This window comes from Chryseobacterium sp. G0201 (assembly GCF_003815655.1).
Taxonomy (GTDB): domain Bacteria; phylum Bacteroidota; class Bacteroidia; order Flavobacteriales; family Weeksellaceae; genus Chryseobacterium.
On record NZ_CP033917.1, the window covers coordinates 4,556,043 to 4,613,713 of the forward strand.

Annotated in this window: 59 protein-coding genes, 1 tRNA gene and 1 pseudogene (2 of these 61 cut by a window edge); 23 read left to right on the top strand and 38 right to left on the bottom strand. The window is 35.1% G+C overall.

Annotation, left to right across the window (positions count from 1 at the left end; genetic code table 11):
* From EG348_RS20395 to panB, 9 genes are all read right to left on the bottom strand, one after another.
* Nucleotides 1-616, bottom strand: the 5' portion of a protein-coding gene (locus tag EG348_RS20395) for a hypothetical protein (RefSeq protein WP_123984770.1). 8 nt of this gene lie to the left of the window's left edge; the window shows 616 of its 624 coding nt (coding positions 1-616); the start codon lies at nt 614-616; its stop codon lies off the left edge, out of view.
* A 132-nt stretch (nt 617-748) separates the two neighbouring features.
* Complete coding sequence (locus tag EG348_RS20400; protein WP_123984771.1) at nt 749-1,237, bottom strand: YybH family protein; 489 nt, start codon at nt 1,235-1,237, stop codon at nt 749-751.
* A gap of 133 nt (nt 1,238-1,370) precedes the next feature.
* A complete protein-coding gene (locus tag EG348_RS20405) occupies nt 1,371-2,546 on the bottom strand; it encodes an iron-containing alcohol dehydrogenase (protein WP_123984772.1) in 1,176 nt (391 codons plus the stop codon).
* A gap of 75 nt (nt 2,547-2,621) precedes the next feature.
* Nucleotides 2,622-3,212 carry a helix-turn-helix domain-containing protein gene (locus EG348_RS20410; protein WP_228414800.1) on the bottom strand — a complete coding sequence of 197 codons (591 nt, stop codon included), beginning with the start codon at nt 3,210-3,212 and terminating at the stop codon, nt 2,622-2,624.
* Nucleotides 3,193-3,489, bottom strand: a complete 297-nt coding sequence (locus EG348_RS21970) for an AraC family ligand binding domain-containing protein (protein WP_228414801.1) — start codon at nt 3,487-3,489, stop codon at nt 3,193-3,195. Before EG348_RS21970 ends, EG348_RS20410 begins: the two co-directional genes overlap by 20 nt.
* Nucleotides 3,490-3,522: 33 nt before the next feature.
* The gene (locus EG348_RS20415; protein ID WP_228414802.1) at nt 3,523-4,131 is read right to left on the bottom strand and encodes a Crp/Fnr family transcriptional regulator; all 609 of its coding nucleotides are present in this window, start codon (nt 4,129-4,131) and stop codon (nt 3,523-3,525) included.
* A 134-nt stretch (nt 4,132-4,265) separates the two neighbouring features.
* Entirely contained in the window at nt 4,266-5,141 is an 876-nt protein-coding gene (locus EG348_RS20420; RefSeq protein WP_228414803.1) for an SDR family NAD(P)-dependent oxidoreductase, read from the bottom strand.
* A gap of 51 nt (nt 5,142-5,192) precedes the next feature.
* Nucleotides 5,193-5,864 (bottom strand): YceI family protein, encoded by a 672-nt coding sequence (locus EG348_RS20425; RefSeq protein ID WP_123984773.1) that lies wholly within the window; start codon nt 5,862-5,864, stop codon nt 5,193-5,195.
* Nucleotides 5,865-5,974: 110 nt separating this feature from the next.
* Nucleotides 5,975-6,820, bottom strand: coding sequence for a 3-methyl-2-oxobutanoate hydroxymethyltransferase (panB, locus tag EG348_RS20430; RefSeq protein WP_123984774.1), 846 nt, complete (start codon nt 6,818-6,820; stop codon nt 5,975-5,977).
* A 159-nt stretch (nt 6,821-6,979) separates the two neighbouring features.
* Between panB and EG348_RS20435 the strand changes: the two genes are divergently transcribed.
* Nucleotides 6,980-7,894 (top strand): helix-turn-helix domain-containing protein, encoded by a 915-nt coding sequence (locus tag EG348_RS20435; protein ID WP_164463328.1) that lies wholly within the window; start codon nt 6,980-6,982, stop codon nt 7,892-7,894.
* 5 nt (nt 7,895-7,899) lie between these two features.
* On the opposite strand, the gene EG348_RS20440 is transcribed toward EG348_RS20435, so the two are convergent.
* The 17 genes from EG348_RS20440 to EG348_RS20520 form a co-directional block, all read right to left on the bottom strand.
* Nucleotides 7,900-8,922, bottom strand: coding sequence for a Gfo/Idh/MocA family oxidoreductase (locus EG348_RS20440; protein ID WP_123984776.1), 1,023 nt, complete (start codon nt 8,920-8,922; stop codon nt 7,900-7,902).
* A gap of 25 nt (nt 8,923-8,947) precedes the next feature.
* Nucleotides 8,948-9,619, bottom strand: a complete 672-nt coding sequence (locus EG348_RS20445) for a YoaK family protein (RefSeq protein ID WP_123984777.1) — start codon at nt 9,617-9,619, stop codon at nt 8,948-8,950.
* A complete protein-coding gene (locus tag EG348_RS20450) occupies nt 9,619-10,482 on the bottom strand; it encodes an alpha/beta hydrolase (RefSeq protein WP_164463329.1) in 864 nt (287 codons plus the stop codon). The genes EG348_RS20445 and EG348_RS20450 overlap by 1 nt, the downstream gene beginning before the upstream one ends.
* A gap of 69 nt (nt 10,483-10,551) precedes the next feature.
* Nucleotides 10,552-11,664, bottom strand: a complete 1,113-nt coding sequence (locus EG348_RS20455; RefSeq protein ID WP_123984779.1) for an NAD(P)-dependent alcohol dehydrogenase — start codon at nt 11,662-11,664, stop codon at nt 10,552-10,554.
* A gap of 32 nt (nt 11,665-11,696) precedes the next feature.
* A complete protein-coding gene (locus EG348_RS20460) occupies nt 11,697-12,191 on the bottom strand; it encodes a PPC domain-containing DNA-binding protein (protein WP_123984780.1) in 495 nt (164 codons plus the stop codon).
* Between the two features lie 5 nt (nt 12,192-12,196).
* Nucleotides 12,197-12,760 (bottom strand): PPC domain-containing DNA-binding protein, encoded by a 564-nt coding sequence (locus EG348_RS20465; protein WP_123984781.1) that lies wholly within the window; start codon nt 12,758-12,760, stop codon nt 12,197-12,199.
* Nucleotides 12,761-12,808: 48 nt separating this feature from the next.
* Entirely contained in the window at nt 12,809-13,156 is a 348-nt protein-coding gene (locus EG348_RS20470; RefSeq protein ID WP_123984782.1) for a nuclear transport factor 2 family protein, read from the bottom strand.
* Nucleotides 13,157-13,177: 21 nt separating this feature from the next.
* Entirely contained in the window at nt 13,178-14,053 is an 876-nt protein-coding gene (locus EG348_RS20475) for an alpha/beta fold hydrolase (RefSeq protein WP_123984783.1), read from the bottom strand.
* Nucleotides 14,054-14,166: 113 nt separating this feature from the next.
* Nucleotides 14,167-14,625, bottom strand: a complete 459-nt coding sequence (locus EG348_RS20480) for a nuclear transport factor 2 family protein (protein WP_123984784.1) — start codon at nt 14,623-14,625, stop codon at nt 14,167-14,169.
* Nucleotides 14,626-14,834: 209 nt separating this feature from the next.
* The gene (locus tag EG348_RS20485) at nt 14,835-15,392 is read right to left on the bottom strand and encodes an NADPH-dependent FMN reductase (RefSeq protein WP_123984785.1); all 558 of its coding nucleotides are present in this window, start codon (nt 15,390-15,392) and stop codon (nt 14,835-14,837) included.
* A 64-nt stretch (nt 15,393-15,456) separates the two neighbouring features.
* Entirely contained in the window at nt 15,457-16,236 is a 780-nt protein-coding gene (locus EG348_RS20490; protein WP_123984786.1) for an SDR family NAD(P)-dependent oxidoreductase, read from the bottom strand.
* A 28-nt stretch (nt 16,237-16,264) separates the two neighbouring features.
* Entirely contained in the window at nt 16,265-17,554 is a 1,290-nt protein-coding gene (locus EG348_RS20495) for an NAD(P)/FAD-dependent oxidoreductase (RefSeq protein WP_123984787.1), read from the bottom strand.
* A 172-nt stretch (nt 17,555-17,726) separates the two neighbouring features.
* Entirely contained in the window at nt 17,727-18,734 is a 1,008-nt protein-coding gene (locus EG348_RS20500) for an aminotransferase class I/II-fold pyridoxal phosphate-dependent enzyme (RefSeq protein ID WP_123984788.1), read from the bottom strand.
* A gap of 6 nt (nt 18,735-18,740) precedes the next feature.
* Nucleotides 18,741-19,931 carry an ergothioneine biosynthesis protein EgtB gene (egtB, locus tag EG348_RS20505; RefSeq protein ID WP_123984789.1) on the bottom strand — a complete coding sequence of 397 codons (1,191 nt, stop codon included), beginning with the start codon at nt 19,929-19,931 and terminating at the stop codon, nt 18,741-18,743.
* 18 nt (nt 19,932-19,949) lie between these two features.
* The gene (locus EG348_RS20510) at nt 19,950-20,933 is read right to left on the bottom strand and encodes an L-histidine N(alpha)-methyltransferase (protein WP_123984790.1); all 984 of its coding nucleotides are present in this window, start codon (nt 20,931-20,933) and stop codon (nt 19,950-19,952) included.
* 18 nt (nt 20,934-20,951) lie between these two features.
* The gene (locus EG348_RS20515; RefSeq protein WP_123984791.1) at nt 20,952-21,917 is read right to left on the bottom strand and encodes a zinc-binding alcohol dehydrogenase family protein; all 966 of its coding nucleotides are present in this window, start codon (nt 21,915-21,917) and stop codon (nt 20,952-20,954) included.
* Nucleotides 21,918-21,931: 14 nt separating this feature from the next.
* Complete coding sequence (locus tag EG348_RS20520; protein ID WP_123984792.1) at nt 21,932-22,363, bottom strand: YybH family protein; 432 nt, start codon at nt 22,361-22,363, stop codon at nt 21,932-21,934.
* A gap of 479 nt (nt 22,364-22,842) precedes the next feature.
* Here EG348_RS20520 and EG348_RS20525 point away from each other — a divergent pair, with 479 nt between their 5' ends.
* The 3 genes and pseudogenes from EG348_RS20525 to EG348_RS21975 all read left to right on the top strand — a co-directional run.
* Nucleotides 22,843-23,052: a hypothetical protein gene (locus EG348_RS20525; RefSeq protein ID WP_123984793.1), complete on the top strand. Its 210-nt coding sequence runs from the start codon at nt 22,843-22,845 to the stop codon at nt 23,050-23,052.
* Between the two features lie 51 nt (nt 23,053-23,103).
* Nucleotides 23,104-23,286, top strand: a complete 183-nt coding sequence (locus EG348_RS22015) for a recombinase family protein (RefSeq protein WP_123984794.1) — start codon at nt 23,104-23,106, stop codon at nt 23,284-23,286.
* A pseudogene (locus EG348_RS21975) lies at nt 23,283-24,014 on the top strand (recombinase family protein); the annotation flags it as partial. The gene EG348_RS22015 and the pseudogene EG348_RS21975, both read left to right, overlap by 4 nt.
* Nucleotides 24,015-24,639: 625 nt before the next feature.
* On the opposite strand, the gene EG348_RS20540 reads toward EG348_RS21975, so the two are convergent.
* The 3 genes from EG348_RS20540 to EG348_RS20550 all read right to left on the bottom strand — a co-directional run bounded on the left by EG348_RS20540 (nt 24,640) and on the right by EG348_RS20550 (nt 29,576).
* Nucleotides 24,640-24,713 (bottom strand) — tRNA-Arg (locus tag EG348_RS20540).
* 72 nt (nt 24,714-24,785) lie between these two features.
* Nucleotides 24,786-26,543, bottom strand: coding sequence for a TonB-dependent receptor (locus tag EG348_RS20545; protein ID WP_123984795.1), 1,758 nt, complete (start codon nt 26,541-26,543; stop codon nt 24,786-24,788).
* 69 nt (nt 26,544-26,612) lie between these two features.
* Complete coding sequence (locus EG348_RS20550; RefSeq protein WP_123984796.1) at nt 26,613-29,576, bottom strand: tetratricopeptide repeat protein; 2,964 nt, start codon at nt 29,574-29,576, stop codon at nt 26,613-26,615.
* Between the two features lie 251 nt (nt 29,577-29,827).
* On the opposite strand from EG348_RS20550, the gene EG348_RS20555 reads away from it, so the two are divergent.
* Nucleotides 29,828-31,498: an APC family permease gene (locus EG348_RS20555; RefSeq protein ID WP_123984797.1), complete on the top strand. Its 1,671-nt coding sequence runs from the start codon at nt 29,828-29,830 to the stop codon at nt 31,496-31,498.
* Between the two features lie 138 nt (nt 31,499-31,636).
* A complete protein-coding gene (locus EG348_RS20560; RefSeq protein ID WP_123984798.1) occupies nt 31,637-31,975 on the top strand; it encodes a DUF962 domain-containing protein in 339 nt (112 codons plus the stop codon).
* Between the two features lie 240 nt (nt 31,976-32,215).
* On the opposite strand, the gene EG348_RS20565 is transcribed toward EG348_RS20560, so the two are convergent.
* Entirely contained in the window at nt 32,216-34,237 is a 2,022-nt protein-coding gene (locus EG348_RS20565) for a hypothetical protein (protein WP_123984799.1), read from the bottom strand.
* Between the two features lie 160 nt (nt 34,238-34,397).
* On the opposite strand from EG348_RS20565, the gene EG348_RS20570 reads away from it, so the two are divergent.
* Complete coding sequence (locus tag EG348_RS20570; protein WP_123984800.1) at nt 34,398-34,745, top strand: DUF4377 domain-containing protein; 348 nt, start codon at nt 34,398-34,400, stop codon at nt 34,743-34,745.
* A gap of 52 nt (nt 34,746-34,797) precedes the next feature.
* Here the strand turns inward: EG348_RS20570 and EG348_RS20575 are convergent, their stop codons facing one another.
* Nucleotides 34,798-35,730 carry an SPFH domain-containing protein gene (locus EG348_RS20575; RefSeq protein ID WP_066757502.1) on the bottom strand — a complete coding sequence of 311 codons (933 nt, stop codon included), beginning with the start codon at nt 35,728-35,730 and terminating at the stop codon, nt 34,798-34,800.
* 306 nt (nt 35,731-36,036) lie between these two features.
* Here EG348_RS20575 and EG348_RS20580 point away from each other — a divergent pair, with 306 nt between their 5' ends.
* The 6 genes from EG348_RS20580 to EG348_RS20605 all read left to right on the top strand — a co-directional run bounded on the left by EG348_RS20580 (nt 36,037) and on the right by EG348_RS20605 (nt 39,942).
* Entirely contained in the window at nt 36,037-36,516 is a 480-nt protein-coding gene (locus EG348_RS20580) for a Crp/Fnr family transcriptional regulator (protein ID WP_228414804.1), read from the top strand.
* A 109-nt stretch (nt 36,517-36,625) separates the two neighbouring features.
* Nucleotides 36,626-37,159: a YceI family protein gene (locus EG348_RS20585; protein ID WP_123984802.1), complete on the top strand. Its 534-nt coding sequence runs from the start codon at nt 36,626-36,628 to the stop codon at nt 37,157-37,159.
* 272 nt (nt 37,160-37,431) lie between these two features.
* A complete protein-coding gene (locus EG348_RS20590; RefSeq protein ID WP_072410790.1) occupies nt 37,432-37,650 on the top strand; it encodes a tautomerase family protein in 219 nt (72 codons plus the stop codon).
* 7 nt (nt 37,651-37,657) lie between these two features.
* Entirely contained in the window at nt 37,658-38,389 is a 732-nt protein-coding gene (locus EG348_RS20595; protein WP_123984803.1) for an SDR family NAD(P)-dependent oxidoreductase, read from the top strand.
* Between the two features lie 73 nt (nt 38,390-38,462).
* Nucleotides 38,463-38,843, top strand: coding sequence for a nuclear transport factor 2 family protein (locus EG348_RS20600; RefSeq protein ID WP_228414805.1), 381 nt, complete (start codon nt 38,463-38,465; stop codon nt 38,841-38,843).
* 25 nt (nt 38,844-38,868) lie between these two features.
* Nucleotides 38,869-39,942, top strand: coding sequence for an NAD(P)H-dependent flavin oxidoreductase (locus EG348_RS20605; protein ID WP_123984804.1), 1,074 nt, complete (start codon nt 38,869-38,871; stop codon nt 39,940-39,942).
* 91 nt (nt 39,943-40,033) lie between these two features.
* Here EG348_RS20605 and EG348_RS20610 read toward each other — a convergent pair whose 3' ends face one another.
* Entirely contained in the window at nt 40,034-41,389 is a 1,356-nt protein-coding gene (locus EG348_RS20610) for a deoxyguanosinetriphosphate triphosphohydrolase (protein ID WP_066757480.1), read from the bottom strand.
* A gap of 167 nt (nt 41,390-41,556) precedes the next feature.
* Between EG348_RS20610 and EG348_RS20615 the strand changes: the two genes are divergently transcribed.
* From EG348_RS20615 to EG348_RS20625, 3 genes are all read left to right on the top strand, one after another.
* The gene (locus tag EG348_RS20615; RefSeq protein ID WP_123984805.1) at nt 41,557-42,099 is read left to right on the top strand and encodes a hypothetical protein; all 543 of its coding nucleotides are present in this window, start codon (nt 41,557-41,559) and stop codon (nt 42,097-42,099) included.
* Nucleotides 42,100-42,174: 75 nt separating this feature from the next.
* Nucleotides 42,175-42,909 (top strand): DNA-formamidopyrimidine glycosylase family protein, encoded by a 735-nt coding sequence (locus tag EG348_RS20620; protein WP_123984806.1) that lies wholly within the window; start codon nt 42,175-42,177, stop codon nt 42,907-42,909.
* Nucleotides 42,910-42,916: 7 nt separating this feature from the next.
* Entirely contained in the window at nt 42,917-44,005 is a 1,089-nt protein-coding gene (locus tag EG348_RS20625) for a hypothetical protein (protein WP_123984807.1), read from the top strand.
* Here the strand turns inward: EG348_RS20625 and EG348_RS20630 are convergent, their stop codons facing one another.
* The gene (locus EG348_RS20630) at nt 44,006-44,731 is read right to left on the bottom strand and encodes a LytR/AlgR family response regulator transcription factor (RefSeq protein ID WP_123984808.1); all 726 of its coding nucleotides are present in this window, start codon (nt 44,729-44,731) and stop codon (nt 44,006-44,008) included.
* On the bottom strand, nt 44,728-45,795 hold the full coding sequence (locus tag EG348_RS20635) for a sensor histidine kinase (RefSeq protein ID WP_123984809.1): 1,068 nt from the start codon (nt 45,793-45,795) through the stop codon (nt 44,728-44,730). Before EG348_RS20635 ends, EG348_RS20630 begins: the two co-directional genes overlap by 4 nt.
* Before the next feature lie 196 nt (nt 45,796-45,991).
* Here EG348_RS20635 and EG348_RS20640 point away from each other — a divergent pair, with 196 nt between their 5' ends.
* The 3 genes from EG348_RS20640 to EG348_RS20650 all read left to right on the top strand — a co-directional run bounded on the left by EG348_RS20640 (nt 45,992) and on the right by EG348_RS20650 (nt 48,141).
* Nucleotides 45,992-46,420, top strand: coding sequence for a hypothetical protein (locus tag EG348_RS20640; protein WP_123984810.1), 429 nt, complete (start codon nt 45,992-45,994; stop codon nt 46,418-46,420).
* A 2-nt stretch (nt 46,421-46,422) separates the two neighbouring features.
* Nucleotides 46,423-47,409 carry a DUF6268 family outer membrane beta-barrel protein gene (locus EG348_RS20645; protein ID WP_123984811.1) on the top strand — a complete coding sequence of 329 codons (987 nt, stop codon included), beginning with the start codon at nt 46,423-46,425 and terminating at the stop codon, nt 47,407-47,409.
* Between the two features lie 120 nt (nt 47,410-47,529).
* On the top strand, nt 47,530-48,141 hold the full coding sequence (locus tag EG348_RS20650; RefSeq protein ID WP_123984812.1) for a DapH/DapD/GlmU-related protein: 612 nt from the start codon (nt 47,530-47,532) through the stop codon (nt 48,139-48,141).
* 171 nt (nt 48,142-48,312) lie between these two features.
* On the opposite strand, the gene EG348_RS20655 is transcribed toward EG348_RS20650, so the two are convergent.
* A complete protein-coding gene (locus EG348_RS20655) occupies nt 48,313-48,648 on the bottom strand; it encodes a DMT family transporter (RefSeq protein WP_123984813.1) in 336 nt (111 codons plus the stop codon).
* An 840-nt stretch (nt 48,649-49,488) separates the two neighbouring features.
* On the opposite strand from EG348_RS20655, the gene EG348_RS20660 reads away from it, so the two are divergent.
* The 3 genes from EG348_RS20660 (at nt 49,489) to EG348_RS20670 (ending at nt 50,853) form a co-directional block, all read left to right on the top strand.
* Nucleotides 49,489-50,211: an AAA family ATPase gene (locus EG348_RS20660; protein ID WP_123984814.1), complete on the top strand. Its 723-nt coding sequence runs from the start codon at nt 49,489-49,491 to the stop codon at nt 50,209-50,211.
* 4 nt (nt 50,212-50,215) lie between these two features.
* Nucleotides 50,216-50,470, top strand: a complete 255-nt coding sequence (locus EG348_RS20665) for a hypothetical protein (RefSeq protein ID WP_123984815.1) — start codon at nt 50,216-50,218, stop codon at nt 50,468-50,470.
* 161 nt (nt 50,471-50,631) lie between these two features.
* Entirely contained in the window at nt 50,632-50,853 is a 222-nt protein-coding gene (locus tag EG348_RS20670) for a hypothetical protein (protein ID WP_123984816.1), read from the top strand.
* 631 nt (nt 50,854-51,484) lie between these two features.
* Here EG348_RS20670 and gcvP read toward each other — a convergent pair.
* Nucleotides 51,485-54,343 carry an aminomethyl-transferring glycine dehydrogenase gene (gene gcvP / locus EG348_RS20675; protein WP_123984817.1) on the bottom strand — a complete coding sequence of 953 codons (2,859 nt, stop codon included), beginning with the start codon at nt 54,341-54,343 and terminating at the stop codon, nt 51,485-51,487.
* A gap of 492 nt (nt 54,344-54,835) precedes the next feature.
* Here gcvP and EG348_RS20680 point away from each other — a divergent pair, with 492 nt between their 5' ends.
* Nucleotides 54,836-56,017, top strand: a complete 1,182-nt coding sequence (locus EG348_RS20680) for a DcaP family trimeric outer membrane transporter (protein WP_123984818.1) — start codon at nt 54,836-54,838, stop codon at nt 56,015-56,017.
* A gap of 257 nt (nt 56,018-56,274) precedes the next feature.
* On the opposite strand, the gene EG348_RS20685 is transcribed toward EG348_RS20680, so the two are convergent.
* Nucleotides 56,275-56,925, bottom strand: a complete 651-nt coding sequence (locus EG348_RS20685; RefSeq protein ID WP_123984819.1) for a DnaJ domain-containing protein — start codon at nt 56,923-56,925, stop codon at nt 56,275-56,277.
* Between the two features lie 647 nt (nt 56,926-57,572).
* Nucleotides 57,573-57,671, bottom strand: the final stretch of a protein-coding gene (locus EG348_RS20690) for a hypothetical protein (protein ID WP_123984820.1). Its footprint extends 174 nt past the window's final position; only the last 99 of its 273 coding nucleotides appear in the window; its start codon lies off the right edge, out of view — the gene reads right to left on this strand; the stop codon is at nt 57,573-57,575.

Here is a 57,671-nt window from a genome sequence, read left to right on the forward strand (position 1 = left end):
CCGGATAAATTTTTAAATTTCTAAAAAAACCTTCCGTTCCTATATCCACAAAAAGCCCTACAAAACCGGATTGGTCTGCACCCATTTTCAGGTCGTTTACAATCAAATTCGGTTGTTTCGCATTGTCTATAAATAATTTCGCTTGCTTACCTTTTACTTCAATTTTAAGTTTTATCCAGCGATTCAAGGCCATATCGGCATACGTTTCGTAAACGCCAGGTGCTGATTTTCTTGAATCGGTAAATTTAAAATCAGGATAAGAAAAATACTGGATGCTTCTGTTTCTTCTCAGCTGGTCATCGGTCATTCCATTGGTAGGTCTGATGTAGATACTTTCAAATTTCGAATTGTCTTCGTTAATTCTAAAAGCCAGACCGATAAATCCTCTGGCGTGCTCCGGCGCATCCGGAAGCAATCTTGAAAGGACTTCCACCTCGATCACTCCATCTTTGAATTGCAAATCGTTGATTCTGGCGTAAGTTGCCTCATCATCTTTCACAACCGATTTAGACTTAATAACTTTCACTGCTTTCTTCCCGTCAATTTTTTCTATTGAAACTGAAGTCTGAACAGCTGTCAGATTATTTTCTTCAAGGTTAATCTTCTGTGCAGACATGTTTGAGGTTAAAATTATGGTTATTAATAGGCTTAAGAATGTCCATCGGATATTCCGCTGATGACTAATTAAATTAATTTTTGTCATAATTTTAGTTTTAAAAAAGCCGGAAAATATTCCCAGCTCATTTGTTTATTTTGATTTATTGTACATATATCTTGCGATTTTCCATTGTCCGCTCACTTTTTTCAGGACAAAAGTTTCCCTGAAATCATCCTCAACCGTTTGGTTGCTTGATTTGACAACAAAAGAACCTTTGGAAGTAGAAGCTACAAATGCGTAATCTTTATCAACAACAACCTCGCCAATCGTAACGTTCAAGCTGTATTTAAAATTATCAAACACATATTGGAACGTTCCTTTTACCTGCTCAGAACCCGTTGCTGTTGGCGCACCAGGAGCCAAGAGAACACCATCTGCTGTGAATAGGGACACAACTTTGGAAGCGTCTGAACTGTTTAAAGCTGCAAAGTAATCTTTCACAAGCTTTTCAACATCTGCTTTCTCTGAAGTTGATTTTACAGAAACTGCTTTAGTATTTTGTTTTTGTGCATTCGTTGTGGATGAGAATCCCATTGAAAGTGCGAACACTGCAAGTGCAGTAATTGCTGTTTTTTTCATAATTTTTATAATTAAATATTGAAACAAAACTAGTATTAATGATTCACAGAACTCCATAAACAAGCTTAAGAAAAACCCTTAAACTAGTTTAAGGGTTCCCAACAAATCGACAATATTTTTGTCTTAAATCAAATTACAAAGCTACATTCAAAACTTTTTCTTCAGAATAAACAAGACCTTCATAACAAGCATTATAAATATCTTTCAATTCCTCAACTGTTGGTTTTCTTGGATTGAAACCTGTACAAGGGTCTAAAAATGCATTGTTTGCCATAAAGTCAAGATTTTTATCCCAGTCTTCACGAGAGATCCCGAATTCTTTGATCGCAGACTGATTGTTAACTTCAGATCGCAAAGTTTCAATCGCCTGTGCTAACTCTTCAGTGGTTTCTTTACCGATCACTTTAGCCAAATCTGGAAAACGATTGCTTTCTTTCTCATTAAAACGAATGACATTCGGTAAGAAGATCGCGTTACAAGCACCGTGAGGAACGCCAAACAAAGCTCCCACCTGGTGAGATAATGAATGTACAATTCCTAACCAAGCGTTGTTGAAAGCTAAACCTCCCATAAAAGATGCATCGTGCATATTCTGACGGGCCGCGATATTAGTTGGATTTTGTACCGCTTCTTTCAGATTGTCAAAAACGATTTTTAAACCACCTTTGGACAATGCATCTGCAAAATTATTGTCGATGTTTGAAACATAAGCTTCCACACAATGCGTCAAGGCATCCAATCCTGTGTTCGAGGTAACGTTAGCCGGCATAGATGCGCAGATCTCGCCGTCGATAATTGCAACATCTGGTGTCAATTCGTAAGAAACGATTGGATATTTCACGCCTTTTTCACGGTCTGTGATCACGGCAAGACCTGTAGTTTCAGTTCCTGTTCCGCTTGTAGAAGGAATTGCGATAAATTTTGCTTTCTGGCGCAGTGTCGGAACACTGAAAGGTTTGATCATCGCTTCAAAATCTGCGTCCGGATATTCATAGAAAACCCACATCATTTTTGCTGCATCGATTGCTGAGCAACCACCAATACCAACGATCCAATCAGGCTGAAATTCTTTCATCATTTCCGCACCTTTGAAACAGGTTTCTGATGACGGATCTTCTTCTACTCCTTCATAGATCTTGGTTTCTATTCCCGCTTCATTCAGATAAGCTACTGCTTTATCTAAAGTCCCGCTTTTTTTCATCGAGCTTCCTCCAGTCACCAAGACTGCTTTTTCACCTTTGATATTTTTTAATTCTTCGAGACTTCCCGCACCGTGGAATACTTCTCCTGCAATAAATAACTTGCTCATTCTGTATTATATTTTACTTTAAAATTATAGTACAAAGGTAGATCAGGCAGAAAGCGAGGTGTTATACAATTGGGTCTATCTGTTATAAATTTGAGCCAGTTCTTCCTGAAGCTCGGTCGGTGTTTCCTTTAATTTGGTCTTTACGAATTTATTCAATGCAGAAGGCGAACTGAATCCCAATTCCAATGAAATCTGCTTGTGGGAAAGGTCAGAAAACAATAATAATCTTTTGATTTCCTGAAGAATACGGTTATGAATTGCATTGATCGCTGTTTCATCACAATGCTTCTTCGTAATATTGTTCAGTTTCTTGGTAGTGATTGCCAATTTTGAAGCGTAATACTGCACAGTTCGTTCAGTTTTATAGCGTTCATTAAGCATTTTTTTAAATCGAATATATAAATTTTTATCTGTTTCGTGCTGTAAAACAGGATGCTGACCGTGAACCAACTCAATTAATCCAAGAAGGAAAATTTTGATATAAAAACGAGCCTGCTCTTTTCGGACAAGACTTGGGTCAAGATAAACGTTCTCAATATCAACGGCGAGCTTCTTTGACTTTTCAAATTCTAACGGTGATAGAAAGACACAATTGAGATGAGTCGCCAGATCAACATTATAAGAAAGCAATTCATTTTTAAGAATATCAGAAAAGAATTTCCTCAAACAAAATAATTTTACCGGAGATATCTGAGGAAACTGAAGTGATAAAAGAAATCTGTTCGGGAAATATGATCGAGATTTTACCTGAATTGAGTTTGAAGGTCTGATCTTCGATTTGAAGCCCAAGCCCTCCTGATTCTACCATCAGAATACAAAAGTGATCTTTTTTATGAGGTTCAAGATAATCTTTAAGATTCGATTGATTCAGATCAAAAACCCTGAAAGATAAATTCTGATCTTCTGGTTTTTGTATATTTTTTTTTATTTCTAAACGTTCCAAATTCTAAATTTTAATCATTAATCGTTAGCAAGGTCATTTCTTTTTGACGATATTTTTCCTCACTTTACTTAAAAATTCTGAGGTGATTCCCAGATAGGAAGCAATCTGTGTGTTTGGTAATCTTTTGATCAATTCAGGGAAATCTCGTTGAAAATTAAGATATCTTTCCTCAGCCGTAAAACTGATACTTTGTAATATCCTGTCCTGAAAATTGATAAATTTTCTTTCGTTGATGATCCTGAAATTTCTGTCAAACTTATGATAATTGATATATAAATAAAGCAGGTCTTCGTGAGTGATCTGAAGAACGACCGACGGTTCCAAAGCCTCAATGCTCAGTCTGCTCGGTTCCTCATCATAAAAACTTTGGATATCTGCGATCCATTCATTTTCAATCGCGAACTGCAGATTATGTTCTTTGAAATTGGTATCCACGGCATACATTTTGAAACACCCGGAAACCACAAAAGAAATATGTTTGCAGACATCGCCTTCCTGCAGCAGAGCACCTTTTCTTTTTAGTACTTTCTTTTTAAAAAGCCTTCTAACCTCTTCCTCCTCTTTTTCGTTCAAAGGGAAAGAATTGTTAAAACTGCTGATCAATACATCCAATGGGCTTTCTAAATTTTGATCTTTTTTCAATCTGTCTTTTTTATTAATGTAAAGATATTATTTTATAGACTAGCTATATCTGAAAGTTTCAAAAATCGAAAGGCATCTGAGCCCAGATACCTTTCGAAACACTATGTAATAATAATCAATAAAATGATCCAAATTTAAAAAGCACTGTCTACAACTCCACCATCCACACGCAATGCTGCACCGGAGGTAGCCGACGATAGCGGGCTTGCTACATAAACGACAAGATTTGCAACCTCTTCCGCTGTAGCCCAACGCTCAATGACAGACGAAGGTCTTTTTTCTTTGATAAAATCGATCTGAGCCTGCTCCACAGAAATTCCTTTTTCTGCAGCAATTTTATCAAACATTTTTTCTGTTCCTTCGGCTAAAGTTGGTCCGGGAAGAACAGCATTCATTGTAACATTTGTTCCTTTCATCAATTTTGCAAGACCTCTGCTTAAAGCTAAGTAAGCCGTCTTCGTCACTCCGTAAAGAATCATATCTTCAGGAATGTTGATGGCAGATTCACTGGAAATAAAAATAATTCTACCCCAATTTTTGGACTTCATTATAGGTGCATAATGACGTGATAATCTTACGCCGCTAAGAACATTGACCTCAAAATCATTGAGCCATTCTGAGTCACCTGTTGTTTCAAAAGGCTGATCGCCGTAAACGCCAACATTATTGACCAAAATATCGATTTCGGGCAACGCTTTGATCAAATCATTAACTTCAGAAACCTTTGAGAAATCTGCAGCGATTCCTTCCACAACAGCATCGGGAACTTCAGTTTTCAGCCTGGTAATCGCCTCATTGATTTTCTCATCTGTTCTTCCATTGATATAAACGGTGGCACCTTCACGAAGAAGTCCCAGTGCGATCCCGAAACCAATTCCGCCTGTTGAACCTGTGACCAGAGCTTTCTTTCCTTTTAACTGTAAATCCATTTTAATTTTATTATTAAAGCGTACATCTTCTGTATGAAGTGTACTTTCCAAAGTTCCACTAAAAACAGAAGATATACCCATAACATAGTTGAAGAATTTATCTTAAACTAGTATAAGATTGGTAATTTTCTCTTAAGGTTTTGTTGCTTTTACGTCGACCCCTATTTCAATATCTTTGCTGATCATCCATTCTGCAGGATCTGCTTCAGTTGTCCCAAATTTAATTCCCCAATCAGTACGGTTCACTGTTAATTTAGCTTTCACAGAAACTGTTTTGTCAGCAACCTGTACATTAGCAGGAAAAGACACATTTAAGGTCTTACCTTGTAAAGTAAGGTTACCACTGATGGTTTTGTTGGCACCTTCCACAGCATCGGTTGTAGCCGCAGCCAAGTCTTCAACTTTGGTCACTTTAAATTCCGCAGTCGGATTTTTTTCTACATCAAAGAAGTCTGCACTTTTCAAATGCCCTTCCAATTCTGCATAGTTTTTATCTTTTTCGGTAACAGAAGCAGGGTCAACTTTCAATGATTTCATATCGATTACAAATTCTCCAGCATTCAGCTGTCCGTCAGCTAAAGACAATTCTCCTGATGATACCGAAAGTGTTCCCCATCTTGGTGCAAATCCACCTTTGTGAAATGCTTTCCAATTCACGACTGAAGATGTAGTATCAACAGCAAAAACATCTCCTTGCTTTTCAGCAACCTGCTGCTCCTGAGAAGGCGTTTGGGTAGAATTTTTGTTACAAGAAGCAAGAAGTAAACCTACTCCTGCCAATGCGATAATGCTTAATTTTTTCATTTTGAAATTATTTTTAATTAATTATACTGCAAATTTCCAAAAAAACGGCGTCCGAAAAATTACACTTATCGGAAGAATGATTGTGATTTTGAGTAATTGCCTGCTTAAAATCAGACAACTTCTTTGGTCGGATTTTCGTACGACTCGCTGGCAGATGGAAAATCGCTGTTTTTAACATCAAGAATATAATCATTTATAGCTTTCTTAACGGTATCTCCCAATTCTGCATATTTGCGTACGAACTTTGGCAAGAATTCCTGATTCAATCCGAGCATATCGTGAACGACCAAAACCTGACCGTCAACCTGCGAACCTGCACCGATCCCGATAACCGGAATCCTCAACGACAGAGCGATTTCTTCTGCCAAAGCTGCAGGAACTTTTTCCAATGTAACGGCAAAACATCCTGCTTCCTCTAAAAGTGCAGCATCATTTTTAAGTTTTTGCGCTTCCATTTCAGATTTTGCACGCAACCCGAATCCGCCATATTGATGTACCGACTGAGGCATCAGACCGAGATGTCCCATCACAGGAATTCCAGCGGCAATTATTTTTTTGATGTCGGGCAACAGCTCCTCTCCGCCTTCTATTTTCAAAGCTTCAGCTCCGGTCTCTCTCATAATTCTGATGGCGTTGTGCAAGGAATCTATCGGGTCCCCGGAACACGTTCCGAAAGGCATATCGACAACAATAAGCGCATTCTTCACCGCTCTTTTTACAGACTTGGCGTGATAAATAATTTCGTCGAGCGTTACGCTCAAAGTAGTTTCATAACCAGCCATCACATTACCGGCAGAATCTCCAACAAGGATGGCATCAATACCTGCCTGGTCGACCAATTTTGCAATAGTATAATCGTAAGCGGTCAACATACTTATTTTCAGTCCTTTTTCCTTCATTTTTCTGAAAACCTGGACGGTAACCTTACCTTTGGCTGTTGCTTTATTTATTGACATTTCTTTTGTATATGAATAGATATTAGCTGGTTGATGATCTTTGGTAACAAAGTGAATTCACAAAGGTCGCATTGCTTATTAGTCTATCACATAGAAAAAAGAAAGCAACATATATCTAAAAGTAAGATAAAGATTTTTATATTTGTTAAAAGCTGCATAGTGACCACGGTAAAATCAAATCAAGAGCTTGAAATCAAAGAACTTGAACTTTCTGAGATCAGCAAAAATATTGGATTGGAAATAAATGATTCCGATCTGATCATTTATTACTCTTTGAAGTACGATTCGGAAATTTTTGAGAACAAGCCTTTTCGCTCAGGACATTTCTCCATCATCTTTATCATCAAAGGCCTCTTAACTTTGAAAGTCAACCTTCTGGAATATCAGTTGAAAGAGAATGGTGTTATTATTATTCCGCCTTCTGCGATCAGACAGTTCAAATGGGAAAATAATGAGACCCATTTCATTTCTCTCCTCTTCACGCCTGATTTTTTGAAGACCTCTGGGATTTTAGGAAAATATTTTAATGTTGCCAATTTTATAAGAGAAGGCCTACCATCCTACAGAACTATCCACGGAAATGATAAGAAGCTACTCATTGATCTGATCAAAATTATGGCAGAACTTCAGGAGCGGAAAGATGACCAGGAACTTCATTCTGAAATGGTCAAAAATGTCTTCAAGTCGATCCTACTCAAAGTAAAAACTTATTATGATGAGATGGAGACTGACCAGGATTACTCGAACACGCTCATTTACAAATTCATTAAACTACTATCAGAATTTTATCTCACCAGCAGAGAAGTTACGTTCTATTCTGAGAAATTGTCCATTAATGAAAAGTATCTCTCGCAGCTTCTCAAGAAGAAAACTGGAAAGACAGCGCGGCAGTTTATCACAGAAATGGTGGTTTTGGAAGCCAAAGTTTTGTTAGATAACAAAGCGCTGCCCGTAAAACAGATCGCAGATCATCTGAACTTTGAAAACCAGTTTCACTTCAGTAAGTTTTTCAAGCAATATTCCGGGATTTCTCCAAACAATTACCGCAAGCAGCTTTATGAGGTCACCACTTGATCTTTCTAAAAATCATTTTCCCTTTCTAAAAGTTCGATTTGAAAAATGACCTCTTCATTTTTTACTGGATACTCCTTTGAATAAACAATTTGATCATAGACATCATCGAAGAGTTTCATATAGGTACTTTTTGAAGTGTTGATGAATTCTTCAATCTTATTTCCTTCAGTGTCTAGCGTTGTCAACAATCCATCATTTTGATTTTCTAATGCATAAAATTCATCCTTTGGACTTGTTCCTTTCAGCAGTTGATCTTCCTGAATATCGCTTCTGTTTTTGATGAAGCTTCCTTTGGTTCCTCTCAGCTTAAACGCAGGTTCGCTATCTGCCGTTGAAAGATTTGAACTTGCAAAGACAGTCAGGTCTTCGGGAAATTTAAAAACGTAACTGAAAAAATCGATGATATGTGGATTGACGGTTTTTGATGTTGTTTTAACCACATTCAGAGGTATTCCAAATAAACTGATGATCTGGTCCAAAATATGAGGTCCCAAGCCATAAACGATATCACCTCCTTTATGCTGAGACGTCGGCATCTGTGCTATCTGATCTTTGTGCAAATTAAAATCATATCTGAAATGCACTTCCTTCAGTTTTCCCAAACGTCCACTTTCTACCACTCTCTTAACAGTCAAAAAATCCGTATCGTATCTTCTGTTTTGATAAAGAAGCAAATGTCTTTGTTCCGCTTCAGCAAGATAGAACAATTTCTTGATCTCCGAGCTTATGATGGTAGCCGGTTTTTCAAGCAGAACGTGTTTACCAGCCAACAAAGCTGCTTTGGCGTGTTCAAAATGAAGATGATCCGGAGAATTGACAACTACAAGATCGATCGATCCGTCATTCAAAATCTCCTCCACAGAATCATAGCTTATGATGTCGGGATATATCGTTTGTGCTTTTTTATGATTGCGTTCAACAATCGCTTTTAGTTCAAAACCCTGATGGGCGTTAAGAAATGGTGTATGAAAAGCACTTCCCGATTTTCCGAAAGTTAAAACTCCTGCTTTGATAATTTGATGCGTCATATTTAATTAATCATAAAAAACCAATCTAAACCTTTTGTGTATTTTTAAAAAACACAGTGTAGTAGATCACAATGATTATTCCCGGAATGAGCATTGACACCAATCCATATCGGGATGAAATCAATGCACCCAAAATACATCCAACCAAAAAACCTGTCAGAAGAACCAACGAACGTCTGATCAGTAATAATTTTTCAGCCGTGTGCTCTCCTGAAAAATAATTGAAAAGGTCTAAAGTTGCCTTCGTCACATTTCCCGTCATCACCGTCGTAGGTCCGAAAGCAGAACTCCCGTACAATCTGTTCACCGTATTCTGAATTCCCATTGAAAAGACAATGAGCATCAGCATCGTATGATACAAAAATCCTGATTGGATGCCTTGCTGCGTTAGAAAATATGCAATAATGCCCGCTACAAGCAGAAATATCCCGATGAAAACAGATAATCCCTTTTCATTCTTATAAAAGCTGTTTATCTTGCCTGTCAACAAAACCGCCAGAATAAAAACAGGAAAACTCAGCAGATTGATAAAATCGCTGAGTGTGGGATGATTTGCCAGTTTGTAGGCAAACACGACAAAATTTCCCGTAACGTGGGCGGAAAAGAGACCGTCGGCAGTCGTAAACGTACTTGCGTCCACAAATCCTGCACTGAATGCCATCAGAATGGATGTGTAAAAAATGAAATCTCTTTTCATTAAAATTTCATTGCGGTCAGCCACTCCATTAATCTCTCTTCCCAATGATCGACAGGAAGTCCCTGCGTTTTGCTTGCAAATCCGTGGCGTCCTTTGGTGTAAATATGAAGTTCCGCAAGACCTTTTCCAGCCTTCCAGTTCTCATAGAATTTGGCAGAATTGACATCAAATCCGAAATCATCATCCTGCGTAACTGCAATGAATATTGGCGAAGGATCTGCAGGGATCAGAGTTTTCATCACAGGTCCCAAATAAGGATAGATCGGTGCACTGAACAATGGGCGAACCTCACTATCCAAAGCAATTGCTGCTGCAATAGTTCCTCCTGCCGAAAAACCGACGACCCCAATTCTATCTTTGTTAAAACCTAAAGCTGTCGCATTTGATTTAAGATATTTCATTGCTTCTTTTCCGTCTTCAATTGCCAATGGTACAACGGGAGCCATTATAGATTCCAGAACATCGAAGTTCTTGGCGTTTTCCATCAGTTTCCCGAACGGGTCTTTCCCTTCCAATTTCACCAATCTGTACTTCAACACCGCTGCTGTATAGCCCTTTGCTGCTAGTGATCTTGCAATTTTCACGCCTTCATCGTCATAAGCCAGAATATGAAACGCACCGCCGGGAACCACAAGAACCGCAGTCCCGTTGGATGCCACACCTTCCGGTTTGTAAATGGCTAGACTTGGAACTGTTACATTGTAGAGCGTGCGACTATCCGACTTTGGATCCATTGTCAAAGTTTTTTCTTCCTTTCCGGTATCTTTGTTTACTATACCATTGATTGGTAAAATAACATTCTGCTGAGCTGACAATCCGGAATACATTGCAATCAGCATTAAAATAAATTTTAATTTTCTCATAATATTTAGATTTAAAATTAAAGCCATACAATCTGTCGCTTAAACAGGTGTAAGGCTTTTCTAATTTTTTTATTTATTGTACTCTCCAATTTTCAGAACTGCTTTGATGGTTCTTCCTTTTTCAGAATCTTCAACTGCCTGATTGATATCTCCGAAAGCATAAGTTTTAATTAATTTATCAAAAGGAAACTGTCCGTGAAGATACATTTTGATCAATTTCGGAATGAACTCCTCAGATACGCTATCGCCTTGGTTTACAAATTTTATTTTATACCCTTTGGTCAAGAAGATATTCGTTTCCAATTCCAATGGTTTGGTCGCAACGCCGATGATCGCCATTTCTCCAACAGGAGCCAAACTGTTCAATGAATTGTTGATCACTTCACTTCTACCCGTTGTATCTACGGCAAACTGAACACCATTTGGAAGGATCTCACGGATCTTTTCTCTTACATTTTCATTCAGTGAATTGATAGTATGAGTCGCACCTAATTCCTTAGCAAAAGCCAATCTATCATCATTGATGTCTACAGCAATAATAACCGTTGCAGATGAAGCTTTCGCTGCCATAACAGCAGAAAGACCTACAGCACCAGTTCCGGAGATCACGATAGAACTTCCCACTTTGATCTTTAGTGTATTGATTACAGCACCTGCACCAGTTTGGATTCCGCAACCTAGTGGCCCTAAAATTTCCAATGGCGCATCCTTAGGAACGGGGATCACATTGTTTTTGTGAGCGATAGAATATGTTGCAAAGGAAGACTGAGAAAAGAAATTATCATTGATATCTTTCCCTTCGTGATCGTGGTGGTGGTGATGCCCTTCGATATTAGCTCCTGAGAAGTTACGGTCAAAAAACTCGTAGCAGTAAGCCGGATTTCCTGTTCGGCAGATCTCACATTCGCCACAGAATCCGTAAGTTAATACCACGTGATCACCTACTTTCAAATGATGAACATCTCTTCCTACTTTTTCAATAACACCTGCTCCCTCGTGACCCAAGATCACAGGAAAATCAGGTGAACCCATAATAAAGTCGCGCGCAACCATATCGGTATGACAGATCCCTGTTGCAACAATCTTTACAAGCACTTCTTCAGCACCCGGCTCGTCCAACGTTACTTTTTCCAATTCGAATTCGCTACCTTGTGATTTTACGATAGCTGCTGTAATTTCCATAATGTTAATTTTTAATTTGTTTGTTTTATTATTTATAATTCCGGATCGATGGCTGCAGCATTGAACTCCGGATTTAATTTTTTATAGAGATAAGTAGGTTCTGCAGTCAGAACAATCTCTATGGTTGGCCCGACAATCATTTTGAGTAAATGTCCACCTTTAACGCTTCCATCTTTTAAAGAAACAGTCGTGTGAGTATGTGCTACCGGTTTTCCTTCGTACCAGGTGATATTTCCAATGATCGAGGTTACCTCTGCAACACCGACAGTGTTCACCAGATATTCCTGACGGTCAAAATCAAACCAACCTAATTCTGTTTCGAATGAACTTCCTATACCTTGGTAATGGGCACTTTTGATGTCGTATTCCTTAGCAAAATCTGTAAATCCGGAAACGACTTCATCGCCTTTCGCAAAAACAAGCATATAGGTTTTCACACCGCCAATTTCACTTAGAAGTTTTACTTTCAATCCAGGTGCTTTTCCTGATTCTATTACCGTTTCAATAGATTTGTATTGTGATTCCATATTGTTTATTTTAAATCCGGGTCGATCAATGCAGCATTAAATTCCGGGTCTAATTTTTTGTAAAGCGACACGGGCTCTTCAACCAAAATAATTTCCATTGTCGGTCCGCAGAATAATTCCAAAAGATGTCCGCCTTTCACCGAGCCATCTTCAATTGCAGCACTAAAATGTGTATGAGCAATTGGTTTTCCTTTGAACCAGGCAATATCTCCCGTAAAAGAAGAAACCTCCGAAACGCCAATTGGGATGACCTTAAATTTCTTTTTATCGTAATCAAACCAGCCTGCTTTTGCAGATAATGCATCCCCCAAACCTGTATAGTGACCACTTTTGATATTGTTTTTCTTGACAAACTCCGTCAGTCCGGCTACAATCTCGTCACCCTTTGTAAAGATGAGGAGATAGGTTTTTGTCTGACCTACGGTGCTTAATAATTTCACCTTTAAGCCTGGTGCTTTACCATCTTCCAGTGTTTTGGTGGTGTCGGCATATTCTTGCGCATACGTTTTGGTATTGAACAAAACCATTGTTGTCAAAATACACAGAGCAATCTTTATTAAGTTTTTCATAATGTACTATTTATAACCAAAAAAGACCCGAATCATCAGGTCTTAAATTTATTTTGCAATCCTGTAATCTGCTACAGTGTGATATTTAATTTTATCACCTTCAAACACGAAAGTGTCTGTTCCTACAGGAATCTGAGCTAGGTCTGAATCACTGTTCCAAAGGATGTACGCTACATTTCCATCAATTAGTTTCTGATCCATCCCGAAAGCTGAACCTGTCGGGATCACAGCAAAGAATTCCACAAAAAACTGACGGATATTATCCAAACCTGTTACAATTCCTTTGGGTGTAAAAAGCACAGAAGTTTCTGTGTAATCTTCTACGATCGCATCCAGGTCATTGTTTCCGAAAGCTGTTAAATGATGTACCAGGATCTGTTCTACGTTGTTTTCCATTTTGATTTTATATATTTTAAATTAATTGTTCTGATCTAAAAAAGGTTTCATACTCGTCCAAACGGCATCAAAATTTACCAAAAATGCAGGATGAGGCGCATTTGGAATAATGGATAATTGAGCATTTGGAATCATTTTGTACGCTGTGATCACAGTGTCGAAAGGTGCATTCTGATCTTTTTCACCAGCCATCACCAAGACCGGACATTTGATTTGTCCTAAAATGGTTTTATCGATATTAAGATCGTTGTAGTAGCTGCTTAAAGTGCTGAACCATTCGTCTATTCTTTTCGGTTCCGGTCGTAAGGCCATTTGTTGTTTCCAAAACAGCTCGTCCATTGCGGAAAAGGTTTTATAATCCATCTTAAACTCACGGAAACCTTTCTTCCACTCTCCTGCTCCGATGGCAACAAGCTTTTCAATTCTGTCTGGATATTGCTCAGCGAAAAAATAACCTGTATAAGCGCCATCACTAAAGCCTACAATCGTCACTTTTTCTTTGGTCACTTTTTCAAGAACTGCATTCACATCTTTGGCCTTCTGCTCATAGCTCGGAATTTTGTTACCCATTTCCGATCTTCCGTGTCCGCGTGTAGAGATGGAGATGACCTGATGTTTCTGAGAAAGACTGTCGATCAGCTGACCCATTTCCAAAGGTGAACCGACGATCCCGCCGTGCAGTACAACAATCGGACTTCCTTTTCCATAAACTTCATAATAAATCTTGGCGTCATCAGACTTCACATAATGTCCAGCAGATTGATTATTTCCGTAAGGGACAGAACTTGCAGTGGCGTTGCCCTGCATAAAATAACGTAATGGAGATAATTCAGATTTCTGCGCAAAACCAAAAATATTAATGGCTATGAGAAGCAAGATCAAAAGTGATTTTTTCATTTTTTCAGATATAGTTGATAACATCTTTTCAAATACTTTTATAAATTGAAAGTTCAACACCTACAAAATGGTCATTTTTTTCAATTGTTGTTTTGAAAAAGATCTTATTATTTTTAAAGTTCGAATTCCCCTGCTTTGGGATCACTATTAAAAGTTCCTGCCGGCGTTACACGGAAACTACCTGCTGTGGCAAACGTATCTTCCATAAACATAAAGTGATAAATTTTTTCGTCTTTAACTTTCGCTAAAATTGAAAATGGCGAAGTCACTTTTTTATCCAATGTTCTGGATGTGTAGGTAAAAGTTCCGAATACTGCTACTTTCTCACCTTCTGAAAAAATATCCTGAACTCCGAAATCCTGAATTGTCCAGAACTCATTGACCCCAGCGAATGTATCAATGAATGCCTGAGAGCCTTCGTGTGTTCCCGTCCAAGGTAAGATCCTCTGTAACTCAGGATTGTTAAAATTCAGAGAAATGTAAGTTGCATCTGGTGTGATTAGCGGTCTCATTACATCTGGATTTGTAGTATTGGCCAAAAATTCTTCAATGACCTCAATTGGTGTTTTCATATTTATTTTTTTTAATTATTTAATTATATTTATTTACGGTAGTACCGCTTAGTTATTAATTATACTTAATCTATCAGCTTGATATCAAATAATCTGTAGTAACCTTGCTGATTTTATACAACAAATTTCTTACAAATCCATTTCCCGTACCCATAATCTAGTTTAAGAAATCGCGTTGATCTATGTTAATGCGCTTGCGAAATCCAATGCTACTCAGCGTTTTTATTAAACCACACAATATATGATTCCACGGCTTTTTTGGTAAAATCCTTGGTGCCGCCTTCTTTCATATTTCCTTCCTCATCAAAGAGGTCATTGACGTGCGCAATATAAACTTCAGGTTGTTGCATTGTCGGCATATTGAGAAAGACAAGACTTTGTCTCAAATGGTGATTCGCCCCAAAAGCTGAAAGATTCCCAGGTGAATTGCTGAAGATCGCAGCCGGTTTTTTATCCCAAACACTTTTTCCATAAGGTCTGGAACCTACATCGATCGCATTTTTCAAAACTGCGGGAACCGACCTGTTGTATTCCGGAGTAACGAAGATCACGCCGTCAACATTTGCCATTTCTGTTCTGAACTTTGTGATGACTTCAGGAACTTCGTTGTGGTCATCAAAATCCTGATTGTACAGTGGAATATCACTTAGATTAATTAATTTAAACTCAAATCCGTCCGGTGCAAGATCTAAAAGTGTCTTGCCAACTTTCTTTGAAAATGATTCTTTTCGCAGGCTTCCTGCAATAATTCCGATTACTTTGCTCATAGCTTTATTTTTTTTAGAAATTTTGCAGCCAATTGACTGCAAAATTTAAATTAGAATACAATAATTACATCGTCATACCACCATCGATCGCAACGGCCTGACCTGTCATATGTTTTGCCTGAGAAATAAATATCACAGCGTCCGCAATATCTTGAGGTGTTTGGTCGATGCCTTGAGGAATCAACGACGTTTTGTTTCTTTCCCAGGATTGCTCTTCGGTCTCACCTTCGAGTTTCCATCGGTCTGCTACACCGCCTTCTCCTCGCCACATTCCTGTTCCTACGATTCCCGGACAGATGGCATTGACCGTGATTCCTGTTGTCGCTACCTCTTTTGCAATACTGTTCGTAAAACCGATCACTGCAAATTTAGAAGCAACATAATGAGACAGATGTGCCATTCCCATTTTCCCTGCAATAGAAGCACTGTTGATGATTGCACCCGAACCTTGCGGTTTCATAATTTCAAGCTCAGCTTTTGTACTTACGAATACACCTTTGCTGTTTACCGACATTATTTTATCCCAGTCAGCAGGTTCTATTTCTTCGATGCTACCGATTCCTACAACGCCTGCATTGTTCACAGCTACATCCAATCTACCAAAGGTAGAAACCACTTTTTTGAGTGCTTCTCTCATAGATTCCAGATCGGTCACATTGGCAACTAACCCTAAAGCTTTTCCACCATATCCTTCTATATCTTTCACTGCAGTTTTCAAAAGTTCTTCATTGAGATCGGCAATGGCCACAGACGCACCTAACTTAGCAAATTCGATTGCAATAATTTTTCCTATTCCTCCACCGGCACCAGTTACAAATACCACTTGATCTTTTAAATTTGACATAATTTCTATTTTTTGAATTGATTTATAATTAATTTTCGTTTTTATTATTTTTAAAGTTGACGATCATTCTCAAAGGCTGATCCTTGGTCGTGTAAGCATTCAGCCAATTGAAAAAAGTAGTGACTTTATTTCTTAGATTGATCAAAGAAAACAAGTGCACAAACACCCAGATCAACCACGCAAAAAATCCGTTGAAATGTTTGAACGGACCAGCCGTAAGATCCGCCACTGCCCTGTTTCTGCTAATGATCGCCATTGATCCTTTGTCATTGTAGACAAAAGCTTTTTGCGAACTGCCTTTTGACATTGCATTCAGGTTTTTTGAAAGTAAAGTTGCCTGCTGAATCGCAACCTGAGCCAATTGCGGATGACCATTTGGAAACGCAGGATCTGTTGTCATTAAACTTGTATCTCCCAAGGCATAAATATTCTCGGTTCCAGCAACTTTATTGTAATCGTCTACAATCAATCTTTTTCCTCTTCCATAACTCGCCGCCGGAATGCCCTTGAAAACAAGAGCTGTAACGCCAGCTGTCCAGAGTAGGTTTTTGGTTTCAATCTCCGTTCCATCCGCTATATAGACGATATCATCTACATAATCTTTTACCAACTGTCCTAATTTTATATTGATGCCCATTTTCTGTAAAGACTGGGTAGCATATTCTTGTGAAGCCTTGCTCATAGGAGCGAGAACTGTTGGCAAACCATCGATCAAGTGAATATCAAATGGGACATTATTCAGTTCCGGATAATCTTTGAGAAGGATATTCTGCTTAAGCTCGCTTAGCATTCCGGCAATTTCTACGCCTGTTGGTCCGCCGCCTGCCACTACGAAAGTGGTCAGTTTTTTTCTTTCCTGAGTATCAACTGTTCTGGATGCTTTTTCGAGTCTATCCAAAACGGTGTTTTTAAGATTGATCGCATCATCGATGGTCTTCATCGGCAAAGCATTTTTCTTGATGTTCTCGTTCCCGAAATAGTTACTTACCGTTCCTGTGGCTATAATTAGTTTTGAATAAGTAAGTTCGCCATTATTCAAAATCACCTTATTTTCTTCCGGTTTGATCTCCAGAAGTTCTCCCATTCTGAATAGAAAATTAGGATGGTTTCTGAAAAATTTTCTGAAAGGATAACTGATGTTGGATACATCCAAAAATCCCGTTGCTACCTGATAAAGCAATGGTGGAAAGAAGTTGTAGTTGTTCTTATCCACTAAAATGATATTGGATTGATAACCTGATTTGAGAAGTTTTTCAGCTATTTCGATTCCAGCGAAACCACCGCCTATGATGATGGTATTTTCTTGGTACGTTTTCATATAAAAATGATTAAGGTGTGACTACAAATTTGCTTTTCATATACAAAAATGTAACCGTTAACCTTAACAAATTTACTATGATCGTAAGTCCATTGCAATGTGCAAATGGAAGTAGTATATATCTAAAAGATTGATTCTCTCAGGTAGTAATAATGGGAGACCTTAAAATATTTCAATATCCGAAGTTCAAATAAAACCTTTGCAATCGGTTCAAACCATCAACTAAATATTCTTTGGGACAGCCAATATTAATTCTCAAAAATCCTTCGCCAGCTGCTCCATACATCGTTCCTGGATTGACCCAGAGTTTTTCTTCTTCTAGCAAAATTTTGGATAATTCTTCGGAAGTTTCATTTAATGAACGACAATCCAGCCAGACCAAATATGTTGCTTCTAATGGAAGAACCTTGATTTGAGGTAAGTTTTCAGCGATGAATTCTACAAAATACTGATAGTTTTCATAAAGATAAATTTTCAATTCCTCCATCCATTGCTTTCCAATTTGATAGGCAGCAATCAATGCTTTGGCAGCGATGGGATTCGGATAACTGGTTTCCTGAACTTCAAAGGTTTTATGGATTTTATTTAAAATTTCTTTGTTTTTAGAAATGATGTAAGAGATCGGCAAACCCGCAAGATTAAATGTTTTACAGGGCGAACCGCAAGTCACCGATTGTAGATTGTAATTTTCAGCAATTGCTATGAAAGGAATATGCTGATGCCCTTCAAAGACCAGATCAGCATGGATTTCGTCTGAAACAACTATCAATTGATGTTTCGAGCAGATATCCGCAATTTTTTCAAGTTCACTTCTTTTCCAGACCCTGCCAACCGGATTATGAGGATTGCAAAGTAACAGCAATTTTGTATCAGGATTTGAAGCTTTAAACTCCAAATCATCGAAATCGATTTGATAATTCCCACCTTCGTAGATCAGATCATTCTCAACCAAACCAAATCTTAGGTTTTCCACTTTCTGGTCATGGATATTTTTTCCATTAATTAAAATATTTCCCGAATCAGCCTCTATTAATCGGTTAATCATTTTCAGGGTTGTTGTTTTTCCACAACCGCTGGTTCCCAAAAGCACCAAAATTTCCTTATCATTGGCCTGAAAAGAAATAGTGTCTACTGCTGATTTTCCGTTGAAATTTTTTGAAACCGATTCTACTGTAATCATAGGCAGTTATTGAGCAAGTCTGATTCCGGTGAACTGCCATTTCAAGCTGGTTTGGAAGAAATTACGGTACGTATTTCTGCTGTGTCCGATTGGCGTAGCAACAGATGCGCCCCGCAGAACCATTTGATTGACCATAAATTTTCCGTTGTACTCGCCTACTGCGCCGGCTTCTTTTTTAAATGCGGGATAAGGCAAATAGGCAGAATTCGTCCATTCCCAGCGGCTTCCCCATTCGAAATGATTGGAAGCAACTTCCCATTCCGCTTCGGTTGGCAAACGCATTCCTTTCCACGAAGCGAACGCTGAAGCTTCGTAAAAATTGATATGACAAACTGAATCATTCAAATCTAATTCTTGTAATCCATTCAAAGTATAATTCATCCATTTCCCGTCAATCAAATGCCAATATAAAGGAGATTTTGCTTCATTCTGTTTCACCCAATCCCAACCTTCGGCGTGCCAATGTCTGAAATCTGCATAACCTCCAGCTTCCATAAATTCTAGATATTCCGAATTGGAAACTAAACGATCAGCAATTTGAAAATCATTCAAATAAACTTTGTGCCTTCCCAATTCATTATCAAAACAAAAACTTTCACCTTCAAAACCGATTTCGTAAACACCTTCAGAAAATTGAATCATTTCAATATTTTCAGAATGTTCTTTTTTAGAAATATCTTCATTTTTGTAAACTGGGAAAAGCGGATTGTGACCTAAAATATATTTGATATCCGTCAGTAATAATTCCTGATGTTGCTGCTCGTGATTGAGTCCGAGTTCTAATAAAGGTTTGATTTCTTCCGTTAAAAATTCACTTTGAAGAAAATCCTGCATTTCTTCGTCCACATATTTTCGGTATTTATAAATATCAGAGACAGACGGTCGGCTCAAATTCCCCCTATGAGTACGGATTACCCTCGCTCCTACTGTTTCGTAGTAACTGTTGAACACAAAGTTATACTGTGTATCAAAAACTTGATAATCCGGAACATTCGGAATCAGAATAAAAGTTTCGAAAAACCAGGTCGTGTGTCCTAAATGCCATTTCGGTGGACTCACATCAACGATCGGTTGAACCACGTAATCCTCGATTTCCAGAGGTCTGCAAATCTCGACAGAATGATTTCTAATTTCTGAATATTTCTCGGCCCAATTGGTTATGGAATTTGATATGGTTAAAACGGAATTTGTTTTCATTGGAATTTAATTTTAAAATTACAGAACCTGCCAAATAGAATCTACAAACCAATTTTTGGAATCGTGTATTTCATCAATGATATGAAATTTGGCATCCCTTGCAAGTTTGCTGATATCTTCTTGCGCAAATTTTTGTGAGATTTCCATATCGATCAGCTCATTTTCTCCAAAGTGAAAAACCTGGTTTCCGATGTGTACATTTTGCTCCGTAAGACTCACGAGATAACTTTTGCAAGTGCCTGATATGGGGTCGTAGGTTTGGTAATGCTGGAAATTCAAAACATCGAAGTCAGCTTCCAATTCGCGGTTCATTCTGATGAGAAGATTCAGGTTGAAGGATGATGTGATTCCTGCAGGATCATTGTATGCATTTAAGATAGTGTGTGGATTTTTCTTCAAATCGAAACCAATCAGAAGAATGTCGCCACGATTCAGTTTTCTCCTCAATTCCCTGCAGAAATGGTAGGATTCTTCCAAATCCATATTGCCGATATTGCCGCCCAAAAACAAAACTACTTTCCTTCTTTGCGAGATTGCCATTGCCTTGTCGAGCATATCAAAATAATCGCCTTCCAAAGTTTTGACCTCTAAATCTGGCAAATCTCTGCTGAACTTTTCACTTAATTCATCCAAAATATGTCCGGAAATATCAATTGGCATATACGTAAAATCGATATTTTCTTTAGTTAGGTATTCAAGCAGATAACTGGATTTCATTGCATCGCCGGCTCCCAATTCTATCAGATCGAAAGGCTCATTATCTATCAGAATGCTTTTTGCCAATATCTCAGTTTTATTTTTGAAGATATCTAGTTCACAATTGGTGAGATAATACTCGGGCATATCCATGATCTGTTGGAAAAGTCTGTCACCTGCCTCATCGTAAAAATATTTTGAATATAATTTTTTTGGAGTGCTGTTCAAGCCTTCCAGAACGTCCGCCAGAAAAGTTTCCTTGGATTTGTTTTTCGTTTGAAACTCTGTTTCCACCTGTGAATTCATAAATATTGTTTTTTGGTTTTAGAGAACTACAACTATCTTGCCGCCACCGGAATTGGATTCCATAAAAATGTGGGCTTCTACAATTTCATCCAGTTTGAAGACCTTCTTGATTTTCGGATGAATGTTTCCATTTTCGATTTCATTAATAAAATCCTGAAAATATTTTCCCTCAACCCTCATATGCCCGCTGTCGTAAACCGTGAGAAAAGTTGCAGCCGGAATATGATCCATCGGTGCAAAATCTTTGATAGACCACTGCTCAGAAAGCATTCCGGTCATACAAACGATTCCACCTCGTACTACCGATATTAATGAATCTTTTAAAGTGGATGTTCCCACCAACTCTAGAATCTTATCGATTTTTAGGTTTTGATTCGAAATTTGTTGTGAAAGATCTCCATCGTCGATCAACACTTCATCGGCTCCGTTTTCAATCAATAAATTTGTTTTGTTGATATCTCTGGTTGTACTAATGACTTTCAGGCCTTTTGATTTTGCAAATTCAGCTGCTAAAAGGCCAATCGAAGAAGTTCCCCCTCGGATGAGAATTGTTTCTCCTTTTTTAATTTTCAACGCAGAATGCAGCGAGCCGTAAACCGTCTGGAACATTTCCGGTAGAGCACCAAGTGTCTCCCAGGGAAGGTCACTTTCAAAAGAACTGATAATTGATTTAGGTAAAACTGCAAATTCAGCATAACTTCCATCAAAATCACGCCCCATTCCGCCCATAAATGCGGCAATCTTTTGACCTTTTTGAAATTCATCTGAAGGATCTTCAACAATCTCGCCCACGCATTCAATTCCCAATATTCTGGGGAAATGGATACTTTCGGAGTAGCCTTTTCTAGTCATTATCTCCGAACGGTTCAGTCCGAAAGCTTTTATCTTAACCAAAACCTGATCTTGTTTCGGTAACGGAATTTCTCTTTTTTCCAAACGCAAATTCTCGGGTCCGCCTGCACGGTATAAAACAGCAGCTTTCATAATCTTATGTTATGTTATGAAGTTTGTGAAACTGTTACATTATTGAAAATGTAACTGAATATTTTCCATTGGTTTTCTTCCTGTCGAAGCACAAAAAAATCTCTGCTTGTCTTTTGTACTCTTGATGTATCTTTTAAATCGATTGAAGATGTATTTGCAACTGCTTCAACAAATCCATAATTATCGTTGACATCAATTTTCAAATTATCAAACTTAATTTTAAAGTCTTTTTCTGTAAGAAAATTCGAATTTGATCTTCCAATTTCCCCTCTCTTCAATGAGCGGAAACCATCAGGCATAAAGATGGCATCCTCTGAATAAAAGGATAGCACACTGTCGATATTTCCTGAATTAAGAGCTGATTCAAAATTTTGAATGCTCTCCTTAATTACGTTTTCGTGATGACTCATCATTTCTAAATTAAATATTATTTCGTTTACGTCCATTTGTTTCTTAAGAATCTAATGACAAAATTGACTATTTAAAATAAAGGTTGCCAATAAACAAATGCAAGAAATACTATTGAACTAGTTTAAGTTTTTGAAAAGCTCAAATTATATTCTTAATGAAAAAAAGTAAGCTTAGTCATCTACGCAAACTTAAACGGCATTCAAAACCTTCAAAATATCATCTATATCTGCTAATAAATGGTTTGAATAGAGTCCTGTTAAGTTATCTACTTACTTATTTTAAAATCCAAATTCTTTATCAATAATCATTTATATATATCGCTATTTCTTTAGATTCTGTATATTACCAATTATTCTAACTAAAGATTATTCCGTACTAAAAAAGACACTCTAAGACAAAGAATACCGAGATCTGGCATATTTTCATATTGTATAACATAGCACTATAATTTGATCTATAGTTTGAGATTATCTCTTACATAATAAATTAAATATGATGAGTGCTTATGAAAAAGATGACTTCACAAAAAAACATTCAGAAAAAAAGATTGGAGGGTAGAATTATTGACTACACTCAGAATATCTTAAAAAAAATTTCTTTTGAAAAATCTAAAAAAATTCTGACGGAATCTGGGTTAAATCCATCTGATGACGAAATCAGAAGTATAATGGATTTTGCACATCAGTTGGCAGATCTTATTATTAAAAACTATATTTTAAAATAAATTCTACTACATTAGCCTGATAGCCAAAATGTTAATATAAAACTTACTACTATGCTAATAGCAGATTTATATATTAGAGTTTCTACAGATGAACAAGCTGATAAAGGTTATTCACAAAGAGATCAGCATGAAAGATTGGAAAGATATTGCAATCAAAACCAGATTACGATCGGTCAGGTAATATTTGAGGACCATTCTGCAAAAAATTTTAATAGACCGGAGTGGACAAAATGACAAAATATATTGATCACATTAAAAAAAGAAGTCTTAAATCAAATTTAGTTCTGTTTACAAAGTGGGATCGCTTTAGCAGAAATGCCGGTGATGCTTATCAGATGATTAAATTGCTGCTAGGCAACAACATTTCACCCCAAGCAATCGAGCAACCTCTAGATATGTCTATTCCGGAAAATAAGATGATGCTGGCAATCTATTTGGCAGCTCCGGAAGTTGAAAATGATCGAAGAGCTCTAAATACTTTTTATGGGATGAGAAGAGCTCAGAAAGAAGGAAGGCTTATGGGAACAGCTTCGTACGGCTATGTCAATAAGTGTACAGAAGATGGTAGAAAATATGTTGGTCTTAAAGAGCCGGAAGCTTCGAATATGCTCTGGGCATTTAATGAGATCGCTAAAGGTAAATACTCCATCAATCAAATAAGGTTGAAGATGAATGCTATGGAGGGTGCAAACATTAGCAGTACATCATTCTACAGGGCAATAAAAAATCCTATGTACTGTGGTAAAATATTTATTAAAGCTTACAAAGATGAAGAAGCCTGTCTTGTTGAAGCTACCCATGAAAGTTTGATTTCGGAATCACTTTTTAATAAAGTACAGAAGGTATTAAGTGGAAAAACTTGGGAAGAAAGGCCACAAGGAAAAATTATTGCCCATAACCATTTTCCGTTAAGAGGTTTTTTAAAATGTCCAAAATGCGGAGGGCACATTACCGGTAGCGGATCGAAAGGTAAAAAGAATGTTTACTATTATTATCACTGCAAATCCAGATGTGGATACAGATATGGCTCTGACATGGTTAATGACGCATTTATAAAAGAGCTAAAAAAATATGAGTGTCATACTGGATTTGGTCAACTTATTAAGGAAATACTTTTGATCAATTTCAAAAATATTCATCAAGGTCTCGACTTGAAGAGAAAGGAAATTTCTTCAAAAATTATCAACTTGAATAATCGTCTAAATAGTGCCAGAGAAAAATATTTAGAGGACAAATTGGATTTTGAAGATTATCAGTTGATTAAAAATGAAAGTAAAAAGAAAATTGATGTATTAGAAATGCATCTACAGGATCAAAAGCTAACTGGTAAAAATAGCGATATCAGAACAAAACTTGATCAAGTGCTAAAAGTATTACCAAATCTCTCTCAGATCTACACTACAGGCGATTCTGATACTAAAAAAACGGTCATGTGTTCGATTTTTGCCGAAAAACTCGAATTTCAAGAAACAACTTTTCGAACACCCCAGATCAATTCCGCTCTTTCCTCTATCTTATTAATTAACAATCAATTACAAAGTAAAAAAAAAGGAAAAATCACTCCTAAAAGTGATTTTTCCCGCCAAGTGACTTCGGAGGGGTTCGAACCCCCAACCCTCGGAGCCGAAATCCGATATTCTATCCAGTTGAACTACGAAGCCGTTTTAAAGCAATTGGTAATAAATAATAAGTAATATTTGAAATTACTTATTACCAATTGCTCATTACTTATATTAGAACGTAATCTTCACTCCTCCCAAAATCTGTGCGCCAAGAACTTTATATCCTTTGTACGTTTGATAATTTGAGTTAAGAAGATTGTTTCCGATTGCGAAAATACTGAAATTTTTATGAATTTTATACTCTGCGGAAAGATTTAAATCTGCATAACCACCAACTTTATCGTCGGTATTCTCTGTTGACTGATAGAGCGCTGGACTTCCAATTCCCTCAATAGCAAAAGAATTGGTCGTTCTATCACTTGCAAAAATCCCTTTGAAACCCAACAATATTTTTTTGTCAAGCATGGTATATTTAGCGCCAATACTTGCATTCAGTAACGGGACATTGTAGATATTTTCGTAATTCTTAAGGTCAAATTTCGTAAACTTCACTTCCGCATCTAAAATTAAATTCTCCAATGGGAAATACTGCACGCTTCCTTTGATATCACTCACATTTCCGTCATCATAGATCGCAGAGAAAGTATTCGCATAATTATAAGCCGAACGGTTAAGCGTGTAAGTATCATCAAACAGACTATTCGCTTTAAAGAACATAATATCTCTCATTTTTCCATAACCTGCAGAGAAATCATATTTGAAAGTCTCATCAATATCACCTCTCAAACCAACATAGAAATGATATTTCGTCTCAGTCGGCTTTAAGTATTGATCAGATAAAATAAAAGGATTTTGCTGTAAAAGATCTGAATAAGTATTTAACTTCAAACCTCCGTCTACTCCACCATAAAACTTAAATTCTTTCGCAGCCGCAAACTGGAATTCAGCCTGTGGGAACCAATACGTTTTACTATTTTTCATCTGCTCAGCCATTAAAGCATTATTGTTTTTGGCATTCAAAAATGAAAAAGATGAACCTACCATTAAATAAGAATCTCCTTTTCTAAAGGTAACTTTCGGAGTTAAACTTGTATTAAAAAAGTTGGATGAGTTTTTATCTCTGATGTCAAATTCCGACTTCACAGTTTCCAAACCAACTCCTAAATCTGCATTTAAAGCAATTCCTGAACTTCCGACCTCAACGCCGTGTTTAGACAAATTAGCCAAGATAGAAACCTGATTTTCCTGAGCCTCAAAATGATCTTTTAAGAAGGAAGATTTTACTCGTACATCATTTAAAATTTCGTTTGAATAAAAGTCATAATAACCGTTTACTTTAAACTGATTAACTCTTTGATCCAAATCAACATCTCCGGGCTCTAAAGCGTAAATTCCGTAGTAATTGTTATTATTTAAGCCATATTCAGCGTTTAGGTTGAACTTCCCTTTTTCTCCGTAAGAATTTAAGAAAGCTCCGATCGTTGCAGCACTCTGCTTAGAATCCCAAGCATATTCTTTTTTCAACCCTAAGGTAGAAAGAAAATGAGCATCTACTCCAACTTCTAGTTTATTTTCAAGAGTTTTTGAGATGTTCATATCACCCAAAATCTTACCATAATTACCCATTCCGAATTGGATATAATTATTTTGAGCCGTTCCGTCAAACTTTGGCGTAACGTCTTGTCCCTGGATGGTTGAAGTTTTGAAGTCTGAAACCGCAGGAACGTCTGTAATTGTATATTTTACAGGATTCTGAGATTTCTCTTCCGGTGGATAATTCTTAATTGTTTCCACAGAAGTTTTTTTCTTTTCGATCTTTTTTACTTCCGGTTCTCTTTTTTTATTAAGAATCAGTTTTTCTTCTTTGATCTGGGAAAACGCAACCGACGACATCCCTAGAAATATGATTGGAAGAATATATTTCATCATAATTTATCAATATTTAAAATGTAGCGTTCCTAAATCCTAAGCCTTAAATCATGCTACCTTTTTACTACTTTACTTTTTAATCTGTTTTTTAACCTCTTTTGCTTCAGCCACGATCTCAGGGAAATCTTTGTAATTAGAAATGATCTGATCACAAGTATAACTCGCCTGATAATTGTCTTTTAAGCCTACATAATTCTTCGCCATCAACACCAATGCTTTTGCACCCCAGTATTCCTCAGAAGAATAATTATTGGCCAATTTAAAGATCGTTTCGTTTGAAGATTTGAAAGCTTTTCCTTTATTTTGATAGAATGCTTTTGCATAAAGAGCTTCCGCCGCAACTTCCGTATTCGAAGACTTTTCAAGAGAAGTATAAGCCGTTTGGGCATCTTTATCTTTTCCTGAATTCATCAAACTTCTCGCTTTAATCACTTTTGCAGTTTCAATAACGGCAGCTGAATTTTTATTGTTTGAAATCACTGCGTCCGCTAATTTTTCAGCCTGAGAGAAATTCTTTTCGTCTGCATACATCTTCATTAATTCTACATTCGCGTAGTTTTTAATGTTGACATCTGAAGAATTTTTAAGGTTCTCCAAATATTTTTTAGCATCCGCATTGTTTCCTTGAGCAACATAAATCTGAGCTAAACGAGTCTGCGCATCATCCTGATAATCATTCTGAACATCTGCAACTTCCTGTAAAACTAAAAGTGCTTTTGTTGTATTTTTAGTTTGATAATAACTTTCTCCTAGCTCATATTTAGCCTGATAAAGTCCCTCTCCCGTTGGATTTTGCGTTAAATATTTCTCATAATAAGAAATTGCATTTTTATAATCTTTCTTGGTGAAATACTGTTTTCCTGTAGACAGATTAATTTCATCGATCTCAGAAGCGTCAATATTTACTCCAATATTTTTAGCGAAACTTTCATATCCTGCAACATCTCCGTTTTTAGTGAAAATTGGTTTTGCAGCCTGAACGATTTTCTCTGCGTACGCTGTATTTTTATACTGATCCCCAAGAGATTTTAATTCAGATAAAGCTTTATCATTTTGATTTTGATCGATATAATTCTGAGCTCTGTAAATTGATGCGTTGGCGATCAAATCTTTATCAGAAGAAGTTTTAATCACTTTTCCGAAGAAGTCATTTGAGTTGGCAAAATCATCCTGAGCCGCATAAGCCGTTCCCATTTCGTACTGAGCATCATCGTAATATTCAGAGCCCGGATATTTAGATAGAAGATTTTTTAAGTTGGTAATTTTCGCCTGTGTATCTCCTTTAAATCCTAAAGCCATTGCTTTTTGGAATAAAGTATAATCCGTTGCATCTTCATTTTTATCATAGATCGCGATCGCTTCATTCAGGTCATTATTGGCATAATGAATATCTGCTAAACGAAGTTCTGCATCATTTTTAAACTCAGGTTTCGGATTGGTTAAATATTGCTTAAAATAAGTTTCAGCCTGATCGAATTTTTTAGATTTAAAATAAGCATAGCCCAAATCGTAAGGCAATTGCTGTTTTTCAGGGAAAGTTTCGGTAAGTAATTTTTCGTAACGAACGATCGCAGACGGATAATTTCCTTTCTGATAATAAACTTGACCCAACCAATATAAAGCTCTGTTATTAAATTCTTTATTAATATTAAAGCCTAAACTTCTCAAGAAATATTTCTCAGCTTCATCATAATTCCCTTTGTTGAATTCTTCCGTTCCCAACAAATAAGAAACTTCCTGATCAACCTTATCGATATCAGGAGACGAAGTTTGAAGCTTGTCGATAGCAATCAGCGTTTCTTTGAAATTCCCTGAATACAAATATGATTTCACTAAAAGTGATCTCATTTCAGAAGCATTCGCAGCATTTTGGTTTTCATTGATATAACTTTGAATAACTGCAGACGGACTTTCAAACGGGTTCCCAATATCGTAGCTTAACTTTGCGTATTGTTCATGAGCCAGTTTTTTAACCTTCGGGTCATAATTCATCTGATAAGACGAACGGAACGCCGAAAGTGCCTCCTGCTTTTTATCAACCGCCAAATAAGCATTTCCAAGCTGATAGTAAGCATTTTGAGCCAAAGCGGAATTGCTGTTTAACAATTGGTTATAATAAGAAACCGCTTCATCATATTTTTTAAGCTGAGCCGCTACAAATCCCATCTCATAAAGATCATTTTCAGATGGATTTTGCTGAACACTCAGGTAATCTTTTAAGTGAGGATAAGCAGAAGTATAATCATTTTTCATGAAATAACTTTCACCAATAATCTTATGAACTTCAGCTTTATAAGCAGCGGAAATATCTTCGTTTAATAAAACATTTCCTTCTGAAATCGCTTTATCATAATCCTTGTCATTATAGTACATCTGTACATAATAAGGACGAACCAGCTTCGAATATTTCGGCTGATCTTTCACAGAATCAAAGTATTGGAAAGCCTTATCATTCTGTCTGTTAGAATAATACAAATGTCCCAACATATAAGCAATATCGCCTTTTTGAGACTCATCGGCAGTTTTGTACGCTTCTTCCAATGCATCAGTTGCACCTTTAGAATCGCCCATCATGAATTTAGCATAACCTAATTTCAAAATGTACTGCGTATTCTCTTCTTTTGAAAGCTGATATTGGTTAACCTTTTTCAAAGTTTCCAACGCTTTAGGAAAATCTTTTTTAGCCAGATAATAATCCGCCAAAGGAAGATTCGCCTGAGCAAAATATGCAGAGTTCGGATATTCTTTCATAAAGGCAGTTAAGCCCTCTTCAGCATGATTTTTCTGAAGAATAACTCCAATTACGTTATCAAAAAACTGTGCTGCTTCTTTTCTTGACCTCGACAAATTTTGGTTATAAAAATATTGTCTTGCGTATTCGTACTGAGAAGCATTATATATTTTGGTCTGATAAAGATTTTCGGCTAAACTGAACCTGTAATTATCTTGCTGGGTAAAGTATTGAGACTGCTGTCCCTCGGAAATTCCGAAATAAAATACAGCAGCTGCTAAAAGTATTTTTTTTGATTTCATTTAATATCAAATTTTAAAATGGGTAAGCCATGAAATATGGGCTAAGTATTTTAAATTTTAGGCAGATTTTATCCACAATTCATCAACGAAAATATTGAAAAGATATTGTATAAACAAGCCTTTTAACATATTGTTAATAACCAGAATCTTTTTTAATACTTATTAACTTTCCCATAAGAAATATTAAGAAAATCTTAATTATTTCACAGAAATAATTACATTTGTTTTTTTCAAATCAAATATTGACATTGATGAATCAACTTTTTAGAAGGAAAAACTATTCAGAGACAGATACTTCCACGAATCTTTTGAGAGTTTTGGGTGTTTGGGATATCGTTTTTTTTGGTATTGCAGCAATTATCGGAGCGGGCAGCTTCAGCAGTTTGGGAGAAGCTGTATTCAGAGGAGGTCCCGGCGTTATTTTGTTATATTTGATTTGCGGTTTTGCCTGTGGATTTACGGCTCTTTGCTACGCAGAATTTGCAAGTAGAATTCCGACCGCAGGATCGGCTTACACCTATGCTTATGCAAGTTTTGGAGAATTGATCGCCTGGATTATTGGTTGGGCCTTGATCATGGAATATTCTTTCGGAAATATCTATGTTGCCTTTTCATGGTCGGATTACTTTACAAGCTTTCTCGAGCGACTAGGAATGCATATTCCCGATTATTTAACCTGCAGTTATACAGAAGCCAAAAAAGCTTTCATGAACGGTTCTGAAAATAAGGAACTGCTCAATGCCTGGAAATCAGCTCCTTTGTTGGGAAGTTTAAAATTTATTGTTGATGTTCCGGCTTTGGTTATCAACGGGTTAATCACTTGGTTATGTTACGTTGGGGTTAAAGAAAGTAAGAACTTTAATAACTCTTTGGTTATTCTAAAATTAGCCGTAATTGTTCTGGTAATTTTAGTTGGTTTTGCTTATATCAATACTGAAAATTGGACGCCAGTTAACCCAGAAACTCAGGTTGCTTCCTTCATGCCAAACGGCTTTGCAGGGGTTATGAGTGCGGTTTCCGGAGTTTTCTTTGCTTATATTGGTTTTGATGCGTTAAGCGTACTTTCAGAAGAAACAAAAGATCCTCAGAAAACATTACCAAAAGGAATGATCATTTCATTGGTTCTTTGTACGGTAATTTATATTGCGTTAACTTTAGTTTTAACCGGAATGGTTGATTACAGAAAATTCGACGGTATCGGAGATCCACTTTCTTTCATATTTGAAAAATCGAATGCCAATGTTGCATGGATGGAACTTACCGTTTCATTTGTCGCTATCGTTGCAATTACCACAGTATTGTTGGTTTTCCAAATGGGACAGCCGAGAATCTGGTACGCAATGAGCCGTGACGGTTTGATGCCTGAAAAATTTAAAACAGTACATCCAAAATATAAAACGCCTTCGTTCGCTACCGTTGTTACAGGTATTGCAGTGGGTGTTCCTATCCTATTTACAGATAAAACTTTTATTCTTGATTTTACAAGTATTGGGACAATTTTCGCGTTTGTTTTGGTTTGTGCAGGGGTTTTAATGCTTCCTGCTAAAGAAAAGATCAAAGGTAGATTTCACCTTCCTTATATTAATGGGAAGATCATATTTCCTGTTATTTTTATTGGCGGATTAGTTGGATTTTACTTCTGGCAACCTGAATTTTTCAATTCATTGACCGATTTTAGTAATCCAAAAGACAGCGAGTTCAGGGCTTCTATTTTGGTATTTATTGGGATTAATTTAATTCTATGTGTTTTCACTTTTATTAAAAATTTCTCTTTAATTCCTTTAATTGGATTAAGTTCTTGCTTATATCTTTTAACCGGAATGAGCCATGAAAACTGGTTCTGGTTCGGATTGTGGTTCGCTTTAGGTTTGGTTATCTATTTCTGCTATGGCTACAGACACAGTAAACTGAGGAAAGCTTAATTTAAAAAAAGGTTAGAATTAAAATATAAAAAAAGGCAAAATTGTGAGATCGCAATTTTGCCTTTTTATTTTTAGTGATCTGCTTAAAAAATTGGCGAACTTATTGCTTTATATACCTTGAACTTAAACTATAACGCCATGTCTGAAAGAATAAAAACATTCAAAGAATTCTACCAATTCTACCTTACCGAACATAGTAGAACAGGAACCAGAGTTTTTCATTTTATAGGAACAATACTCGTATTTTTCGTAATCGGGTATGTGATTGTTTCCGGAAAAGAAAGGTTTTTATGGTACGTTCCCATTTTTGGTTATGGTTTTGCATGGTTAAGCCACGCTTTAATCGAAAAAAATAAACCTGCAACTTTTAAATATCCGCTGTGGTCATTGATTTCGGATTTCAAATTGTTTTTCGACTTATTGATCGGAAAGCAAAGCTTTATTGGAGTTAGCAGACCTAAACAGCCTTGGGAATAGTTTTTTATCCCAATAAAATTGAAGAAATTTTGGTTAAATTATTAATCATAAATATAATCGTTTAGATCCTTCCAGGATGACAAAGTGAGTGTTTAATTTTCACTTAAAAAACGATAGCCTGCAATTTCTGTAGGAATCTAAAGTTTGCTTACATAATTATAAACATAAAAAGTTTCGGCGGATTTGCTTTGCAAACCCGCCAAAACTTCTAACTTCTAACTTTTAACTTTTAACGTCAATTTATTTAAACTTCTTTTTAAAGCTAAATTTAAGCATATTCATTAACCCCGGCTCAATAATATCGATTCCCAATCCGAAATTACTGTCAGCCACCGTATGATGATCTGTCCTGAATTTTTCAAAATCGTTCTGCGGAATTTCAAGATTAACCAAAGGTCTGTATTCGATATTAACTGTTGCACCGTTTTTAGTTACTTTTTTACGGCTCGTAAAATCAAAATATGGATTATTGATCGTACTTTCCTGAACAGTATATTTTTCTTCAGTATCTATTTTTTGGTCTGTGTAAAGACTTATTTCATACTTTTCACTGTCGAAATTATGCCAGAAAGGAAGGTCTTTATGCATAAAATCTCTTGCGCTTGCCTTCACAACATTACGATCAAAATACATCAAAAAACGATTCTTTTGTGGATCAACATAATATGGATTTTCAATAGTAGCTTGATAGTGAATTTTAAACTCATTCAACTTTTTATCATCACTTACAATGTCTATTGAAGCATCTTTGAACACATTTCTAAGGTCGGTTCCGTTTCTGTCGCCGGAGTAATTTAAGCTGTAAAACAGGAAATTATTCCAGCTGTCAACAGCCTCTCTTTTATTGGTATTTTTAAAATAACGTCTCATCGCATTGGCGCGATTTCCTTTGTAAGTGGTGGTTAATTTCAATATACCTGTTGTATTTTTAGCATTAAATTCAACCTTTTCATCAACACAATAATAAGGATATTTGTAAGCTTTTCTTGTGCTCAAATTTTGATTAGGTTTTGCTTCAAGATAGTGCATAAAATAGATGAACCCTCTATTTTCAATCAACCCAAATTCATCACGAATTGTTGCATCCACAAAATATTCTTCTCCTTTATAATTAATTTTTACCACAACATGATTGAACGAAAGCAATGACGGAAGATAATATTTAATGTAATAATCCGTATGAAAATTCACCAAAACAACAGAAGAATCAACACCAATATAATCCAGAATAACTTTTAGTAAAACACATTTCGCCTTACAGTCTCCCTGCTTATTTTCAAAGGTCACAGAAGGCTCCTGAGGTTTGTGCCCATTCATTTCATCTGCGTTAAAGATGTAGTAAATATTGTTCTGAACATATTCAATCGCAAACTGAAGCTTTTCATCCTGATCAGCGATTGCATCCAGTTTTTCAACCAAATTCGGAGCAAAATCTTTTAAAGAAGATTTATTAAAAATATCTTCATAAATCGGAGCAAAATAATTAGAAAGTTCCGTCCAATTTTTATCTGTTGCAAAATCTACAAAAGGAAAAATTTCTCTGCCTGCGTCAACAGGATTGATATAATTCTCTTCTTCAATGATAAATTTTTCTCCTTTCTTTAAATAATTAATTTCAGGTTGTAAAACGTCACCTTTTTCATCTCTGAAAAACGTTTTTTTGTAGGCTATCTGCTCATCTCTATCATTAATGAAAGTGAATTTAAAATTTCCGTAAGCCCAATAATTGTCAGGACTTACCCAAACATATTTTGAGAAGTCTTTTCTTAAAAAATCACGATCTGTAAAGGGTTTTATACGAGAATCTTCCAGAATTAAAACATCGTACAATCTTAAATCTTTAATGGTAATATTGATCTTCTTATTACTGCTCAGAACTCCTCCACTGCTTTGATTTTCACTGTCCAGCACTTTAATTTTAGTATCAGGAATTTTATCTATCAAAACACCTTCTCTCAAAATACTGATTCGGTGAATATGATACACTTCATTTTCTTCAACCACAATATCCGTCACGGATGCTCTCTCAAGATTAGCAGGCTCATTCAAGGTATAAGCCATACAGACATATTCGCTGTTCTCAGTATTACTTGTATAATATTTTTTGTCTAAAAAGTAACAGTAATCTCTCCCTTCTTCAATTTGTTTTTTCGCAAAATCAGAGTCTTTTATTCTATTGATCAACTCCTGATCTTCCACATTTCCTGCCCACGATTCAGGTTTTTGAATCTTATAATTTTCAATTTGAATTTGATTATCCATTATTTATATTTTAGTATTTGTATTATTTGGTTAAAATTATTTTTTATTAAAATTAAAGGCGTTCAAATTAATTAATTAAAAAGTAAAAAACAAGAGTAGAACAACGACTATATTGTAAATTTCGGCACAGAAATTGTCACCTAAGAGTAAAATCAGAATTATGAAAAATATTATAACAATTTTAAAAGGAACATTTGGGGTAACAGCTTTATTTGCGATCACGCAATGTACAACAACAGCGAATGCTTCCAATGGAAACGAAAAAACATTCATTGTAGGTCCTAAAACGGTTGACTGTACTGGTGTTGGCCCAATGAAATGTTTGCAGGTAAAGGAAAACACATCCGAAAAGTGGACATATTTTTATGATCATATTCAAGGATTCACTTATGAACCTGGTTATGAATATGTTTTAAAAGTAAAAACCGAAAAAATTGAAAACCCACCAATGGATGCCTCTTCAATCAAATATACTTTAATAAAGCAGGTTTCGAAGACTAAAAAATAAAAAAAATCCCTTTCAAAATTTTGAAAGGGATTTACATTTTCATCAAACTATCTTAATGCTCATGATTTCTCGGAGGTTCTGGTAATTGCGCTTTATTAACTTCATCCATTTTCTGCGTTGCAGCCATAGAAACAACCAATTCATTCAGCATAGAACTTGCCGCTTGTGGCGAATTGGGCAATAACACCAAATTACTTCTGTTATTTGCTCCGATGGAATGTAAAGTATCATAATGCTGTGTCACCACAATTAATGCCGAAGCTTCTTGTGCATTGATTCCTGCAGCATTCAGCATTTTCACAGACTCTTCCAGACCTTTTGCAATTTCTCTTCTTTGGTCAGCGATACCCTGCCCTTGAAGTTTTTTAGATTCTGCCTCAGCTTTTGCAACGGCAACAATTCTGATTCTTTGCGCTTCAGATTCGTATTCTGCGGCAGTTTTTTCACGTTCTGCAGCGTTGATTCTGTTCATGGCATGTTTTACTTGCTCATCCGGATCAATATCGGTTACCAAAGCTTTAATAATATCATAGCCATAACTTTGCATTGCTTCCTGCAATTCACTTTTTACAGCAACCGCAATATCATCTTTTCTTACGAAAACATCATCTAATTTAGTTTTTGGAACTTCTGCACGTACCACATCAAAAACATAAGATGTAATTTGATTTTCAGGATTTTCTAAACGATAATATGCATCTTTTACATTTTCTCTGATCACCTGATACTGTACGGAAACTTTCATTTTAATGAAAACATTATCCAACGTTTTGGTATCAATGATAACGTCCAGTTGTTGAATCCTCAAATTCAGACGCTTAGAAATCTGATCCAAAAACGGAATTTTCAAATGCAGACCAGCATGACTTACTTTTAAAAATTTTCCTAATCTTTCTACAACAGCTGCAGACTCCTGCTTTACCGTGAAAAAAGAAGCGAACAATGTGATCAATCCGAAAAAGACCAAAATACCTAAATATATCATAGTTTTTATTTTTGTTAAATGTGTCGTAATTATTTACGATTTGTTAAATGGAGCTTATTTTAAAGTCCATATTTTCAAAAATAGGGAAAATAATCATATTTAATATACTGAAAACCAAAACACTTTTCACTTAATTTAAAACATAAATTATTTTTAAGACTCTTGAGAAAATATTTTAATAAAAAACTTACTTTTGAATATTAATTACCCATTATGGTTGATGCTCGAGAAATATTAAAGGAACACATTTCAAAATTTACAACTCTCACTTTCGAGCAGTTTGAATATGTCTTTTCACACTTTAATATGATCAAATTAAAAAAAGGACAAATGCTGATCACGGAAGGAGATTTCGTAGATCACGAGTATTTCGTTGTCGACGGTTGTCTGAAAGCATTCTACCTTAATGACAGCATGAAAATGTTTATCCTGCAGTTTGCCATGCCGAATTGGTGGATAACAGATTTTGACGCCCTTTATAGCAAAAACCGAGCAACCATCAACGTTGACTGCATCACCAACGCCAGTATTTTATCGATCTCCAATGAAGACCGAGAGAAAATCTGCAAAGAAATCCATGAGGTTGAGCATTTTTTCAGGTGGCGAACGAATAAAGGTTATGTTGCAGCCCAAAAACGCCTTCTTTCCTTCATGAATAATGATGCAAAATTTAGGTATGAAGAGCTTTTATCATTGTATCCTCAATTGTACAATTTAGTTCCTAAACATTTGATTGCAGCGTATTTGGGAGTTACTCGAGAGACTTTAAGCAGACTTCATCAATAATTCTCCAACTTTAAACTTAGCTTTAAACCTCCAATATTTCGTGATCTACATCACGTAACTTTTTCCTACAATCGGCTGACATTTGTATCATCATTTAAAACAAATCAAAATGGATACAAAAAATTTTAAAGTAAACAGCGAAAACAGTTTAGTTGAATGGATCGGGAGAAAAGTAACCGGAGCCCACAACGGAACAATCGAAGTAAAAGAAGGAAATTTCAATTTTGAAAACAACATCCTTTCTTCAGGAAAATTTGTCATCAACACAAGATCAATTAAAATTCTTGATATCGATGATTCTGAAACGAACGCACAATTTGCCAATCATTTGGCTTCGGATGATTTCTTTAACTCAGATCAGTTTCCTGATGCCGTTTTCGAGATCAAACACGCAGAACCAGGTGAAAACAATTTTTACCACGTAACCGGAGATCTTACTATCAAAAGAATTACACATTCATTGGAAACGACTTTACAGATTGTGAAGACAGACAACGTTGCAGTTTTAGATACTAAAATTGTCATTGACAGAACAAAATTCAACATCAAATTCAGATCATCAAATTTCTTCAGCAATCTTGGAGATACTTTGATCTACAACAATTTCGATTTGAATGTTCACTTAGTTGCAGACGCACAGTAATTTATTAACAACAAACTTGTTTCAATTCTTATTTCAAGCACAAATCGAAGATTCGACGGAGTCAAAAGTCACAAAAGATTAACACATAAGTTATCTTAAATTCATTAACAAGCAGCAAAAAAAAACACATAAGTTTAAAAAAATCTTTGATTTTTCTTTTGCAAAACTTTGTTTTCTAATAATTAAATAAAGGTTAAATATCCAAATAGCTTTTGTCTCTTTTGCGGTTAAAATAATAGTTCAAATAAACTTAACAATTAAAATTTAACATCATGCCATTCATAAAAGTAGATGTTTTGCGCGAAGATCTTAATCGCGAAAAAAAACAACAATTAATCAGAGAACTCAATAAAGCTGTAACAACAGTTTTAAATAAAGATCCACACTTGACACACATCGTTATCAATGAAATTGAAGACGACAACTGGGGATACGCCGGAGAACAGGTTACCGTCCTGAAAGAACAAGGATTTTCAACTGAAAAACAATAAATCAGACATGAAAAAACAAACAATAATCGTTACAGGCGCATCATCCGGAATCGGTTTGGAAATTGCCCGTTATTTTCTTGACAGAGGTGATAATGTGGTCATAAATTCACAAACACAATCGAAATTACAACAGGTTTATAACGAATTGGGAGCAGGAGAAAACCTTGCGATGGTTGCAGGAAGTATTGCATATAAAGCCGTTGGAGAAAAATTAGCAAAAACGGCAATTGAAAAATTCGGTTCGATAGATGTGTTGGTCAACAATGCAGGAATCTACGAAAACAAACCGTTTTTAGAAGTTACGGAAGAATATTTAGACAAATTTTTAAATACCAATTTAAAAGGAACATTCTTCACAACGCAATCCGTAATTCCTCAAATGCAGAAACAAAAAGATGGAGTGATCATTAATATCGGAACTCCGCTTGTGTACCACGCGATCGCACAATCCCCGTCAACTGCACCGATTTCGAGCAAAGGAGCAATTCATGCTTTGACATTGCAACTGGCAGCAGAATTCGGAAAAGATAATATCAGAGTAAATGTCGTTGCACCGGGGCTCATCAGAACGCCGATGCACGATGAAAGTATCGATAATAATGCGGGAATTCACCTGATCAACCGTATTGGAGAACCGGAAGAGGTCGCTCAAATGGTTCATGCTATTGCTAAAAACACATTTATCTCAGGCGCCATCATTAATGTAGATGGAGGAATGGGCGCCGGTCATCAATTGTAAAAATGAAAGTTCTACTATTATTTGCATGGCTGTTTATCTTTCCGGTAACAGCTTTGCTCAAAAAATCAGAGTCATGAAAAAAGACACAGTACAAGAAACAGAAATAAGAAATGCCATCGAACAATATTATTTTAAAGGAATTTATGAAGGAAATACCGAGCTTTTGAAACAGGTTTTTCATAAAGATGCCCTACTTTTCGGAGATATAAAAGGAGTTCCTTACTACAAAACCGCCACACAATATATTGAAGGTGTCGGAAGCAGAATAAGTCCTCAAAAATCAGGAAAAGATTTTAATCCTAAAATCATCTCTGTCGACGTGATAAACACGATTGCTACAGCAAAATTAAATGTAAAAATGTATGATTTTAATTACTATAATTTTATAACTTTCCATAAAATTGATGGTAAATGGCTCATCGTCAATAAAACATTAACTGATGTAGAATTTTAAATTTTAAACCAAAATCATCAAAATCATGTGGAATAAAAACAGAATAACAGATTTATTGGGAATTGAATATCCTATTTTTCAGGGACCTTTTGGTGGCGGATTATCAACAGTTGAGTTGACCTCTACAGTCAGTAATCTCGGTGGATTGGGCGGTTTCGGAGCTTATACATCGTCTCCCGATGAAATTTATGAAATTGACAAACAGATAAAATTAAAGACAGACAAACCTTACAATCTCAACCTTTGGGTGAACGATCATGATATTATTGATCAGGAACACACTGAGAATCAATACAAAAAGACAGTTGAAATTTTCAAACCTTATTATGACAGTTTAAATATTGAGGTTCCTGCGCTCCCACCCTCTTTTGAGTCGAGATTTCAGAATCAGTTGCAGGTTGTTTTTGATATTAAACCTAAAGTTTTCAGCTTCATGTTCGGACTTTTGGATCAGGATATCATTGAAAGATTGAAAAATCAGGGAACCATCGTTGCCGGAAATGCTACAACACTAGACGAAGCCATCGCTTTGGAAAACATCGGTGTAGATATGATTGTCGCATCAGGTTTTGAAAGTGGCGGTCACAGACCTTCGTTTTTGGATAAAGCCGAGCTTTCAACGACAGGAACTTTTGCTTTAATTCAATTGGTTAAAGATAAAGTAAAAACTCCAATTGTAGCCGCCGGCGGAATCGCTAACGGTAGCGGAATCGCTGCAGCAATGACTTTAGGAGCAGAAGCCGCACAAATCGGAACTGCATTTTTAGCTACCGAAGAATCCGGAGCATTGCCGATTCATAAAGAATTTTTGTTTTCAGACGCTGCAAAATCCACTACCCTTTCCAGAGCATACACCGGAAGATTAGGACGCGGAATTACCACAGAAATCACAAGAAAACTCTTGACAGCAACAGATCAAACCTTGCCTTTTCCTTTGCAGACAACCTTCATTTCATCGATGAGAAAAGCAGCGCTGGAACAAAAGAAACACGAATTGGTTTTCTTCTGGTCCGGACAAATTGCTCCCATTTTAAAACATAAAGAAGCATCAACATTAATGAAATCATTAATTGAAGATGCAAATAAATTGTTCGGTTGATTTGCTAGAAGTTTGAAGTTGGAGGCTGGAAGTTCTTATTTTGACTAAAACAAACTCCCGGCCTCCAACTCCCATCTTGCCTACCAAAAATTTACATGGTCATTCCAATGTCAATTCCTTTGATTTTTCTGTAAAGATCAGTTGCGTAATTGTCTGTCATTCCCGAAACAAAATCGATCACGCCGAGAACTTTTTGGTAATCAGTTCCGTTTTCGTAGATGAACTGTTTTGGGATTAATTTCAACGCTTTTATATCGTAAGATTTAATTTTTTCTTCTGATTTTAAAATTGAAGGAATAAAATGATCCAACAATTCATACATTACATTATAGCCGGCATTTTCAATTTCAACAACCGCTTTATGGTTGTAAATTTTCTCAACAGAAAAGCTTGCAATATCCTGTAATGCTTTATTTTCACCTTTATACATATCGAGCAGAGCTTTGTCAAGATTTCCTTCAAGAATTTTATCAAAGTTCTGTTTGTACATTGAAATCGATTTATTAATTAAAGCATTAATAACTTTAGCTCGTAAATATGAAATTTTTTCATTGTCATTTCCAATAGAATCAAGCTTTCTTTTCACTCTGTCTACATCATCAGTTTCGGATTTTACCAGCTCAAAAAACAGGTTTTGACAGTCTGCAGTTGAAACAATACCCAATCTGTGGGCATCTTCCATATCGATAATATTATAGCAGATATCATCCGCAGCTTCCACCAGCCAAACAAACGGGTGTCGCTTGAAAATATGAGGTTCTTCGCTTTCTGAGATCAGATTTGTTCCTTTTGCAATTTCAAGAAAAATATCCTTTTCATTTTGAAAAAACCCGAATTTCTTTCTGTGAATAATTTTCTTATCTCTAGCAATCGCTTCACACGGATATTTTGCAATACTCGCCAATGTGGCAAACGTTAATTGAGTTCCTCCCGCATCTTTTCCTTGCTGTTGTTGAGCTAAAACTCTTATTGCATTGGCATTTCCTTCAAAATTAACCAGATCAGCCCATTCTTTTTCATTGAATTTAGGCTTAAGATCATTTTCATTTCGATCAAAATAACTTGCAATGGCATCTTCTCCCGAATGCCCGAACGCAGGATTTCCAACGTCATGACAAAGACAGGCTGCCGCAATTACATTTCCTAAATTGTGAAGATAAAAACTTTTAGAATCTTCCGTCAAATCACTTTGATAATTATCGTGAATAAATTCTCCGATAACACTTCCTAAACTTCTTCCCACAGACGAAACTTCCAAAGAATGCGTCAGACGGTTGTGCACAAAAACACTTCCCGGAAGCGGAAAAACCTGCGTTTTATTCTGCAGTCTTCTAAACGCCGAAGAAAAGATAATTCTGTCGAAATCTCTCTGAAAATCTGTTCGTGAAGCTTTAGTATGTGGATTATTTCCCGTGCGCTGATTCGTAAAAATCTGATTCAAGTTCATCATTTTTCAAAATTACTTCAAATTTTAATTTTAATGAACTAATAAGATGATTTTTTCTAAAAAACCTCATTTTAAAAGTCCATAATTTTCCGTAAAAATACCTGAAAATTTTTATCTTTTTCAATCTAACTTAGTGATTGCTAATAACCAACTTAAAAAAACTCAACATGTCTGAATTATTAAAACAAATAATAAGCAATTCAATCGTGATTGCTTTATTTACATCAGCTATTGCCTATTTTTTTCACAAAAGAACAGAAAGACAGAACGCAGTTCTCAAAAGAGAATTTGAACAATTGTCAAGTAAAGATAATTCCCATTTTGAATGGAGAAAAAATACCGTAGAATTATTAGGACAAGTTTATATTCATTTGAATCGATTGGGACTTGGTTTTCAAAATAAATATTCCAAAATTCCTGAATATGATCCTTATTATGAAGATGAAATTATTTTTAAATCTAACCAGCACATCAGAAATCTGTTAATTAATAACGGGCATTTTTTACCTCCGGAATTATTGGATGAAGCATCAAAACTGATTGAACATTTTGATGTTTGGCTTACAAAATACAATCAAACAAGATCAATTGATAAAGACACAAAAACAAAACAGATCTATGTGGGACCGGACGGTTTTCGTTTTCCTGAAAATGCAGAAAGGCTTTTTAAAGAAAAATATGTTGAAATGTTTAACGATCTGCACAAGTAAATTTTAAGCCAAAATTCAATTTAAAATTAAAATCATGGCAAACTAATTGCAATCTATGAAAGCAAAAATCAGCGTATGCCAGAAGGCCCAACAATACTATTAATGAAAGAAGATCTGCGAAAATTTGCAGGTAAAAAAGTTATAGATGTATTCGGAGATGCTAACTTCGAAAAGGAACCTTTGAAAGGTGAAATTTTAAGAGAAATCAAGACTTTTGGGAAACAAACCTATCTTGTTTTTGACGAATTTGCGATTAGAATTCATTTATTGATGTTCGGTTCTTATATTGTTGATGAGCATCTGCAATCTGAGAAAAATTTACGTTTAGGATTGAAATTTAAAACCGGCGGAATGTATTTTTATACCTGCAACGTAAAATTGGTTGATCTCGAATTTTTATCAAAAATTGATTGGGAAGCAGATGTTATGAGCGATGATTGGAATATTAAAAAAGCTGAAGAAAAATTAGAATCAAATCCTAAAATTATGGTTTGTGACACTTTGATGGATCAGGATATTTTCTCAGGCGTCGGAAATATTATTAAGAATGAAGTTTTATTTAGAATTGGAGTTCAGCCCGAAAGTTTAGTTGGAAATTTACCTCCGAAAAAAGTAAAAGAATTGATTGCTGAAGCCAGAAATTACAGTTTTGATTTCCTGAAATGGAAAAGTCAATCTGTCCTTAAAAAACATTGGCAGGTTTACAGCAAAAATACATGCCCGATTTGCGGACAGAAGCTCATCAATAAAAATACAGGCCTTGGAAAAAGAAGCAGTTTTTACTGTGAAAAAGATCAAAAATTATACTAGAAAAAATATGAAATTATTTTACCTACCCGTTCTATTTATCTCGCTATTTTCCTGTCAGAAGTATGAGACAGAAAAAAACTGCTTCGAGGGTGAAAAAGAAAAAAGCACTAAATATAAAGAGTTCAAGATCGACAGTCCGGAAGAAATCATAAAAGCCAATCCGGATCATGTAAAATTTATCACTAATAAAGATATAAAAAGCTATCAGGACGAATTTAATGATGAACGAAATATAGCATTAGATGATGAAAATTCATGGAAAAAGAAATTTGAAAAATATAAAACAAAATACAGCAGTCTCATAAAAAATTTCGGTGAACAGTTTAATTATATAAACATTCAGGAAAAAAATAATATTATTTACGGAATTGGAGAAAATCAATTCGGATACTGGTTTCTTGAGGTGAAAAATAATATTTCAAGCGCTTATTATTTAGGATTAAGCAAGTTTACCCATTTTAATGATAAACAGCCTGAAAATTTCATTAAAAACAATAAACTTTTCGCTTACGGAAGCTTCATAAGGATCAGTGAAAGCTGGGGTTATCCTTTTGGTCCGCCTATTGAAGCGGTAAAAGATCAACTTACTTTTGAAATCGATCTAAATACTGTTAGAAAAGACAGTGATAATGACCGTTTCAATGATTTGTTTGAAAAATTAATTTTACTGAATCCAAATTCTGCAGATACCGACAATGATGGAATTCAGGATTTTACAGACGTTAATCCTCTCTACAAATCTGAGAAATCAAAGTTTACAGATCTGTATTCTCAGGTCATTGATGATGAATATCAAAGCTATAATTTTTCTAAGAATAATTACTCTTTTACAGGATATTTTTCAGACTGTGATTACTTTCAAAAAATGAATCCCGCAAATGTAAAAGTGCTCATTTATCCTGAAAAAGAAAGATACAACTTAAAATCTGACTATAAATTAAACATGTTTCCAGAATATTTTGGGAAAATTAAAAAAGATAAAAACGTGAATAAATTTTACATCAATTACGGAAGCGGTGCAGGTGGCGGATTTATTGAAGTTGATTTTAAAAAAGGGAAATGGGTTTTAATAAAAAAATCAACATATGTTATTTAATTAATTTTCCAAATTTAGAGATCCGCCGGAATATCTTGTGAAAAAAGCTGATTTATAAACCTCTCCCAACGGAATTTCGGCATCATTAATGTAAACATTGTGATTATCAAACGAGTCTATAAAATTGATATTGACAACATAAGATTTGCTTACTCTCAAGAAAATATCTTCAGAAATTTTCTGGTGAATCGTCTTTAAATTCATTGCTGTGATCAGCTTTTGAGTTTGAGTATGTATAACTACGTAATCCTTTAACCCTTCAATAAATTTAATCTCGGAAAAATTGATTTTATAATATCTTCGATCTGCTTTAATGAATAAAAAATCCGCCGTATTGGATTCTACAGTATTTTTTAAGGTATCTCTGGATAAAAGTTCTTTATATAAAACTGCTTTTCCAATGGCTTTTTCTAACCTTTGTTTATCTATAGGTTTAAGCAAATAATCAACCGCTTCCAGTTCGTAACTTTTCAAAGCATATTGAGAATACGCAGTTGTGAAAATTATCAAAGTCTGTTTTGGAAGAATTTCTGCAAACTCCAATCCTGTCACCAAAGGCATTTCTATATCGAGAAAAATAAGGTCAACTTCGTTGGTTTTTAAAAATTCGATAGCGGCGGGTGCATTTGAGAATTTCCCGAGAATTTCAAGTTGAGAAACTTCATGGATCTGCGACTGCATTTCTGCTCTTGCCAATGGCTCATCATCAATTATAATACAATTCATACGGGAATTATTAGATTTACGGTATATTCTTTATCAGTAGAAATTATTTCTAAGTTATATTGATTCTGATATAAAAGTTCAAGTCTTCTCTTGATATTGGCTAATCCCAATCCTCCATAATTTTTATCTGAAATAGAATAATTTGGATTTTGAGAATTGGTACAAATAAAATACAACTTCTTGTTTGCTACTTTAATTTTGATCTTCACATAAGAATCTTTATCATCAATTTCAACACTGTGCTTCACTGCATTTTCCACAAAAGTTGTAAATAAATTCGGAGGAATAAATGTGCTGTTGAGAATCCTTTTATCCGTTTCGCTATTAATCTCTACAGAAAAATTTTCTCTTCTAATTTTTTCAAGGTTAAGGAAATTGGATAAAAAATCGATTTCGGAGGTTAATAATGTCTTTTCCTCGCTATTTTCATACAATTGATATCTTAAAAATTCTGATAGTTTAATGATAACGGTTGATGCTTTTTCAGGATCGGTTCTTATCAATGCTTTTACATTATTAAGCATATTAAAAAGAAAATGAGGATTGATCTGATTTCTAAGCTCATTCAGTTCCATATTTAAGGTTAGATTGCTGAGCTCGATAATTTTCTCGTTATCTTTTATCCATTTTTGGAGCAATTTTACCGTAGTTGTCACCAAAATAATTGGAATACACATCATTACGCCTTCATAAAGCCCTCCTCTTTTTGGGTTATATTCTTCAATTCTATATACTTCAAAATTAGTCATGATCACTGAAATAAAATTTAGTCCAGCGATACCTAATGCTACTAACAATATGAAATACAGCACATATCGAGTTTTAAAGAAAAATATGGGAACCAATACATACATATTAATATAAGCCATGATCAGTAATGAAATATAAACAATACCTAAAACATAATATTGGCTAATTCCTGAATACATCTGCCAAAATGTAGCAAAATATAAAAGAGCAAGAAAAAGTATCATAAATACAAAATGCCGCCAAAACCGATAACGATCTTTCACAAGAAAATCTATAACAGGCGTATCATTAAGCGCACCGGATTTGTATCTCATATTAGTTTAACCATTTTACTCTAAACAAAAATAACTAATAACGAAAACAAACTGCATAATATTATACCAACCTGCCATTTTATTATACAAAATTTCTACGCCTCGGATTTGGTATAAAATGTAAAGGCTTTGGTATAAAATCCCGAATTCTGAACTGTATTCTCTATTCCTTTGCTCCTGTATAATTTATTCGCTTATGGAATTAACCGTTTTTCAGGAACTCACAGAACAAATTACATTAGAATGTTTTTTTATGACAGATTCTCAAAAAGAAGAAAAAGTAATTCAGTTTATTGACCTTCATCATTTTATAGAATGTTATCATTCGGAAATAAAAATTATTAATTACATCCATCATCCTATTAATATTATAGAGGAAAATGGCATTAAAAAAGGAATTTTATTTTACGATCTGAAGCATTCTTCAATATTCGATCTCAATGCCTGTAAATCCTTTAAAAGACAATGGCAATTACAGGAAATATGGTTTGTTTTTGTGGAAGAGGAAATGAATATCAACACCCGTATTTACACAGATTTCATCATCGAAAACAGCATTGAAATATTTTATGACAAAATATTCTTGTTCAACTTCTTTCAATCAACAATAAAAAAAATAAAATAATAATGAATACTTTTAGAAAAGTACTGGTTCCGCTAGCCTTTTTTCCCTTCAAAAATATTGTTTCTGCTCAAAAAAGAGACAGTATCCCACAAAAAGTGATCGCTTTTGTTACCGATAAATTTCCACAAGCCCGTGATCTGAATATTGAATATACTCAGGTTACACCTTATAATTATTCTTCAGCATTTCAGGGAGCCGATTTGCCAGATAATAAGGTTAAAAATTTCAGTCAGATCAACGCGAATGCTAATATTTATTTCATTAAAAACAGAAAATGGATGTTGAGCACGGCTTTAAATTATCGCTATACCTCGATTGAAACCGAAAATGCCAACTCTTTATTTTCCAATGAGAGTAGCAATAGCAATAAAGGAGATTTTCATTATCATTCGGAAGCTTTAAATTTCACTTATTTTTCAAAATTATTCAATAAAATTGCCGTTTATTCTGCAACAGCTTCGGTAGATGGGAGTGATCAGCATTTTGAAAGAGTCCGCGGAATGGTGACGGGAAATATTATCTTAAAAGCCAACGCCAAAACGAAAATGACTTTAGGTTTAGCCGTTATTATCGATCCGAGTACGCAAGTTCCGGTACTTCCTATCTTTACGTATGAGCACAAATTTGACAACGGTTGGGTCGCGGATATTATTTTACCTCAAAAGCTTTTGGTAAGAAAAGATATCTTTTCAAACGGGCGTATTTCTTTAGGCTCAGAAATGAGTAATACGTCATTTTACCTTTATCAGGCGAATAAAACATATGAATTCAGGCAATTGGCAATTAATTCCGGAGTAATTTATAAGCATAATTTAGGCTCAAATTTTATAGGAACCCTGAAAACAGGCATACGAGCAGTCCCAAATGCCAGAATATTTGACAAAGAAGAATCTTTCAAAGACTATATTTTTGAAGCTAAACCCAAACCTTCCTTTTATTTCAATGTTGGAGTTTCTTATAATCCTTTTGGAAAGCCAAGGAAAAAATAATTTTAATTTTTTAATGTTATCAAAGATTTTTCGAGTTAATAAAAATTAAAAACTTAATTCATTTTTCAAAGGAATATTTAAATTTGTTTTACTATTCAATTTTAAATAACACATCTACCAATGATCAGCATTACCGATTTAATTGAAAATTTCTCAGATTTCGATTCGGACAAAAACCTTCAACCATGGGAAATTATTGATGATCTGGAGATAATTTTAAATGAAAAATTTAATCATTTGGATGATGATTTTATAATTTCAGGAGAAACTGCCATTCATAAAACCGCTGTTGTTGAGCAGAATGTAATTTTTAAAGGAAAAATCATTATTGGTAGAAATTCTTTCGTTGGTGCTAATGCTTATTTAAGAGGTCCGATTTATGTTGCAGAAAATGTGAAAATCGGACCTGGAAGTGAGATCAAACAAAGCATTATTTTTAATGATACAGCCGTCGCCCACTTTAATTATATAGGAAACAGCATCATCGGAAGCAGTATCAATTTTGAAGCGGGATCTATCTGCGCCAATCATTATAATGAAAGAAAAGATAAAACGATCTCGGTACTTTTTAATTCTGAAATCATTAAAACAAATACTCTGAAATTTGGTGCATTAGTGGGTGATCATTCAAGAATTGGAGCTAATGCCGTTCTATCACCCGGAACAATTTTACCAAAAGAAAGCATTGTAAAAAGACTGGAATTGATTGAGCAGTTGAAAGAGGAAAGTTAAACTTAAACATCTAATAATTCAATTTACAATAAGATATATTCAACGTGTATTTTGTCATTCCGGAGGAATCCAAATAATCCTATCTATGAAAAAGTTATGTTTAGATTCCTCCGGAATGACAAACTTTATGGAGAAAAGTTGAATTATTAAAAACTATTTTGATGAATAAATTTAATGCGTTCCCATTTTTGAGAAAATATTAATGATAATTACTCCAATTACGATCAATGCAATACCGATGATAGCAGGAAGGTCAGGAACCTGTTTAAAAGCTACAATACCAATGATCGTAATAAATATAATCCCAACACCCGACCAGATTGCATACGTGATCCCAACCGGTATTTGACGAAGTGTAAGACTTAAAAAATAAAACGCTACCGAATATCCTATTACTGTAATTATTGAAGGTATCAATTTTGAAAATTCCTCGGATTTTTTCAGAAAAGTTGTCGCAATAATTTCAAAAACAATTGCTAAAATAAGATAGATATAACTGCGTCCCATAATTTTTTAAACTTGATCTACAAAAGTAGCAAAAATTGACAGTTATTTTTTTCGGCATAATTGTCACTGTCATTTTATGCATAAAAACTGACAAAAAATCAGGTATAAAATTCACACTCTTTAGAATAAATAATAAGTTTTCTTAATATGAAAGTTCTTTTCAGGTAAAAAAATCATGCATTTAAACTTCAATTAGGATAATATTATGCACACCATTTCTTTTGTTTTGTATTATCAACTCTTAAATACAAAACACAAAATAATTATCAGATCAATAAAAATTTACGAATAAGACAATAAATATAGGTAAAAATCTTTTATAATATATTAAATTAATGTAAACAAATATATCTTAAAAGTTAAGAATAAACACACCTAACTAACTGATAAACATCATCATTATTTCTTTTGGCATATAATTTGAAAGTAGTAATATTGCAATTGAAAAATAAGCAATAAAACCCTAATTAATTATAAATAAAACAAAAAATGGTAACTTACATCGGAATCGCAACATGTTTAGTAGTATTCGCTTCTTATTTTGTAACAGCAAGAAGAGAAGAGAAAAACTAATTAAAGTTTTCTAAAGAGATATAGCCTATAGAAAACTTTTACAGATTGTATTGTTTATGTTTTTGATCTAAACTATCAGGTCGTCCGCTCTTTTACTCTACGTGAGTAAAAGGGCAAGAAAAACATAAAACAAAAGATCTATTTCAACGCAACAAAATTTTAATTATATTTTTTTAGTCAAGCTGAACGTAATGTTCGGCTTTTCTTTTTCCCACAAATGAAAGTTTTATCTTTGCAAAGAATTTATATAGAAAATCATCTGATATCATGAATCTGTACGACCTTATTATTCAGGACAAAGAAGCAGTAACACTTAATGACGTATTTCTTGATCAAAACAATAAGCAACAATTTGTACAGCTTATCAAAGAACATACTTACCTCAAAGAACTGCAGGAATACGGACTTCCAGTGAACAATAAGATTCTTCTTCAGGGAAGTTCAGGATGTGGAAAAACCATGACTGCAAAAGCGATTGCCAATGCTTTGGGTAAAAATATTATTATTCTTAATTTAAGCAATATCGTTTCGTCCCGAATTGGGGAAACTTCACAGAACATCAAAATGATTTTCGATAAAGCTTCCAGAGAAAGATCGGTTCTTTTCCTCGATGAACTCGACCAAATCGGCAAAGCGAGAGGTAGCGACGACAAAGATGTAGGCGAAATGAGAAGACTGGTGAACACCTTGATCCAGTTGATTGATTATTATCCCGAAAATGCTCTTTTACTGTGCGCTACAAATCATCCTGAGATCATTGATACTGCTTTGATCAGACGTTTTCAATTAAAGATTAATTATGAAATGCCTTCTAAAGAGTTTTTGGATGGTTTTTATGATAATTTGTTGTCGAAATTTCCGGAAGATTTGAGGAATATTGATAGGAAATATGAGGTTTCTTTTGCGGAGGCGAAAGATTATGCTTTTACGGTGGTGAAAGGGAAATTGATTGAGAGGTTGGAAAATAAAGAGCAAGTTATAAAAAATTAAAAATATGTTTCCATTTGTCTATAAATTTAAAAGAACAATAACTACAGACAAAACGCCAAAGAATGTTATTGATTCTATACGAGATTCTTTAATGGAAAAAAAAGTTCAAAATATTCTTTACACCGACAAAACTGTTTATTTTAATGAAGGCTTTCTTAGAGCTAGATCTAACTACGATTATTTAGCCATGATTGATAAAGGAGAATTCATTTATGATGAAGAGAGCAAAGTTTTGACTTACAAAGTCAAATTATGGTAATTAAATATAATTGCTATAGTTTTGGGAACTTTCACATTTATTTATTTTGATGGATTTTTTGGTAAATCATTTCCTTTTCTGGGTTTAATGATAAATCACTTGTTCTCTTATTTTGGGAGTCAAGGTTTAATTAATGAAATATCTCATAAACTTAATTATCTATGAAAATTATTTCTATTTTAATATTATTGATAGTCTCAATTTCCTGTTCTCAAAAATATACCGGAGAAGTACATTTAAAAAACTGCAAAGTCAATCATCCTCTTCATGATGAAGAAAAAGAAAGGAAAATTAATTATGAAGCAATTCCAAATCAATGGGAATATGAGTCTGCATTGCGAAAATTAGCCCTTTGTGTGATAAATATCTTCAAAAAAAGATGAAGATATTAAAGAAAAAATCATTGAAATCTATAAATATAAATTTGAATATTATAATAGGGTGAATCATTCAAAAAAGTAAATTTTGACTCTATTTTGGTAAACAGAAAAGAAGTTTTTAATCCTGAATTTTATTAATTAAAATTTCGCAACTAGTTACATCATTTTTAATAATTAAATTAACGAAATTCAGAATACTATTGTTTTTCAATTTATCCTGAAAAATTTCGTACTACTTCCCTAATATACTTTACAAAATAATATTACTTTGTATTATTCCAAGAATTACATACACTTTTGCATCAACCCTAATACGGTATAACAAACTAAATATCAAATCAGTAGGCATAATTATTGATCATTAAGTATACAAATACACACCTGATGAAAAAATTACCTATGTACAACTCATTCATAGTAGTTACATTCTTATTGTCCTGTAGCCAAAAAGTAAGTCCTCCCTCGACCAGTGAGAGTAAATCAACCCTCATGGCAACTGTTTTAATAACATGCCTTGTAATGGCTCTTACATTTATATTATCATATACGATAAGAAGAATAAATAGAAAAAAGTAAAACAAAAACCACCCGCTTAGAATCTAAACGGGTGGTTTCATATGTGTTAATTAATCTATTACATATAAGCTTCAATAGGCTCACAAGTACAAACCAAGTTTCTATCTCCGTAAGCTTCATCAACTCTTGAAACAGAAGCGAAGAATTTGTGGTCTCTCACCCACTCTAGCGGATATGCTGCTTTTTCTCTACTGTATGGTTTATCCCAAGAATCAGAGATTACGATTTGCTCTGTGTGAGGAGCGTTTTTCAATACGTTGTTGGTAGCATCAGCTTCTCCGTTGGCAATCTCATCAATTTCATGTTTGATAGCGATTAACGCCTCTGCAAAACGGTCGATTTCAGACTTGCTTTCAGATTCTGTAGGCTCAATCATCAATGTTCCTGCAACCGGGAAAGAAACTGTTGGAGCGTGGAAACCATAATCCATCAACCTTTTCGCAACATCAGCCACTTCAATTCCTAATGATTTGAACTGACGGAAATCTACGATACACTCGTGTGCTACTCTACCTTCAGTATTTGAATATAAAATAGGGAAATGTTCCGCTAAAATTTCTTTTAAATAGTTAGCATTCAAGATCGCGTGCTCAGTTGCTTTTTTCAAGCCTGAAGTTCCTAACATTTTGATATAAGCGTAAGAAATATTCAAGATCAAACCAGAACCGTAAGGCGCTGCAGAAATCCCTTCAATAGCTTCTTTAGAACCAATTCTGATGTTTGCATTGGTAGGCAAGAAAGGAACCAAGTGTTTAGCCACACAGATCGGACCAACTCCGGGACCTCCACCTCCGTGAGGAATTGCGAAAGTTTTGTGAAGATTTAAGTGACAAACGTCTGCTCCGATGTTTCCAGGACTTGTGAATCCTACCTGAGCGTTCATGTTGGCACCGTCCATATATACTTGTCCGCCATGTTGGTGGATCAAGCTTGTAATTTCTTTAATGTTTGCGTCAAAGAATCCGTAAGTTGACGGATACGTAATCATTACACAAGATAAATTCTCAGAATGCTGTTCTGTTTTAGCTTTTAAGTCTTCAAAATCAATTTCTCCGCTTTCAAGATTCTTAACAACAACGATTTTCATACCAGCCATTGCTGCAGAAGCCGGGTTTGTACCGTGTGCAGACTGAGGAATCAATACTACATTTCTGTGACCTTCGCCTCTTGAAATGTGATATTCTCTGATCACCATTAATCCTGCATATTCTCCCTGAGCTCCAGAGTTTGGCTGAAGAGAAGTTCCTGCGAAACCGGTGATTTCAGAAAGATCTTTTTCTAATTCTTTAATCATTTCCTGATATCCTCCTGCTTGGTCAACCGGTACAAATGGGTGAACAGCTCCCCAGTTATCCCAAGAAAGTGGTAACATTTGAGTTGCAGCGTTCAGTTTCATTGTACAAGAACCCAGAGAAATCATTGAATGCGTTAATGATAAATCTTTTCTTTCCAAACGTTTGATGTAACGCATCAATTCCGTTTCTGTATGGTATTTGTTGAATACTTCTTCCGTAAGAATTTCGTCTTTTCTTAAATTCTCTTCAGGAATGCTGTATCCTTCTTTTATTTCTAATTTGAAAGTCTGCTTATCTTTAAACTGAGCGAAAGAAGCCATCAGAACATTTAATTTATCCAATGTCGTACTTTCGTTGATCGCAATACTTACAACGCCTTCTGTGAAATAGTTTAAGTTAAGTCTGTGATCAAGCATCATTCTCATTAACCTTCCTTTTTCATCTTCGCTTAATAAGATTTTTACAGTGTCAAAGATAGGCTCTTCAACTGCTTCATATCCTAAAGCTTTAAGACCGTTTTTCAAAGCATTTGCTTTAAAGTGGATTTGATCAGCGATATAATTTAATCCTTTTGGACCGTGATAAACAGCGTACATTCCAGCCATTACAGCCAAAAGAACCTGAGCAGTACATATATTTGAAGTTGCTCTTTCTCTCTTGATATGCTGTTCTCTTGTTTGTAAAGCCATTCTCAATGCACGTTTTCCGTATGCATCCTGAGAAACCCCGATGATTCTTCCCGGAATATCTCTTTTATAATCTTCCTTACAAGAGAAAAATGCTGCGTGAGGCCCTCCGTAACCCAATGGAATACCAAATCTCTGTGAAGTTCCAACCGCACAGTCAGCTCCCATTGAAGCAGGTGATTTTAGTTTAACCAAAGCCATCGGATCACAGGCAACAACTACTTGAAGATCCAATTTTTTATATTCAACGATGTTTTCTGTGTAGTCTAAAACAACTCCGTTTTTACCTGGGTATTGTAATAAAACTCCATAATACGATTCGTCAAACTGGTGCGTTTTGTGGTCACCTTCAACGATCTCGATTGCTAAACCTTCAGCTTTAGTTTTTAAAACAGAAACTGTTTGAGGTAAAACAAGGTCAGAAACGAAGAATTTGTTTGCGTTTGCTTTTTTCTGATCTTTCGTTCTGTTGTTGAAGAACATGTGCATTGCCTCTGCAGCAGCGGTAGATTCATCCAACAATGATGCATTTGCCAAAGCAAAACCTGTAAGATCACATACAACAGTTTGGTAGTTAAGCAAAGCTTCCAGTCTTCCCTGTGCGATCTCCGCCTGGTAAGGTGTGTAGGCTGTGTACCAGCTCGGGTTTTCAAAAATATTTCTTTGAATAGCCGATGGCAACAATGTATTGTGATATCCGAAACCGATGTAACTTGTATAATCAGTATTCTTCGATGCCAATTCCTTAGAATGGATAAGCATCTCGTATTCTGAAAGCGGTTCTGAGATTTCAAGATCTTTTTCTAAACGGATAGAAGAAGGGATGGTTTGAGAAATTAACTCTTCGATACTTGAAACGCCAACTCTTTCCAACATCGCCTCTTTATCGGCTTCATTTAAGGAAATGTGACGGCTCACAAACTGTTCTGTATTCATTTTTTATATTAGATTTTGTTTGTAAAAAGATGGGTAAAATTACAATTTTTTACATGATTGCACAACACTATAAAATTATTGAAATAGCAAAGAATAATTCGTATCGTTTTTAAAATTAATGACTTTCGGATATTTTTTTGATTAAAATTCAATTTAGTTTTCATCTATCATTCTTATGGAATTTATTTTAAATTATTAATAATTCAATATTAATTTTTTAAATCAGTTATTAATCTCTAAAAAATATTTACTTGCTATTTTATTAATTGATAGATATTTTAAACAATACTCTTTAAAAATTAATTTCGTAGTTTCGTTTTCAATCAATTAAAACATTACTAATCAAATAAATACAAAATAAAAAAGCAACAGTTAATTAGATTAAAATTATTTTAAACAAACCAAAAAGAAGCGAAAAATTTATTATAAAAACATTAACCAACAAAAACCAATCAAACATGAAAAAATAAAACAACTTTTAAACACAAAAGAATGAAAAAAACAACAAAAAGGCTTATGGTCTCATTGAGTATTACCTTACTATTCAACATCAAAACTCATGCGCAGATCACACTTACAAAAAGTAAAGCTGAAGATCAAAACGAATGGGAATTGTATCTTAAAGGCTTTGTGCAGACAGATTTTACCGTAGATTTTCAGGATATGAAATCGATAGAAGGTTTTGCGGCGCAGTCTATCACAGTTCCGCAACGGAATATCGCGAGCAGTAACTTTAGTGTAAAACAATCACAGATCGGACTGGGAATTAAACAAAAAAATCCCAAAGGCGACGATAATTTTTCTGCTTATGTAGAAATTGACCTTTATGGCCCCAACGGAACAACTGCTCCAAGGTTCAGACAAGGTTATATAAAATGGCAAAAATGGACTGCCGGACAAACTTGGAGTAACTTTTCTGATCCGGAAATTTTTCCTAATATTTTTGATTTTATTGGGCCTGACGGATTATTATTCAACAGAAGAATGCAGGTTCGCTACGCTACCAAAATTTCGGCAAAAGAAAATTTATCCTTTTCATTGGAAGATCCGAATACGCCCAGCATTTCTCTTCCAAATGATTCCTTAAACTGGAAAAAAAGAGCTGTCATTCCCACTTTTACGGCAATGTATCGTTATGGTAACGAAAAAAACTACATAAAAATGGGAGCGCTTATATCTCCTATAAGTTATGACATGAGGTATTCTGTGGATGACGTTTATCAAACTAAAACAATGATCGGTTGGGGTGCGATGATATCGGCAAGACGTTATATTAATGATATGAACAGTTTCAGATTTCAAACTTCTTATGGAAAAGGATATGCAACCAACAATAGTGACTTGAATGGTGAAAAATATGATGCAGTTCCCAATCCTGCCAATAGAAATTTATTAGAGACTCTCCCACTTTTTAATGTGGTAGGAATGTATGAACACTGGTGGAATCCGCAATGGTCTTCCGTAGCTTTTATAAGCTATTCGAGCGTTGGCGATAAAGATTTTGTTCAAAAAGATATGGCAAAGAATTTTCAGAATATTGGACTGAATGTGGCTTTTCAACCCTTTAAGAAATTAAAAATGGGAGTTGAAGGAAACTATGGAAGAGTAAGAAATTTTAATGATCAACAGGCTCACGCATGGAGATTGCAGGCATCAACAGCACTAAGTTTTTAGTGCTGTTTCAACTTCTAAAAACAGTTTAACCTATTAAAAATCAAGTTTAAAAGAATTTATGAAAATTTATTATCTATATTTATTCTAAATTAATATATTTGCATCATGAATATGATTGTCCCCTTCAAAGTACCGGCTTTGACTCCCGTTTTTTCTGTTAATACTGAAGAAATGTATTGTGGCGATAAGAAATCTTGCTGCAAAAAATTTAAGAAAGGAAAAAGATGCAAAAAATGTCCTGGAAGAAAGAAAATGGCTTAGTTAGTAAAACTTTTTATTAAAAAATAGATGGCAATCGCCAATACTATTATCGCCCCGATTATTTTTATAATTTTGGGCTGACCATGTGGATTTGCAACTGTTCTCGGTTGTGATTTGAATAGGTCTTCTGCTTTGTCTCTGAATTTTTCCGCATCATTTTCAAAAACTTCTGTGATCGTTATTCCCTGAACTACGGTTTTATGTAAAAGTGAATTGGTTACATGAAGCAAAAGCTGAAATTTCCCGTCTTTGAATTCAGTTATCTTAAAAATCCTTTCTCCATACGGTTTTTCTAATCCAAAAGGAAGTATCTTAACGACATCAGCATTGCTTGTCTGCCAATTGATAATAATCTCTTCTCCTTTTTTCGCATGAATTTTATTTGCCGTAAAGGTCTTGATCGCAGGTGGAATATTATATCTGAAGCTCTTCTGATGGCTTTCTAAATTCTGGTCATACGCATATCTTCTACTTTTATCACTCAATGTTTCGTAAGCTTCCTGAATTTCGCGAAAACGATCCGAAAAGAAATCGTCATTATCATTTTTATCCGGGTGATATTTTATGGAGAGTTTTCTATACACTTTTTTGATGTCTTCTTCTGAAGCATCTTGTGAAATACCGAGAAAATAGTAGTAATCTTTCATGTATAGCTATGCAAAAATAAGGAATTTGTCATTGCGAGCAAAGCGAAGCAATCTCTTTTTAACGCAAAGTTCGCAAGGCTTTTTGCAATGATTGTGGATATTTTTCGTTCGCAAAGGCGTTTGACTACGTCGAATCTTCGATTTCACTCAATGAAGGTTGGAAACTTACATTGGTGGCTTCGAGAACCTCAGCCACCAAGTGGAAGGGTAAAGTTATGATGTTACAATATGGGCGATTGAGAAAAGTTCTGGAAAACTTGTGGCTGAGGTTCTCGAAGCTACCAATTTTTTTGACTAATATTTGTATTGACGACTATCACCCTAGCCCCGATTGCAGCATTTGTTTGAGCTCATTTTGTAGGTTTCGGCGGCGGCTTTGCCGCCGCCGAAACCTACAAAATAGCAAGTGCGGAAAGCGGGAAATGGCTTCTAAAAATATAATCAATGAGTAATTGGTAATAAGTAATAGAGATTCTTCCTTCGTCAGAATGACAATTATTATATTTAAAGTTTTGAGATTGCTTTACTTCTACACGCTTAGCACAGGCTCACTTCGCTCCTCGCAATGACGCAAAAAAATTCCGGTTCGGGAAGCAAAGCTTCCCCGAACCGGAATTAAACAATTTCAATTTAGTTACTTTCTATTATTATGCTTCCGCAATGTCTTCTTTTCTTTCAAATCTTCTGTGGTGGCATCTTGAAGCGAATTCTTTTTTGAATTTTCCCTTCAATTCCTGATATTGCTC

Excerpts from the sequence above, each read along its gene's own strand:
- EG348_RS20400 (WP_123984771.1), bottom strand. The coding sequence starts at position 1,237 with ATGAAAAAAACAGCAATTACTGCACTTGCAGTGTTCGCACTTTCAATG.
- EG348_RS20645 (WP_123984811.1), top strand. The coding sequence starts at position 46,423 with ATGAATACTTTTAGAAAAGTACTGGTTCCGCTAGCCTTTTTTCCCTTC.
- EG348_RS20655 (WP_123984813.1), bottom strand. The coding sequence starts at position 48,648 with ATGGGACGCAGTTATATCTATCTTATTTTAGCAATTGTTTTTGAAATT.
- EG348_RS20465 (WP_123984781.1), bottom strand. The coding sequence starts at position 12,760 with ATGAAAAACTTAATAAAGATTGCTCTGTGTATTTTGACAACAATGGTT.
- EG348_RS20405 (WP_123984772.1), bottom strand. The coding sequence starts at position 2,546 with ATGAGCAAGTTATTTATTGCAGGAGAAGTATTCCACGGTGCGGGAAGT.
- EG348_RS20495 (WP_123984787.1), bottom strand. The coding sequence starts at position 17,554 with ATGAAAACGTACCAAGAAAATACCATCATCATAGGCGGTGGTTTCGCT.
- EG348_RS20595 (WP_123984803.1), top strand. The coding sequence starts at position 37,658 with ATGAAAAAACAAACAATAATCGTTACAGGCGCATCATCCGGAATCGGT.
- EG348_RS20460 (WP_123984780.1), bottom strand. The coding sequence starts at position 12,191 with ATGGAATCACAATACAAATCTATTGAAACGGTAATAGAATCAGGAAAA.
- EG348_RS20545 (WP_123984795.1), bottom strand. The coding sequence starts at position 26,543 with ATGATGAAATATATTCTTCCAATCATATTTCTAGGGATGTCGTCGGTT.
- egtB (WP_123984789.1), bottom strand. The coding sequence starts at position 19,931 with ATGAAAACAAATTCCGTTTTAACCATATCAAATTCCATAACCAATTGG.
- EG348_RS20560 (WP_123984798.1), top strand. The coding sequence starts at position 31,637 with ATGTCTGAAAGAATAAAAACATTCAAAGAATTCTACCAATTCTACCTT.
- panB (WP_123984774.1), bottom strand. The coding sequence starts at position 6,820 with ATGTCAATAAATAAAGCAACAGCCAAAGGTAAGGTTACCGTCCAGGTT.
- EG348_RS20470 (WP_123984782.1), bottom strand. The coding sequence starts at position 13,156 with ATGGAAAACAACGTAGAACAGATCCTGGTACATCATTTAACAGCTTTC.
- EG348_RS20490 (WP_123984786.1), bottom strand. The coding sequence starts at position 16,236 with ATGTCAAATTTAAAAGATCAAGTGGTATTTGTAACTGGTGCCGGTGGA.
- EG348_RS20630 (WP_123984808.1), bottom strand. The coding sequence starts at position 44,731 with ATGAATTGTATTATAATTGATGATGAGCCATTGGCAAGAGCAGAAATG.
- EG348_RS20585 (WP_123984802.1), top strand. The coding sequence starts at position 36,626 with ATGGATACAAAAAATTTTAAAGTAAACAGCGAAAACAGTTTAGTTGAA.
- EG348_RS20555 (WP_123984797.1), top strand. The coding sequence starts at position 29,828 with ATGAATCAACTTTTTAGAAGGAAAAACTATTCAGAGACAGATACTTCC.
- EG348_RS20445 (WP_123984777.1), bottom strand. The coding sequence starts at position 9,619 with ATGAAAAGAGATTTCATTTTTTACACATCCATTCTGATGGCATTCAGT.
- EG348_RS20685 (WP_123984819.1), bottom strand. The coding sequence starts at position 56,925 with ATGAAAGATTACTACTATTTTCTCGGTATTTCACAAGATGCTTCAGAA.
- EG348_RS20625 (WP_123984807.1), top strand. The coding sequence starts at position 42,917 with ATGAAATTATTTTACCTACCCGTTCTATTTATCTCGCTATTTTCCTGT.
- EG348_RS20420 (WP_228414803.1), bottom strand. The coding sequence starts at position 5,141 with ATGGGTATATCTTCTGTTTTTAGTGGAACTTTGGAAAGTACACTTCAT.
- EG348_RS20425 (WP_123984773.1), bottom strand. The coding sequence starts at position 5,864 with ATGAAAAAATTAAGCATTATCGCATTGGCAGGAGTAGGTTTACTTCTT.
- EG348_RS20605 (WP_123984804.1), top strand. The coding sequence starts at position 38,869 with ATGTGGAATAAAAACAGAATAACAGATTTATTGGGAATTGAATATCCT.
- EG348_RS20525 (WP_123984793.1), top strand. The coding sequence starts at position 22,843 with ATGACTTCACAAAAAAACATTCAGAAAAAAAGATTGGAGGGTAGAATT.
- EG348_RS20670 (WP_123984816.1), top strand. The coding sequence starts at position 50,632 with ATGAAAATTATTTCTATTTTAATATTATTGATAGTCTCAATTTCCTGT.
- EG348_RS20500 (WP_123984788.1), bottom strand. The coding sequence starts at position 18,734 with ATGATTACAGTAGAATCGGTTTCAAAAAATTTCAACGGAAAATCAGCA.
- EG348_RS20475 (WP_123984783.1), bottom strand. The coding sequence starts at position 14,053 with ATGAAAAAATCACTTTTGATCTTGCTTCTCATAGCCATTAATATTTTT.
- EG348_RS22015 (WP_123984794.1), top strand. The coding sequence starts at position 23,104 with ATGCTAATAGCAGATTTATATATTAGAGTTTCTACAGATGAACAAGCT.
- EG348_RS20665 (WP_123984815.1), top strand. The coding sequence starts at position 50,216 with ATGTTTCCATTTGTCTATAAATTTAAAAGAACAATAACTACAGACAAA.
- EG348_RS20660 (WP_123984814.1), top strand. The coding sequence starts at position 49,489 with ATGAATCTGTACGACCTTATTATTCAGGACAAAGAAGCAGTAACACTT.
- EG348_RS20565 (WP_123984799.1), bottom strand. The coding sequence starts at position 34,237 with ATGGATAATCAAATTCAAATTGAAAATTATAAGATTCAAAAACCTGAA.
- EG348_RS20600 (WP_228414805.1), top strand. The coding sequence starts at position 38,463 with ATGAAAAAAGACACAGTACAAGAAACAGAAATAAGAAATGCCATCGAA.
- EG348_RS20455 (WP_123984779.1), bottom strand. The coding sequence starts at position 11,664 with ATGGAAATTACAGCAGCTATCGTAAAATCACAAGGTAGCGAATTCGAA.
- EG348_RS20590 (WP_072410790.1), top strand. The coding sequence starts at position 37,432 with ATGCCATTCATAAAAGTAGATGTTTTGCGCGAAGATCTTAATCGCGAA.
- EG348_RS20520 (WP_123984792.1), bottom strand. The coding sequence starts at position 22,363 with ATGGACGTAAACGAAATAATATTTAATTTAGAAATGATGAGTCATCAC.
- EG348_RS20580 (WP_228414804.1), top strand. The coding sequence starts at position 36,037 with ATGATCAAATTAAAAAAAGGACAAATGCTGATCACGGAAGGAGATTTC.
- EG348_RS20570 (WP_123984800.1), top strand. The coding sequence starts at position 34,398 with ATGAAAAATATTATAACAATTTTAAAAGGAACATTTGGGGTAACAGCT.
- EG348_RS20640 (WP_123984810.1), top strand. The coding sequence starts at position 45,992 with ATGGAATTAACCGTTTTTCAGGAACTCACAGAACAAATTACATTAGAA.
- EG348_RS20450 (WP_164463329.1), bottom strand. The coding sequence starts at position 10,482 with ATGAGAAAATTAAAATTTATTTTAATGCTGATTGCAATGTATTCCGGA.
- EG348_RS20575 (WP_066757502.1), bottom strand. The coding sequence starts at position 35,730 with ATGATATATTTAGGTATTTTGGTCTTTTTCGGATTGATCACATTGTTC.
- EG348_RS20515 (WP_123984791.1), bottom strand. The coding sequence starts at position 21,917 with ATGAAAGCTGCTGTTTTATACCGTGCAGGCGGACCCGAGAATTTGCGT.
- EG348_RS20635 (WP_123984809.1), bottom strand. The coding sequence starts at position 45,795 with ATGAGATACAAATCCGGTGCGCTTAATGATACGCCTGTTATAGATTTT.
- EG348_RS20550 (WP_123984796.1), bottom strand. The coding sequence starts at position 29,576 with ATGAAATCAAAAAAAATACTTTTAGCAGCTGCTGTATTTTATTTCGGA.
- EG348_RS20615 (WP_123984805.1), top strand. The coding sequence starts at position 41,557 with ATGTCTGAATTATTAAAACAAATAATAAGCAATTCAATCGTGATTGCT.
- gcvP (WP_123984817.1), bottom strand. The coding sequence starts at position 54,343 with ATGAATACAGAACAGTTTGTGAGCCGTCACATTTCCTTAAATGAAGCC.
- EG348_RS20485 (WP_123984785.1), bottom strand. The coding sequence starts at position 15,392 with ATGAGCAAAGTAATCGGAATTATTGCAGGAAGCCTGCGAAAAGAATCA.
- EG348_RS20680 (WP_123984818.1), top strand. The coding sequence starts at position 54,836 with ATGAAAAAAACAACAAAAAGGCTTATGGTCTCATTGAGTATTACCTTA.
- EG348_RS20480 (WP_123984784.1), bottom strand. The coding sequence starts at position 14,625 with ATGAAAACACCAATTGAGGTCATTGAAGAATTTTTGGCCAATACTACA.
- EG348_RS20620 (WP_123984806.1), top strand. The coding sequence starts at position 42,175 with ATGCCAGAAGGCCCAACAATACTATTAATGAAAGAAGATCTGCGAAAA.
- EG348_RS20650 (WP_123984812.1), top strand. The coding sequence starts at position 47,530 with ATGATCAGCATTACCGATTTAATTGAAAATTTCTCAGATTTCGATTCG.
- EG348_RS20440 (WP_123984776.1), bottom strand. The coding sequence starts at position 8,922 with ATGACGCATCAAATTATCAAAGCAGGAGTTTTAACTTTCGGAAAATCG.
- EG348_RS20610 (WP_066757480.1), bottom strand. The coding sequence starts at position 41,389 with ATGAACTTGAATCAGATTTTTACGAATCAGCGCACGGGAAATAATCCA.
- EG348_RS20510 (WP_123984790.1), bottom strand. The coding sequence starts at position 20,933 with ATGAATTCACAGGTGGAAACAGAGTTTCAAACGAAAAACAAATCCAAG.